This window comes from Muricauda sp. SCSIO 65647 (genome assembly GCF_021534965.1).
Taxonomy (GTDB): domain Bacteria; phylum Bacteroidota; class Bacteroidia; order Flavobacteriales; family Flavobacteriaceae; genus Flagellimonas_A.
Genome location: NZ_CP091037.1, coordinates 57,505 through 115,175 on the forward strand (window position 1 = coordinate 57,505; position 57,671 = coordinate 115,175).

At 43.3% G+C, this 57,671-nt stretch carries 51 protein-coding genes and 1 riboswitch (2 of these 52 only partly in view); of the genes, 33 read left to right on the top strand and 18 right to left on the bottom strand.

The genetic code is table 11. From position 1 onward, the window contains the following. Together L0P89_RS00295 and L0P89_RS00300 are read right to left on the bottom strand one after the other, a co-directional pair. Window positions 1-852, bottom strand: partial view of a Calx-beta domain-containing protein gene (locus tag L0P89_RS00295; protein ID WP_235266402.1) — the 5' portion only. Its footprint begins 549 nt before the window's first position; the window shows 852 of its 1,401 coding nt (coding positions 1-852); the start codon lies at window positions 850-852; its stop codon lies off the left edge, out of view. Between the two features lies 1 nt (window position 853). Continuing rightward, window positions 854-2,686 carry a TonB-dependent receptor plug domain-containing protein gene (locus tag L0P89_RS00300; protein ID WP_235266403.1) on the bottom strand — a complete coding sequence of 611 codons (1,833 nt, stop codon included), beginning with the start codon at window positions 2,684-2,686 and terminating at the stop codon, window positions 854-856. 26 nt (window positions 2,687-2,712) lie between these two features. After that, window positions 2,713-2,946, bottom strand: a riboswitch (cobalamin riboswitch). A 58-nt stretch (window positions 2,947-3,004) separates the two neighbouring features. Between L0P89_RS00300 and L0P89_RS00305 the strand changes: the two genes are divergently transcribed. The 4 genes from L0P89_RS00305 to rmuC all read left to right on the top strand — a co-directional run bounded on the left by L0P89_RS00305 (window position 3,005) and on the right by rmuC (window position 7,332). Beyond that, window positions 3,005-4,138 carry an ABC transporter substrate-binding protein gene (locus L0P89_RS00305; protein WP_235266404.1) on the top strand — a complete coding sequence of 378 codons (1,134 nt, stop codon included), beginning with the start codon at window positions 3,005-3,007 and terminating at the stop codon, window positions 4,136-4,138. Beyond that, entirely contained in the window at window positions 4,139-5,170 is a 1,032-nt protein-coding gene (locus L0P89_RS00310) for an iron ABC transporter permease (RefSeq protein ID WP_235266405.1), read from the top strand. It abuts the gene before it with no gap. Then, window positions 5,170-5,946: an ABC transporter ATP-binding protein gene (locus tag L0P89_RS00315; protein WP_235266406.1), complete on the top strand. Its 777-nt coding sequence runs from the start codon at window positions 5,170-5,172 to the stop codon at window positions 5,944-5,946. The genes L0P89_RS00310 and L0P89_RS00315 overlap by 1 nt, the downstream gene beginning before the upstream one ends. 63 nt (window positions 5,947-6,009) lie before the next feature. Beyond that, entirely contained in the window at window positions 6,010-7,332 is a 1,323-nt protein-coding gene (gene rmuC, locus L0P89_RS00320; protein ID WP_235266407.1) for a DNA recombination protein RmuC, read from the top strand. Window positions 7,333-7,389: 57 nt separating this feature from the next. On the opposite strand, the gene L0P89_RS00325 is transcribed toward rmuC, so the two are convergent. The 4 genes from L0P89_RS00325 to zwf all read right to left on the bottom strand — a co-directional run bounded on the left by L0P89_RS00325 (window position 7,390) and on the right by zwf (window position 12,725). After that, window positions 7,390-8,685, bottom strand: coding sequence for a M48 family metallopeptidase (locus tag L0P89_RS00325; RefSeq protein ID WP_235266408.1), 1,296 nt, complete (start codon window positions 8,683-8,685; stop codon window positions 7,390-7,392). 2 nt (window positions 8,686-8,687) lie between these two features. Next, window positions 8,688-10,256, bottom strand: a complete 1,569-nt coding sequence (locus L0P89_RS00330) for a hypothetical protein (protein ID WP_235266409.1) — start codon at window positions 10,254-10,256, stop codon at window positions 8,688-8,690. A gap of 98 nt (window positions 10,257-10,354) precedes the next feature. Continuing rightward, window positions 10,355-11,059, bottom strand: coding sequence for a 6-phosphogluconolactonase (gene pgl / locus L0P89_RS00335; protein ID WP_235266410.1), 705 nt, complete (start codon window positions 11,057-11,059; stop codon window positions 10,355-10,357). Between the two features lie 133 nt (window positions 11,060-11,192). Further along, a complete protein-coding gene (zwf, locus tag L0P89_RS00340) occupies window positions 11,193-12,725 on the bottom strand; it encodes a glucose-6-phosphate dehydrogenase (protein WP_235266411.1) in 1,533 nt (510 codons plus the stop codon). Window positions 12,726-12,846: 121 nt separating this feature from the next. On the opposite strand from zwf, the gene gndA reads away from it, so the two are divergent. From gndA to L0P89_RS00355, 3 genes are all read left to right on the top strand, one after another. Further along, window positions 12,847-14,259, top strand: a complete 1,413-nt coding sequence (gene gndA / locus L0P89_RS00345; RefSeq protein WP_235266412.1) for an NADP-dependent phosphogluconate dehydrogenase — start codon at window positions 12,847-12,849, stop codon at window positions 14,257-14,259. Between the two features lie 155 nt (window positions 14,260-14,414). Next, complete coding sequence (locus L0P89_RS00350; RefSeq protein WP_235266414.1) at window positions 14,415-14,978, top strand: DUF664 domain-containing protein; 564 nt, start codon at window positions 14,415-14,417, stop codon at window positions 14,976-14,978. 34 nt (window positions 14,979-15,012) lie between these two features. Beyond that, window positions 15,013-15,363 (top strand): ribose-5-phosphate isomerase, encoded by a 351-nt coding sequence (locus L0P89_RS00355; RefSeq protein WP_235266415.1) that lies wholly within the window; start codon window positions 15,013-15,015, stop codon window positions 15,361-15,363. A 93-nt stretch (window positions 15,364-15,456) separates the two neighbouring features. Here L0P89_RS00355 and L0P89_RS00360 read toward each other — a convergent pair whose 3' ends face one another. Next, window positions 15,457-16,716, bottom strand: a complete 1,260-nt coding sequence (locus tag L0P89_RS00360; protein WP_235266416.1) for a hypothetical protein — start codon at window positions 16,714-16,716, stop codon at window positions 15,457-15,459. Between the two features lie 152 nt (window positions 16,717-16,868). Between L0P89_RS00360 and L0P89_RS00365 the strand changes: the two genes are divergently transcribed. Continuing rightward, complete coding sequence (locus L0P89_RS00365; protein WP_235266417.1) at window positions 16,869-18,032, top strand: hypothetical protein; 1,164 nt, start codon at window positions 16,869-16,871, stop codon at window positions 18,030-18,032. A gap of 32 nt (window positions 18,033-18,064) precedes the next feature. Here L0P89_RS00365 and carB read toward each other — a convergent pair whose 3' ends face one another. Continuing rightward, window positions 18,065-20,917: a carbamoyl-phosphate synthase large subunit gene (gene carB, locus L0P89_RS00370; protein WP_235266418.1), complete on the bottom strand. Its 2,853-nt coding sequence runs from the start codon at window positions 20,915-20,917 to the stop codon at window positions 18,065-18,067. A gap of 98 nt (window positions 20,918-21,015) precedes the next feature. Continuing rightward, window positions 21,016-21,174 (bottom strand): 50S ribosomal protein L34, encoded by a 159-nt coding sequence (gene rpmH / locus L0P89_RS00375; protein WP_235266419.1) that lies wholly within the window; start codon window positions 21,172-21,174, stop codon window positions 21,016-21,018. Window positions 21,175-21,359: 185 nt separating this feature from the next. Here rpmH and L0P89_RS00380 point away from each other — a divergent pair, with 185 nt between their 5' ends. Continuing rightward, window positions 21,360-21,875, top strand: coding sequence for a DUF2892 domain-containing protein (locus tag L0P89_RS00380; RefSeq protein WP_235266420.1), 516 nt, complete (start codon window positions 21,360-21,362; stop codon window positions 21,873-21,875). Window positions 21,876-21,877: 2 nt separating this feature from the next. Here the strand turns inward: L0P89_RS00380 and L0P89_RS00385 are convergent, their stop codons facing one another. Beyond that, window positions 21,878-22,831 (bottom strand): lytic transglycosylase domain-containing protein, encoded by a 954-nt coding sequence (locus L0P89_RS00385; RefSeq protein WP_235266421.1) that lies wholly within the window; start codon window positions 22,829-22,831, stop codon window positions 21,878-21,880. A gap of 40 nt (window positions 22,832-22,871) precedes the next feature. Further along, window positions 22,872-23,537 carry an alpha/beta fold hydrolase gene (locus tag L0P89_RS00390; RefSeq protein WP_235266422.1) on the bottom strand — a complete coding sequence of 222 codons (666 nt, stop codon included), beginning with the start codon at window positions 23,535-23,537 and terminating at the stop codon, window positions 22,872-22,874. Window positions 23,538-23,710: 173 nt separating this feature from the next. Here L0P89_RS00390 and L0P89_RS00395 point away from each other — a divergent pair, with 173 nt between their 5' ends. After that, window positions 23,711-24,004, top strand: a complete 294-nt coding sequence (locus L0P89_RS00395; protein ID WP_235266423.1) for a GNAT family N-acetyltransferase — start codon at window positions 23,711-23,713, stop codon at window positions 24,002-24,004. Between the two features lie 28 nt (window positions 24,005-24,032). On the opposite strand, the gene mtaB is transcribed toward L0P89_RS00395, so the two are convergent. After that, window positions 24,033-25,358: a tRNA (N(6)-L-threonylcarbamoyladenosine(37)-C(2))-methylthiotransferase MtaB gene (mtaB, locus tag L0P89_RS00400; protein ID WP_235266424.1), complete on the bottom strand. Its 1,326-nt coding sequence runs from the start codon at window positions 25,356-25,358 to the stop codon at window positions 24,033-24,035. A gap of 216 nt (window positions 25,359-25,574) precedes the next feature. Here mtaB and L0P89_RS00405 point away from each other — a divergent pair, with 216 nt between their 5' ends. Next, complete coding sequence (locus tag L0P89_RS00405; protein WP_235266425.1) at window positions 25,575-26,690, top strand: agmatine/peptidylarginine deiminase; 1,116 nt, start codon at window positions 25,575-25,577, stop codon at window positions 26,688-26,690. A gap of 8 nt (window positions 26,691-26,698) precedes the next feature. Here L0P89_RS00405 and L0P89_RS00410 read toward each other — a convergent pair whose 3' ends face one another. Further along, window positions 26,699-27,874, bottom strand: a complete 1,176-nt coding sequence (locus L0P89_RS00410) for a GlmU family protein (RefSeq protein ID WP_235266426.1) — start codon at window positions 27,872-27,874, stop codon at window positions 26,699-26,701. A gap of 82 nt (window positions 27,875-27,956) precedes the next feature. Further along, entirely contained in the window at window positions 27,957-28,235 is a 279-nt protein-coding gene (locus L0P89_RS00415) for a type B 50S ribosomal protein L31 (RefSeq protein WP_235266427.1), read from the bottom strand. A gap of 161 nt (window positions 28,236-28,396) precedes the next feature. Between L0P89_RS00415 and L0P89_RS00420 the strand changes: the two genes are divergently transcribed. Beyond that, window positions 28,397-28,918: a DUF4199 domain-containing protein gene (locus tag L0P89_RS00420; RefSeq protein WP_235266428.1), complete on the top strand. Its 522-nt coding sequence runs from the start codon at window positions 28,397-28,399 to the stop codon at window positions 28,916-28,918. Window positions 28,919-28,960: 42 nt separating this feature from the next. Beyond that, on the top strand, window positions 28,961-29,911 hold the full coding sequence (locus tag L0P89_RS00425; RefSeq protein ID WP_235266429.1) for a glycosyltransferase family 2 protein: 951 nt from the start codon (window positions 28,961-28,963) through the stop codon (window positions 29,909-29,911). Here the strand turns inward: L0P89_RS00425 and L0P89_RS00430 are convergent. Continuing rightward, window positions 29,908-32,547 carry a T9SS type B sorting domain-containing protein gene (locus L0P89_RS00430; protein ID WP_235266430.1) on the bottom strand — a complete coding sequence of 880 codons (2,640 nt, stop codon included), beginning with the start codon at window positions 32,545-32,547 and terminating at the stop codon, window positions 29,908-29,910. The two genes, L0P89_RS00425 and L0P89_RS00430, sit on opposite strands and share 4 nt — an antisense overlap. Before the next feature lie 150 nt (window positions 32,548-32,697). On the opposite strand from L0P89_RS00430, the gene L0P89_RS00435 reads away from it, so the two are divergent. Together L0P89_RS00435 and L0P89_RS00440 are read left to right on the top strand one after the other, a co-directional pair. Further along, complete coding sequence (locus L0P89_RS00435; protein WP_235266431.1) at window positions 32,698-34,407, top strand: phospho-sugar mutase; 1,710 nt, start codon at window positions 32,698-32,700, stop codon at window positions 34,405-34,407. Next, window positions 34,407-36,230, top strand: a complete 1,824-nt coding sequence (locus L0P89_RS00440) for an ABC transporter ATP-binding protein (protein WP_235266432.1) — start codon at window positions 34,407-34,409, stop codon at window positions 36,228-36,230. Before L0P89_RS00435 ends, L0P89_RS00440 begins: the two co-directional genes overlap by 1 nt. Window positions 36,231-36,524: 294 nt before the next feature. Here L0P89_RS00440 and L0P89_RS00445 read toward each other — a convergent pair whose 3' ends face one another. Next, window positions 36,525-37,736, bottom strand: a complete 1,212-nt coding sequence (locus tag L0P89_RS00445; protein WP_235266433.1) for a serpin family protein — start codon at window positions 37,734-37,736, stop codon at window positions 36,525-36,527. A 132-nt stretch (window positions 37,737-37,868) separates the two neighbouring features. On the opposite strand from L0P89_RS00445, the gene L0P89_RS00450 reads away from it, so the two are divergent. From L0P89_RS00450 to L0P89_RS00475, 6 genes are all read left to right on the top strand, one after another. Next, complete coding sequence (locus tag L0P89_RS00450; protein WP_235266434.1) at window positions 37,869-38,411, top strand: RNA polymerase sigma factor; 543 nt, start codon at window positions 37,869-37,871, stop codon at window positions 38,409-38,411. Between the two features lie 33 nt (window positions 38,412-38,444). Next, window positions 38,445-38,972: a hypothetical protein gene (locus tag L0P89_RS00455; RefSeq protein WP_235266435.1), complete on the top strand. Its 528-nt coding sequence runs from the start codon at window positions 38,445-38,447 to the stop codon at window positions 38,970-38,972. Continuing rightward, window positions 38,959-39,402 carry a Spy/CpxP family protein refolding chaperone gene (locus L0P89_RS00460; RefSeq protein ID WP_235266436.1) on the top strand — a complete coding sequence of 148 codons (444 nt, stop codon included), beginning with the start codon at window positions 38,959-38,961 and terminating at the stop codon, window positions 39,400-39,402. Before L0P89_RS00455 ends, L0P89_RS00460 begins: the two co-directional genes overlap by 14 nt. A gap of 113 nt (window positions 39,403-39,515) precedes the next feature. Further along, window positions 39,516-40,475, top strand: coding sequence for a YHYH protein (locus tag L0P89_RS00465; RefSeq protein WP_235266437.1), 960 nt, complete (start codon window positions 39,516-39,518; stop codon window positions 40,473-40,475). 5 nt (window positions 40,476-40,480) lie between these two features. Beyond that, window positions 40,481-41,092, top strand: a complete 612-nt coding sequence (locus L0P89_RS00470) for a DUF6702 family protein (protein WP_235266438.1) — start codon at window positions 40,481-40,483, stop codon at window positions 41,090-41,092. A 41-nt stretch (window positions 41,093-41,133) separates the two neighbouring features. Further along, window positions 41,134-41,484, top strand: coding sequence for a DUF6515 family protein (locus L0P89_RS00475; protein ID WP_235266439.1), 351 nt, complete (start codon window positions 41,134-41,136; stop codon window positions 41,482-41,484). A gap of 58 nt (window positions 41,485-41,542) precedes the next feature. Here L0P89_RS00475 and L0P89_RS00480 read toward each other — a convergent pair whose 3' ends face one another. Next, window positions 41,543-42,577 carry a WD40/YVTN/BNR-like repeat-containing protein gene (locus tag L0P89_RS00480; RefSeq protein ID WP_235266440.1) on the bottom strand — a complete coding sequence of 345 codons (1,035 nt, stop codon included), beginning with the start codon at window positions 42,575-42,577 and terminating at the stop codon, window positions 41,543-41,545. A gap of 133 nt (window positions 42,578-42,710) precedes the next feature. Between L0P89_RS00480 and L0P89_RS00485 the strand changes: the two genes are divergently transcribed. From L0P89_RS00485 to L0P89_RS00500, 4 genes are all read left to right on the top strand, one after another. Continuing rightward, window positions 42,711-43,928, top strand: coding sequence for an RsmB/NOP family class I SAM-dependent RNA methyltransferase (locus L0P89_RS00485; RefSeq protein WP_235266441.1), 1,218 nt, complete (start codon window positions 42,711-42,713; stop codon window positions 43,926-43,928). 47 nt (window positions 43,929-43,975) lie between these two features. Then, a complete protein-coding gene (locus tag L0P89_RS00490; RefSeq protein ID WP_235266442.1) occupies window positions 43,976-44,632 on the top strand; it encodes a hypothetical protein in 657 nt (218 codons plus the stop codon). A gap of 963 nt (window positions 44,633-45,595) precedes the next feature. Continuing rightward, complete coding sequence (locus L0P89_RS00495) at window positions 45,596-46,504, top strand: helix-turn-helix domain-containing protein (RefSeq protein WP_235266443.1); 909 nt, start codon at window positions 45,596-45,598, stop codon at window positions 46,502-46,504. A 90-nt stretch (window positions 46,505-46,594) separates the two neighbouring features. Continuing rightward, on the top strand, window positions 46,595-47,356 hold the full coding sequence (locus L0P89_RS00500; RefSeq protein ID WP_235266444.1) for an SDR family NAD(P)-dependent oxidoreductase: 762 nt from the start codon (window positions 46,595-46,597) through the stop codon (window positions 47,354-47,356). 708 nt (window positions 47,357-48,064) lie between these two features. Here the strand turns inward: L0P89_RS00500 and L0P89_RS00505 are convergent. Further along, on the bottom strand, window positions 48,065-48,838 hold the full coding sequence (locus tag L0P89_RS00505; protein WP_235266445.1) for a hypothetical protein: 774 nt from the start codon (window positions 48,836-48,838) through the stop codon (window positions 48,065-48,067). A 216-nt stretch (window positions 48,839-49,054) separates the two neighbouring features. On the opposite strand from L0P89_RS00505, the gene L0P89_RS00510 reads away from it, so the two are divergent. The 8 genes from L0P89_RS00510 to purL form a co-directional block, all read left to right on the top strand. Further along, window positions 49,055-51,196 carry a carbohydrate binding family 9 domain-containing protein gene (locus tag L0P89_RS00510; protein WP_235266446.1) on the top strand — a complete coding sequence of 714 codons (2,142 nt, stop codon included), beginning with the start codon at window positions 49,055-49,057 and terminating at the stop codon, window positions 51,194-51,196. Between the two features lie 753 nt (window positions 51,197-51,949). Further along, window positions 51,950-53,239, top strand: a complete 1,290-nt coding sequence (locus L0P89_RS00515) for a metal-dependent hydrolase family protein (RefSeq protein ID WP_235266447.1) — start codon at window positions 51,950-51,952, stop codon at window positions 53,237-53,239. Window positions 53,240-53,739: 500 nt separating this feature from the next. Beyond that, a complete protein-coding gene (locus tag L0P89_RS00520) occupies window positions 53,740-54,699 on the top strand; it encodes a hypothetical protein (RefSeq protein WP_235266448.1) in 960 nt (319 codons plus the stop codon). Continuing rightward, the gene (locus L0P89_RS00525; protein WP_235266449.1) at window positions 54,696-55,439 is read left to right on the top strand and encodes a hypothetical protein; all 744 of its coding nucleotides are present in this window, start codon (window positions 54,696-54,698) and stop codon (window positions 55,437-55,439) included. Before L0P89_RS00520 ends, L0P89_RS00525 begins: the two co-directional genes overlap by 4 nt. Window positions 55,440-55,655: 216 nt before the next feature. Further along, window positions 55,656-56,003, top strand: coding sequence for an ArsR/SmtB family transcription factor (locus L0P89_RS00530; RefSeq protein ID WP_235266450.1), 348 nt, complete (start codon window positions 55,656-55,658; stop codon window positions 56,001-56,003). Further along, on the top strand, window positions 56,000-56,440 hold the full coding sequence (locus L0P89_RS00535) for an SRPBCC domain-containing protein (RefSeq protein WP_235266451.1): 441 nt from the start codon (window positions 56,000-56,002) through the stop codon (window positions 56,438-56,440). Before L0P89_RS00530 ends, L0P89_RS00535 begins: the two co-directional genes overlap by 4 nt. 30 nt (window positions 56,441-56,470) lie before the next feature. Next, on the top strand, window positions 56,471-57,043 hold the full coding sequence (locus tag L0P89_RS00540; RefSeq protein ID WP_235266452.1) for an SRPBCC family protein: 573 nt from the start codon (window positions 56,471-56,473) through the stop codon (window positions 57,041-57,043). 130 nt (window positions 57,044-57,173) lie between these two features. After that, window positions 57,174-57,671 carry the 5' end (the start) of a phosphoribosylformylglycinamidine synthase gene (purL, locus tag L0P89_RS00545; RefSeq protein ID WP_235267969.1) on the top strand. The gene runs 3,246 nt beyond the window's last position, so only the first 498 of its 3,744 coding nucleotides appear in the window; its start codon is at window positions 57,174-57,176; its stop codon lies beyond the right edge, outside the window.

The window sequence follows — 57,671 nt, forward strand, 5'->3', positions numbered from 1 at the left end:
CTCATTGGCTACGATCCACTCCGGTCCCTCTGGTACAGAAATGGTCGATGCCACGGAATAACTTTCCAAATCTATCACCGCCACATAGTCATCATCAGGATTGGAACCATCGCCCCAGTTGGTCACATACCCTTTACCTTCGGCAAAGGCAATATGTCTTGGATTAAGAAGACCAGATTCAACGGTTCCGACAGATTCAAAGGTATACCGGTTGACAACTTCAACGGTTTGTGAATTGTTCACAACGATATAGGCCAAATCTCCATTAAATGCCATACTCTGTGCCACATCTCCCAGGGCTTCATCATTTACCTCATTAAAAATGCCGTTGGTCACCGTTGTTAAATCTTCGTTCACAAAAGAAACCGAAGCATTGCCTCCGAAGAAATTGCCTTCATGCAATACCAAAATGCCATTTTCAAAGGGGAAAGAATCATTATCGGTAATCGTTAGGGTCACGGAGTTATTGGATGCGATGAAATCCGATCCGCCATCTACCGCTGTCAGCGTTATGGTTATTTCTTCACTTTGTTCGACTTCATCATCATCGGTCAACACAAGGTTTTGGGTAACGGTGCTTTCCCCTGCATTCAAGGTCAAACTTCCAGAAAGTGCATTATAATCCTCTCCAGCAATGGCAGTTCCCGAAACTTCATAGGTCAGTGTTACATCGGTAGCGAATGTTTCTGTGGTGCTAAATGACACCTCAATGGTGCCACTATCTTCTGCAAAGGTGTCTTGGGTTACCGAGATGCTTATACTGGGCAATACAGGTTGGTCATCATCATCACTACAAGCAGTAAAGAATAGTACTGCTATGGCAATAATTAAAAAAAGTCTGTTGTTTCTCATTTTAAAAATTTAATACTAATTGGGTTTGAATATTTCTATTGGGCATTGGTCGTAATGCAATGTTTTCGTAATAGGCGTTGAATACGTTGTTGAGGATCAGGCCAAGTCTACATCGCAACTTGCCCTCGGTTTTTAGGCCATAGGTCACTCCCGCATTGGCCAGTTGGTATCCTTCCAGTTCACCTCCGATAATGGAAACCGGACCATTGTACAGATGTTGGTAAAAGGTGCCAAAGTTGGCAAAACGATACGCCAAGGAAACGTTACCTCTATGAAAAGGCACATAGATCAATTGCTCTCCTGTTTCTTTATCTTCTGAAACCGTGTAGGCATAGTGGGCCTTAAAATCGATCTCCTGTTTTTTGCCCATGGCTTTTTTGAACCCAAGCTCTACCTCTGCACCATAAATCTGCACATTGTCTACATTGATCGGCGACCAAATTCCTTGGTTGTTGGGCAACCAGCGAATCATATCCTCGGTGGTGATATAATAGCTGTTCAACTTTATGGTAATTGGATCTAATGTGAACCGATGCCCTAGGTCTACTTGATACGATCGTTCAGGCCGCAGCTCTAAATTGCCCCCTGGTTGCCAGTAAAGGTCATTAAAAGTGGGCAATCTAAAATTTCGTGACGCATTTAACTGAAGCGTATACACGTTTCCAAAATCATAGCTCCCATCCCAGGAAAAAACTACAGGACTGGAAAAATCTGACGAAAAATCTTGGCGTAGACTCAGGTTGTACCTTAATTTTTCCGTTACCGTATGCTTTAGCAATGCCGTAATGGCAAGGTCGTTACGTTGTGGTGAGCCAAAACTGCTTCCTCTGCTGGTGAAGTTGTTGTATTCTAAAAAGGAATTTAGCCGAAAAGCATCGGAGAGTTCAATATCGAGCGAATACCTTGCCAACAAAGTGGTTACCCTGCCCTCGGAAAAAATATCGGAATCCTTGTTTTCAAAATATTTAAAGGCATCATATAAATGCGCCATCTTTATACCGTGAGTTGCTTTGTTGCCAAATTTTACCCACTCCAATTGCGTGCGGTGATGGTCGTCTTGATATCGACTGCGCCCTGGGGCAACAAGAGTACCTGAAAGATTTCGATCGCCTATAAAGCTTTGGTGGTACAATCGAAGTGCCTGCTCGTCATTTAGCAGGTAGCCGGCATTGAAGTTGATGTTGACGTGTTCAAACTCTCCATTGGTATTTCGTTCATCAGTTTCTAGGTATAGATAATCGTTATCAGAACTGTTGTAGTTTACCCCAAAACTTGAAGACCATTTGCCCGTACCAAAACTGTTGTCATAATTCACACTTCGGGTATCAAAACTGCCATAACCAGTAAAGATTTGATGTTCGAGGTGTTTTTCAAACTTCAGGTCATTGTTCAAATGAACGGAACCCCCTATGGCTCCGGTACCAAACTGTACACTGCCACCACCACTGCGTATGGCCACCGAACTGTAGTTCAAAGGATTGATCGTATTAAAATCTACCTGACCGTTCAACTGGGAATTGATATTGATCCCATTCCATATCACGGCGGTATGTGAGGCATTCGTGCCCCGAAATGCCGGTGAAGAGACCATTCCCAAGCCGTTTTCCTTAAAATAGATATTACTGTTAAAGGTCAGAAGCGAAGTGAGAAAGATACCATTCCGTTGTATGGTACTATCTTTTAGCTCGGCTACTTTATGCCCTTCAGCATACCGTTTTACACGAAAGTCAGACACTACGACCTCATCCAAATTTTGCAATGGCAAATCTTGGGCGGCAGCCTGTACAAAAACAAGTAAAAAGAATACTATATTGTGCCAGAGATTTTTTATCATCCAAACTTTTATCCCGAAAGTTTACTATTCAGTGTTTGATTTCTGGCAGGTCTCCTGGCTTGCAACTTGTTATTTGACCTTCCCATCCCGATAGCTATCAGAACAGTGGTATGAAGAAAATAACAACTTATCAACGATAAGATGCCGAAACAGGTTCGGCACATGCTTACAGTTGCGGGAACAGCTCCGGATTTACACCGGATTCCCTTTTAATTCCATACATCAGCTGATGAACGAAAACCAAAATTCATTGCGAATGTAATCATTTTAGCTTTATGTACTACTTTTGAATCCATGCAAAAAAACCTATACAGATTTTTGGCGTGTTTGCTTCTTTGTTTTTTGGTCGTTGGTTGTCATGAGCAAAAAAGGGCACCTCAAGCGGCCATAAGTCATGCGGAAAAAATCATTGTCAACTATGCAAAAGGGTTCACGGTTGAACGAAATGGTGAATTCATCGTATTGGAAGTAACATCGCCTTGGCCCGGTGCAGACAAAGGATTTAGGTATGCTTTGGTACCAAGGGAAAAACTGTCATCGATCACCCTGCCCCGAGATGGCTATGACGCCATTGTGCCCATACCGGTCAACAATATGGTAGTGACCTCCACCACGCACATTCCGGCTTTGGAAGCATTGGGAGGGTTAAACAAATTGATAGGTTTTCCAGACACAAAGTACATCTCATCTAAGGCAGCCAGAAAACTGATCGCTGAAGAAAAAATATTGGAACTGGGCAGCAATGAGAGCCTAAACACCGAAATGGTCTTGGCGCTCAAACCAGAGGTTCTGGTGGGTTTTTCGGTAAGCAATCAAAATTCAGCATATTCAATCATTGAAAATGCCGGCATACCTGTTACGTATAACGGTGATTGGGTAGAGCAAAGCCCGTTGGGCAAGGCTGAATGGATAAAGTTTTTTGGGGTTTTATTGGGTAAGGAAAAGGAAGCCGATAGTATTTTCAATGAGATTGAGAAATCATATCAAGAAATAAAGTCGATTGCCGCTAAGGTTGATAAAAAATCCACAGTGTTGAGTGGAGCCCTTTACAAAGATGTCTGGTACTTGCCGGGCGGTGAAAGTTGGGCCGCACGATTCATCGAGGATGCGAATGCAGCATATCTTTGGAGCGATACCGAAGGTACCGGAAGTCTCGGCCTCAGCCTTGAAGCCGTTCTTGAGAAAGGTCAAGAAGCTGATTTTTGGTTGGCACCTTCCCAATTTACCACGTATGAAGAAATGAAAACTGCCAACAATCATTACCAACGATTTAAGGCTTTTAAAGAAAAACACGTTTATACGGTAGCTTTTACGAAAGGTGAAACAGGTGGACTTTTATACTATGAATTGGCCCCCCAACGCCCAGATTTGGTATTGAAAGATCTGGTGTACATCTTTCATCCAGAGCTACTGTCCGAATACAATCCTTTTTTTTTCAAACCCCTGCGATAAATGGCCAATCATAACATGTTCAGGGTTTCTTACCTTTTGCTTCTGATAGCATTTCTGGCAGCCGGAATATTGAATATCAGTTTGGGTTCGGTTTCCATTCCATTTGAAACTACCGTGAAAAGCCTTTTGGGGTATACTTTGGAAAATGAATCATGGCAGTACATCATACACAACTATCGCTTGCCCAAGGCCATAACGGCAGTTTTGGTCGGGGGCGGATTGGCCGTTAGCGGGTTGTTGATGCAAACCCTATTTCGAAACCCACTGGCCGGACCTTTTGTGTTGGGCATCAGTTCTGGCGCCAGTTTGGGCGCGGCACTGCTATTGCTCGGTGCATCGTTTTTGGGGGGATGGTTTTCCTTTGGTCTGGCAAATGACCTTTCATTGGCCGTAGCTGCCAGTTTGGGCAGTTTTTTAGTGCTTTTGGTCATTATGTTGGTCGCCAATCGTGTACGTGATACCATGGCCCTTCTTATTATCGGACTCATGTTCGGTAGCATTACGGCGGCCATCGTCAGTGTTTTGGCCTATTTTTCACCTGCGGAAAATCTACAACGTTTTATTTTTTGGTCGTATGGCAGTGTGGGCAACCTATCTTGGACACAGGTCTTGGTTCTTGGCACGATCATTTTGGCAGGGTTGCTCTTGAGCCTATTTACCATCAAAGGCCTGAACGCTTTTTTATTGGGCGAGAACTATGCACAGACCTTGGGCGTTTCTTTGAAAAAAGTACGGTATGCGCTTATCATCGCTACAGGTTTGCTGGCTGGGGGCATTACCGCCTTTGCCGGCCCCATTGCCTTTGTAGGTCTGGCGGTTCCGCATCTTACCCGGCAGATTTTTGATACTATGGAGCACAAAATTTTGTTGCCTGCCGTTTTTCTGTACGGTGCCATTTTGATGTTGCTCTGTGACACCTTGGCCCAGTTGCCCAGTTCGGCCAAAGTATTGCCCATAAATGCAATTACCTCTATAGTGGGGGCCCCAGTGGTTATCTGGCTATTGACCAAAAAGCGGAAAATGATTTTCTGATGGAAGAGGAAAAAAAGAGCATAGCGGTCAGTGACCTGTCCATCGGGTACAAAGATTTGGTGTTAATAAATGAACTGTCGTTCCAGCTCAACAAAGGAGAGTTTTGCGCGATAGTCGGGGTCAACGGAATCGGTAAGTCCACATTGCTCAGAACATTGGCCAAATTGCAGGTAAAACTGCAAGGTGACATATTGGTACAAGAAAAGTTGATGGGCAAGCTATCGCAAAGTGCCTTGGCCAAAAAAATAAGTGTGGTGCTCACTGAGCCCATCGCCTCAAAAAACCTGACCGTACAAGAACTTATCGCTTTAGGGCGTCAACCCTATACAAACTGGCTGGGTACCCTTACCGAGCATGATAGGGAAATTATTCTTCGCAGTCTGAAAACATTTGGGCTAGAGAATATTCAACACAAAAAATGTCATGAACTGAGTGATGGTCAGCAGCAGCGAGTGTTCATCGCCCGGGCCATGGCACAGGACACTTCATTGATTTTGCTGGATGAACCCACCACCCATCTCGATCTGCACCATAAGGTTCAAATCTTCAAATTATTGCAGCAATTGGCCCATGGGCATGACAAAACGATTCTTTTCACTACCCATGAAATTGCACTGGCCATTCAACTCTGTGACAAAATGTTGATTTTAGATGGTAAGGAAAATCCCTTTGGGGAACCTTGCCAACTGATCGAGCAAGGCCATTTTGAACGATTGTTTCCAAAAGAGATGGTGCGATTCGATGCAAGAACGGGGTCATTCAAAGTCACTGAGTAAATTTTTTGCCATTGCCGCAAAAGCAACAATCCATTCCATATCTTTATCTCAAGAATTAATCGTATGGATTCTGATCTGCTATTGATATTGGTTGGCATATTCGCTGTTGTGATCGGTGTTTTGTTGGGGCTGTATATCCAAAGGCTAAAAACACAATCTAAGGGAAGCGTTTGGGAAGAACGCGAAAGACAATTGGAGAATGCCCTTAAATCAGTGGAAGAAGAGAAAAAATCAATATTGGAAAATAGAAGGGTACTGGAAATAAAACTGGCCAAAGAGGAGGAAAAATTTAAGAATTTAGATGAAAAGTTTTTGGCCCAAAAAGAAGAGGTCGAACAGCTACAGGAAAAATTCACCAAAGAGTTCGAGAACCTTGCCAATAAGATCCTCGACGAAAAAAGCGAAAAATTTACCAAACAGAACAAGGTAAACATCGAGAACATATTAACACCCCTGGACAAGAAAATAAAGGAGTTTGAAAAAAAGGTCGAGGAAAACCAAAAACAAAGTTTTGGCATCAATGCTGCGCTTAAAGAACAACTTCGGCTTTTGCAGGAGCAAAATCTAAAAATTACCCAAGAGGCCGAAAATCTGACCAAAGCCTTAAAGGGAGACAGTAAAATGCAAGGCAATTGGGGTGAGTTGGTTTTGGAACGTGTATTGGAAAAATCAGGACTTGAAAAAGACCGTGAGTATAGTGTACAACAAAGTTTCAAATTGGAAGATGGCAGCCGTGTGATGCCCGATGTCATCATTAACCTACCTGATGGTAAAAAGATGGTGGTCGACTCTAAAGTATCGTTGACCGATTATGAACGCTTCATCAATGCAGATGAAGACGATAAACCAAATTTCTTGAAAGACCACCTCAATTCATTGCGCAAACATATTGAGCAGCTCTCGGCAAAGAAGTATGAAGATCTGTATGAAATGGAAAGTCCTGATTTTGTACTGATGTTCGTGCCCATTGAACCTGCCTTTGCCATTGCCATTAATGAAGATAATTCGCTGTACAACAAGGCTTTTGAGCAAAACATTGTAATCGTAACCCCGGCAACCCTACTGGCAACACTGCGCACTATTGATACGATGTGGAGCAACGAAAAACAGCAACGAAATGCCATTGAGATTGCTCGCCAGGCGGGCGCACTGTACGATAAATTTGAGGGATTCGTAATCGATTTGACCAAAGTGGGCAAAAAAATGGACGAGGCCAAAAACGAATACCGGGGGGCCATGAACAAATTGGTTGAAGGCCGTGGTAACATTGTGACAAGTATAGAACGTCTAAAAAAGATGGGCGCCAAAGCCAAAAAATCGATTCCCGAACCTATTTTAAAACGCGCCCAAGAAGATGATGTCGAGCAATCTAAGCTTGAAATCTGACCATGAATTTCAGAAGAACGCTACACTTCACTAGCCGACCGTTATGTTGAATGGTGACTACCGTGTATAGTATTCAGCTATGGTATGGATCTCATCAAGGCGCAGGTTCCACATAAAGTTGATAAACTGCTGATAGCTTTCTGATTGCTCCTCAGGATTTATACGATCTAAATATTTATTGGCCATATACGCTTTACGGGCCTTATGCATTTCCTTAAAGGCTTTGCCCAACCAATCTTTATGGTATTCTACCTCAAAACTTTGTTGAATTCTATATAAGCTCAGATAAATACAAAAGCCATACTTTTTGAGCGCGAACAAATGGGCCACCTGATCTTTTTTTGCTCTTGCCCGCAACTCGGCATATTCACCATTTGCAGTGAGTTTCAACGTATCGACAGCGACATCCCTTAATTCATGAAAATCTGTTTTAAGCTTTTCAATTCGTTGTACAATTTCTGGATGGGTACTTATCGAATCACTTGAAATCTTTTCTTCATATACATAATCATACTTTGTGAAGTCTTCTTTCTCTAGCCACTTTTCTTGAAACGGTTGGTCGGGAATATCAAATATTTCTTTATAGATACCAATATCTAGATTTGCAGGTTTAATGGTATCATACTGCAATGAAAGGTCTAACGCCCTCAAAAATTCCGATGGCTTGTATTTGGTCTTCCTAAGTAGTAAAAAGCCAACAGAATCGGCCTCAAATTCGTGCTTCCTATTTTCCTTGCTATGATTGAATAGTTTCTCTTTTACAATTGAAAAGGCACGTTCTTGTCGATTAAATTTTTGTCTTTTGATGTCTCTAGTCTCTTTTTTCGATTCTTTGGAGTGTTTTTCAATTGCACTTTTTACAATACCATTTTCTGAATGATCTAAAAGTTTATGGGCAATTTCATGGCAGATTATGGCCGCCAATTGTGACTCGTTCTCCAAATAGTGAATTGCACCGGTATTCACGACCATGGTGCCATTGGCAAGACAAAAAGCGTTCAATGAAATATTTCGCGATACCAATAGCTGAAAATCTTTGGGTACCGTCGGGTTTTTTTGATAAATCTCGGTATAGATTTCTTCTACTTTACCATTGAACGGGGTGTTGTACACATATTCTCCCCTATCGATACTTTTGGAAAAAAACGTTTTGAAATCTTCAATATTTTTTTGCAGTTCATCGTTGACCTTGTTTGAATATTTGCCATTCAACTCATCTCCAAACCGATCGAGCTTGTTTACAAAAAACTCCTTGCTGGCTTTTCTATGTTTGTGGTCTAAAGTATCAAGAGTGGTGTTTTTCTGTGAGAATGCACTGGAAAAGACAAAACAAAAAATAAGTAAAAATCTCATTTTCAATAATTTAACCTTTCTAGTCGTACTGCGTTATAGTCTTCTTTTTTGTTAAACTCATGCAACATGATATAACCTCGCTTGGCTACTGAAGGCACAATTACAAATTCTTCGGATCTCGATTCTATGGTCAGCTCTTCCCTATTAAATTCTCCATCAATAATGGTGCATACCCCAAGAATCCTATATTTTTGTTTTTCTTCCTCACCCTGTCTTTTGTCCGTATAAAAGAAGGCGATATCATTGTTCTCATTGCTCAATCGCTGCCAAAACAAAAAATCAGTGTACGCATATTTCGATTTATCTTTTTCAATACGGTCGATACTTTCCAATGTGAAGTCTGGGGTCGTCCGTATCAAAAAGAAGTCTTTGTTTTTATTGACGGTATAGCCCCATAGTACGTTGTAGGCACTTTTATACTCTTCTGTCAAAATATAAACGGATCCATCTTGATTGACAAATGATGCTATTGGGTTCAGTTTATAGTTGCCACCTATAGCACCGTATTTGTTCAAGCGATCGATTTTACCGATCATACTTTCAAACAATAGATCATCCCATTCAATGGTATTGTCTTTTAGTCCAATTTTGGTGCGTCTGAAGCCAATCTGGGATCCGGTGCCATTATTCAAAACCCTGACATCTATCAAATGATCATCTGTTTCCATCCGTGCAAGTACATCGGAAGTATGAACATACTTGCCAGAGATGTCCTCATCCAACACCTGTTCTCCAGTTTCTATATTAAATCCGGCTATCTTGCTCCAATGCTTGGTATTGTAAACATTTTCATACGATGATAGATATTTCGATGAGGCATCGCCCCTATCAAATCGAGAAATGATGGTATACACATTTTTGCTTTTGTTTAGATTTTTCCAGAACATATCTACGTTCATAAACCCTTTTTGAGAACCGGTCGAATCAATGATCTTTTCCCATTTTTTCTCTTTTGCATCATCAAATACCTTTATGGTCACATCATCATAAAACTTTTTGTAACGCTTTCTATCCAAAATCAATGAATAGTCGTTTCTTATCTCATAGACATCGCTATCATATATGTAGCCTTTCTCTTTGAAATTTCTTTTGTCATCCTTTCTTTTCTCTTTAAAGGTTTGATAGGTTTTACAATCTTCAAACGATCCATTCTCTTTATAGCATTGTAGTTTATAAGGTTTTGTTTCTTTTAATTTAAAGTCTACCTCAAGCATATCTGAATATTTGTAATTGTTGAAATAATACCCATATGCAAATGGTAAAAAGATGATTTGGCCATCGGGGTTCATATAAGCTTGAAAAGAGTCTATCGTATTCGAGGCCAAAAATTCCAGATTGGATACCTTGTTCAAGTTCCTGTCCAACAAAACGGCTTCAAAGGCTTTATTTGTCTCATCAACTTCATCTTTGGCATAAATGGAAACATATCCGTACACATCCCTGTCTTCGTCCAATATCACATCAAAACCAACATATTGCCCCAATGAAAGGGCTATCAGATCTTGTGTTTGGGAATAGTTGTAAGAGCTTATAAAAAGAACTGTAAAAAGAGTAAAGAAAAATTTCATCATGGGCTTTATTGTGTACAATTATGGATAAAGTGACTATTATAACGAGCGCTGTCCATATTTATTTGCATCAGTAAATCGTGGGAATGTACATTGGAAAATCACTGAGCGGCCTCCTCGTCCAAAAACCAGGTCAACTTTCCCGACTTTGGCTTTACCAATGCAGCCGGATACTTTTCATGACCTTCTTTTTGATTATGGATTTCATTCACTTTTTCAGCTTTTGAAGCCCCAGTGACCAAAAAAATGACCTCTTTGGCCCTATTGATGACCTTACCGTTTATGGAGACACGTTTTTGCTTGGAATCAGGATGCGTGGCCACCACACAATGGTCATGGGCATTCCAAAGTTCGATTTCATGCGGAAATATCGAAGCCGTATGTCCATCATCGCCCATTCCCAACAGCACCAAATCGAATTGCGGTACACCCGCTACCCTATCTAAATTGATTTCCAAAAGATTGGCATAGCGAAGTGCTTCGCGCTTTGGGTCACTTTCGCCCAAAATTCGATGAATATTGGCTCTCGGAACATCTATCTTTGAAAAAAGATGTTCAACGGTCATCTTATAATTGCTGTCATCATCATCGGGCGGCACGCAGCGTTCATCACCCCAATAAAAATGAATTTTTGACCAATCTATTTTCGGTCCATATTCGGAAGCCAAAACATCGAAAGCTAATTTTGGCGTACTGCCTCCTGAAAGAGCCACATGAAAAGTCTGCTTCCTGTGAACCAAATCCGCAAAGTAGGCCGAGAATTGTTGGGCCACTTCTTGTTTATCTTTATATATCTTTACCTCCATTATTTTGTGTCTGTATTGTCCCCTCCGTAAAATATTCAGTGTGCAGTATGCAGCATCTAACATCCAGCATCTAACATCCAGCGCCCAGCGTCCACCGTCTAACGTCCACCGTCTAACGTCTAACGTCTAACGTCTAACAAATCACACAATACCCGGGATCATCGGCCAAATTCTCACCCGGATTTCGCCAATAACCAATGCCATCAATCAGATCATCGGCATTTTCAGGCCCCCATACCCCAGCGGCATAACCATACATGCGTATATCTTTTCCGTTTTCCCAATACTCTAGAATGGGATCCACAAACTCCCATGCAGCTTCAACCTCATCGGCTCGGGCATAGAGTGTGGCATCACCTTGCATGGCATCGAGCAACAAACGTTCATAAGCCTGCATTACGTGGGTCTCGGTAAGACTTGAATAATAAAAATCAAGGTTTGCCCTTTCGACCTTAAATCCTTGTCCGGGCACTTTCACCCCAAATTTGATGAGCACGCCTTCATCTGGTTGTATTCTGATGATCAACTTGTTGTCTTTACCGCTCATACCTGCATCACTGAATATTTGATGGTGGGGCGACTTGAAGTGTATGACCACTTCGGTCACTTTGGTGGGCATACGTTTAGCGGTACGCACATAGAACGGAACACCATGCCAGCGCCAGTTATCGACAAAAAACTTAATGGCCGCGTAGGTCTCTGTCGTTGAATTGGCATCTACCCCTTCTTCTTCGCGGTAGCCCTTTATTTTTTTACCATTGACCTCTGACGCCACATATTGCGCCCTAATGGTATTTTCATGCAATGTCTTTTCATCACGTATGATGCGCAACGACTTCAATGCTTTCACCTTTTCGTTTCGAATTTCCTCTGGGGCATCACCGATCGGAGGTTCCATGACCACCAAAGACACGATTTGCAACAAGTGGTTTTGAAACATATCCCTTAGGGCCCCTGATTTGTCATAATAGCCCCCTCTTTTCTCAACACCTACACTTTCAGCATTGGTTATTTCTACATGATTGATATAGTTACGATTCCAAAGGGGCTCAAAAATACTGTTGGCAAAGCGGGTCACCAATAGGTTCTGAACAGTTTCTTTACCTAAATAATGGTCAATACGATATATCTGTGATTCATTGAAATATTGTTGCAGTCCGATATTCAATTCTCTGGCCGTTTCTAAACTGTAGCCAAACGGCTTTTCTACGATCAAGCGTTTCCAACCGTTGTTTTGGGTGTTGAGCTTGACGTCTGCCAGATTCTTCGCAATGGTCTCATATAGCGTGGGCGGGGTTGAAAGGTAATAGATAATGTTCCCTGCCGTTTTGAGCATATCGTTCAAATCTTCGATACGGTTTCTGAGTCGTTGGTAATCGGTATCATACGAACTGCCCAAATCTTCATAAAAAAACTTGTCCGCGAAATCCTTGACCCGTTCCGGTCCTGCATCCTTTATCTTTTCAGTGAGGTATGTACTTTCGAGCACTACCTTTTTGCGAAACGCCTTATCGGTCATATCACTTCTACTCACTCCCAAAACCACGAAGTTATCGGGCAGATTGTTCGAAAGATGTAGGTTAAAAAGAGCAGGTACCAATTTACGGGCCGTCAAATCGCCCGAAGCTCCAAAAATGACCAGCATCTGGTCTGCAGTTTTTTTCATGAATCAGAAATGTTAGCGATGCATCAACCAATATTTGAGGTTCACGAATATAAGGTTTATTTTAGGTTTCCTTTTTAGGAATTAGGTTAAGGAAAAACTTCATAAACTTTGATAATAGGCAATGACAGCACAGCTATATGATTTCGGATTGGTAGGCTTGGGGGTAATGGGCAGAAACTTCATTCTCAATGTCGCCGATAATGGCTTTACAGCCTTTGGCAACGATTTGGATGAAGCGAAAGTAAACGCTTTGATTGAGGAAGGTGGCGACCCCAACAGGGTCAATGCCAGTGTTGATGCCACCGTTTTTGTCAACTCGCTTTCCAAACCTCGGAAAATCATGCTGTTGGTTCCCGCTGGAAAAATCGTCGACAGTGTCATTGAAAGTCTATTGCCGCTCTTGGATGAGGAGGATATTATCATTGATGGAGGAAATTCATTTTTTACCGATACCGATCGTCGTGAAGCCTACCTGAAAGAAAAGGGCATCAACTTTTTTGGTGCCGGGGTTTCTGGAGGTGCCAAAGGGGCCCGGTTGGGTCCCAGCATTATGCCTGGAGGCTCGAAAGCGGCCTATCAACACGTAAAACCCATTTTTGAAGCAGTTTCCGCTAAATATAAGGGTGAGCCATGTGTGGCCTATCTCGGACCAAAATCGGCCGGCAACTATGTGAAAATGGTGCACAATGGCATTGAGTATGGCCTCATGCAATTGACCTCCGAAATTTATGACCTACTGAAAAAAGCCGGAAAGTTATCCAACGAAGAACTGCATAAAACCTATTCAGAATGGAATCAGGGTCGATTGCAATCATTTCTGGTAGAGATTACCTCTGAGATCTTCGCCCAAAAAGATGACCTGACCGATGGCGATTTGGTCGATATGATCCTTGACAAGGCCAAACAAAAAGGCACGGGCAAATGGACCTCACAAAACGCCATGGATCTCGGCATACCCGTACCGACCATTGATATTGCTGTCAGCATGCGTGAAATCTCGGCACTTAAGGCAGAACGAACCAAAGCAGATGAACGCTACGATAGGCCAGAGCCAGAAGCATTTATAAAAAGTGCCTTGGTGGAAAAGGCCGAACAAGCCCTCTATTTTGCGTTTATCATGGCCTACGCGCAAGGTATGCACCAATTGGCCGATGCCAGCAAAGAATATGGCTATGAACTTGATTTAGGGGAAATCGCCAAAATCTGGCGCGCAGGTTGCATTATTCGTGCCGCGTTATTGGCCGATATTACTGAAGCCTACCAATCAGAACCCGAATTACAGAACCTATTACTTTCAAAATCGTTTGTCGAAAAGGTTCAAAGTACGGTAGATGCTGCAAGGGAACTAGTCAGCTATGGGGCGGTAAATGGCATTCCTTTGCCCGGACTTTCCAATGCACTGATCTACTTCGATGCCTACACCTCTCAGCGGTTGCCCTTAAACCTGATTCAAGCACAACGTGATTATTTTGGTTCGCATACCTACGAGCGCATTGATAGAGAAGGTATTTTTCATACAGATTGGCAGGAATAGCAAATGACAATGAAGCAACACAGATATGGTATTGTTTTGACGATAGGTTCAACGCGTACACTATTCAATAAGCATATGACCAATTGTACTAAACTGATGTTATAGGTTAATCGACGTAAAGTTTTAATGAAATACACCTAATTTTTAATATTGCTATGAGATTTCTAAAGAGAAACATTTCATTTCTCATTGTGTGTTTTTCAATTTCACTTTTGAGCGCACAGAATGAAATAATCCCTAGAGAGGGTTATTCGCCCCAAATTGGCATAATGGTAGATATGCTCGAAGAGCTAAAAGACCTCATTACAGCTGATGTGCAAGGTTTGAGCCAAGAGCAAACTGATTTCTTGTTCGATGACGAGGCCAATAGTATTGGTGCCATAATTATGCATATAGCTGCCACTGAATCTTACATTCAGGTGGAAACCTTGGAAGAACGGGTTTGGACACCCGATGAAGCAGAATTTTTCGGAATTGCGGGAGGATTGAGTATGGAATCACGCGAGAAATTGAGAGGGAAACCAATATCTTATTATTTAGCTGTTTGGAATGAGGTCAGGAACAAAACCCTTGAAGGATTCAAAGCGAGAGATGATGTTTGGTTTGCCGCCAATATCGATGAGGGCATGAACAATCATTGGGCATGGTTTCATATACTGAAACACACGGCCAATCATATGGGCCAAATTGCATTGGTCAAAAGTAGACTACCCAAATAATTTTGTTTCAGGGAAAGAAAACCAACACAAAAGCATGCCCAAAACCCAATACCGTGTTTATGTAGTGGAACTCAGTAAAAAGGTTTTTACCGAGCACCGCCGGTTTCGGGAAGCCAATCCACAATTCAATGGTGTCTTGGAGTGTCTCTATGTGGGCATGACCAGCAAAACCCCCAAAGAACGTTTTTTGCAGCATAAAATGGGGTACACCAATAAAAGAGGGCACAATCTTTCATCGAGCATTGTTAGAAAATATGGTAGTTATCTACGCCCCAGTCTGTACAACCACATCGAACCGATGACCGATCGTGCAACAGCCCTAAAAATGGAAGAAAAACTGGCTATGGAACTAAGAAGAAAGCGATATGCGGTTTGGTACAACTGATAGAATGCCTTGCACATTTCTATTTCGATAAATACACCTTCCTTATGAAATACAGATAATAAAGTTCTTTTATACTGTCAATGAGAAGGATTCTCACTGGGCGCTTTTCTGTTCTGGGCCAACAAGATCAATTTCTTGTTGTTCATCTGCCAACCTTAATTCATTTATTTCCCCCAATCCTTCAAAATACCACTGAACGCCACCTATCTTGCCCAAATCAACGGTAAGTTCTTTCGAGTAGACTTCTTGTTGTTCAACAAATACCTTTAAAAACCCTTTGTTGACCCTCATGCGGCAATGGGTCCATTGATCGGTATCCCTACCGAACGCCGAAAAATCATGGTTCTTTCCAGAGACCATTCCTTTGTCGATAAAAAAGGACAAATCTCCCACACAGCCCGGTCTACTGAACGCCAGTGATATTACCTCTCTGGTACCCGTAATTGTCATTCTAACGTTATGGCAAATACTGCTTTCCATAGCCTTGGCCATTCTAAAGGAAGTGGTCAATTCAAAATCGCTACCATCTATATCTGGTGCAGGTGATAAATGGGCCAAATAGAGTTTTCCATCATCCATTTCCTCGAGCTCATTTAGAATTTCTGGTGCAATGCCCACACTATTTCTATCATGTAGTTCGCCGGGTTTCAAATAAGATAGCTCCCCATTCCCCGATACCATTCCCTGCCAACCATCTGTGGGAATATAGAGATCGCGCTCTTCCAATATTTGCCCATCGGCAATAAGCTTTGCCAAAAAGTACCCAGGCCTGTAATAGGTAGAAGTGACCAGACCCTTTGCTTCTTTTAAGGGAATTTGCTTTCTGACATCCCAAGATTGTTGAATACTAATGGAGTCGTAGTCTAAATCTCCATAGTCATATCGGAAAATAACGGTGTTCGGATAACCAGTGGCAACTTTGTTCAATTCAAACAAAACAGCTTTCGATGCCAATCGATTCTTACTTGGAGCTGTTTTTTCAATGGGTACTTTGCTTTGCGACCAAATCACAAAAGTCAACAGACCTAAACCTAGAGCCCCCAAGCCCCATTTCCAAAAATGTAATCGGGCCCCTTTTTTCTTTAAGGCTGTTTTCCCGCTCCCATATTCCCGTTGAAAATGTCGCCAGTTATCAAATCCTATAAATTCTGAAAGAATATCAAATGTTGCTGCACTTGGGCTGGCAATGGTCGTTGTTCGCCCCCAGACCCGCTTTAATGTCGTCACGCTCAATTGCTTTCCGGTAACGTCAAGAATTTTTTCACTTAGCTGGGTAAAATCCCTATGTGTCCAAGAGCTGCCAGAACCCCAACCCAAATGCTCCTCAATGCGCAAGATGAGGTATTTCTTCATTCGTGTAACGGACTTTTTCATAAAATTACAACGCCTATGGAACAACCCATCCATTGAACAGGATTAAACCAAATTGAACAACTCATTTGACCAGATCAAAAATTCTATGGAATACTTTTAGTCTTATGAAATTAAGTTTTAAATCCTAAAAGATGAAATGTATCACTAGAAAAGTCTTGGTCATAATCTGTATTGTTTTTGCGATGAAAAGCAATGCACAACAAAAGAAAATAAATGTCCCCATGAAAGCAGGGGCATGGGAGCACAATGCAGATAATGTTGAATTCATAACCTATAAAAATGTCGACGCTGTCCGCCCGAAAACCGATTCAGGGATAAATATTATGCTAAAAGATTATGAGTTTACCGATGGAACCATTGAATATGATGTGGAATTCACGGGAAGAGGATTTCCCGGTATTGGTTTTCGTTCATCCAATGATCAAAAAAATACAGAACTGTTCTATATACGCTACTTCGGCACGGTAGATCCGTTGAGCCGTTACACCATGCAATATGCCACGGTGATCGATGGCGTAAACATGTGGGACATGACCGACGATTACCAAGCTGCCGCAGCGATTTACGACCAAAGGTGGAACCATGTGAAATTGGTCATAAGCGAAAAACAAATGAAGGTATATGTGAATGATATGAACAAGGTGGCCCTATATGTGCCCTGTTTCGAGGGTAGCCGAAAATCAGGAAGTATTTACCTGACCGGTAGCGTCATTTATGCCAACCTGACCATTACACCTAACGCAACCGAAGATTTACCCAAGGTAGAAGGCTATGACCCTGCTTATAGTGATACCCGTTATTTAAAAAATTGGTCTGTTTCGGCCCCTGTTGACCTCCCTTTCAATGTAGATATCATGAAAGGTATACCTAGAAACCCAGGGGTGGTGATAGACAGTACGTTACTCGATGATTCTAGTTGGAAACCAATAACGGCTGAGCGCCGTGGCATGGTCAATCTCACAAGATTGTACGGCGCCACAGAAAATGGCAAGCGACGTTTGGTATGGTTGAAAACGAACATCAAATCTGAAATAGACCAAATACGCCGTTTAAAACTCGGGTTCAGTGACGAGATATGGGTGCTCATTGACGGCCAGCCCCTTTACATCGACAAGAATTATTACGGTTCACCAGGTATGAAGCAACCCAGAGGGAGATGTACCATAGATAACAGCGAAATCATGCTGCCCCTAAAAAAAGGTGATAACGAACTTTTGCTTGGGGTCGCCCATTACTTCTTTGGCTGGGGCATTGTCGCACGTTTAGATGCCACTGACAATCTAAAGCTTGAATAAAGATCAATGGCAAACCAAAGGCGGAAGATGGTCTACTTGCTCAGATACATCTTCCGTCTTGAATACAGGTTATAGAAATCATCATCTTTCAAACTATCTATGAAGAGGATGCTTTCACCAGTACTCTTCATTTCTGGCCCCAAATTCTTGTTTACATTGGGGAATTTATTGAAAGAAAAAACGGGTTGTTTGATGGCGTAACCATCCAAGTGTGGATTAAAATCAAAATCCTTGATTTTCTTTTCACCCAACATCACTTTGGTGGCATAGTTCACATAAGGCTCTCCGTAGGCTTTTGCGATAAAGGGCACGGTACGGGAGGCACGTGGATTTGCTTCGATGATAAACACGGTATCGTCTTTGATGGCGAACTGAATATTGATGAGCCCCACCGTGTTCAGCGCAAGGGCTATCTTTTTGGTATGGTCTTTTATCTGCTGTATCACAAATTCGCCCAAATTGAACGGTGGCAAGGTAGCATTTGAATCACCTGAATGAATACCACAAGGCTCTATATGCTCCATGATGCCAATGATATAAATTTCTTCCCCATCACAGATGGCATCGGCCTCTGCTTCAATGGCACCATCTAAATAATGATCTAGCAACAATTTGTTATTGGGAATCTTTCGGAGCAAATCAACCACATGGGCTTCAAGATCTTTTTTATTGATGACAATTTTCATTCCCTGTCCGCCCAATACATAAGAAGGCCTGACCAACAACGGAAAACCGAGTTCGTCGGCCAATTGCAGTGCCTCATCGGCACTTTCAGCGGTTCCGAAACGTGGATAGGGAATATCGTTTTCTTTCAGCAGGGTGGAAAAGCTTCCACGATCTTCTGCCAAATCCAACGACTGAAAACTGGTACCGATGATCTTGATGCCATATTTGTCAAGCTTTTCGGCCAGTTTCAAAGCGGTCTGACCACCTAACTGAACAATGATTCCCTCAGGTTTTTCGTGAAGAATGATATCGTAGATATGTTCCCAAAAAACAGGTTCAAAATATAGTTTGTCGGCCGTATCAAAATCGGTTGAGACCGTTTCGGGGTTACAGTTTATCATTATGGTCTCATAACCACATTCAGCAGCTGCCAACACACCGTGCACGCAACAGTAATCAAACTCGATGCCCTGCCCTATGCGGTTGGGACCAGAACCCAGTACCACGATTTTCTTTCTGTTTGAAACCTCACTGTCGTTGGCCACGTAACGTTTACCGTCAGCTGTCTCGATTTCTTCTTCAAAAGTGGAGTAATAATAAGGTGTCATCGCCTTGAACTCGGCTGCACAGGTATCGACCAATTTGTACACCCGATTGATGTTCAGCTCCATTCGTTTTTTGTGCACCTCGCTTTCCCAACAATCCAACATATGGGCGATCTGCCGATCGGCAAAGCCTTTTTGTTTGGCCTCAAGCAACAGGGCTTTGGGCAGCGTGGCAATGGTATAGGTCGAAATCTCTTGCTCTAACAGGTGCAGTTCTTCATATTGTCGCAAGAACCACATATCGATTTTGGTAATCTCATGTATACGGTTCAATGGAATACCCAATTGTACGGCATCATAAATGACAAATACACGATCCCAACTCGGTACGGTCAATTTTTGGATGATGGTCTCATAATCTTTGTAGCCCTTGCCATCGGCACCCAATCCGTTTCTTTTGATCTCAAGTGATTGTGTGGCCTTGTGCAGGGCTTCTTGAAATGAACGGCCAATGCCCATTACCTCGCCCACTGATTTCATTTGTAGGCCCAAGGTACGGTCAGAGCCTTCAAACTTATCGAAATTCCAACGGGGTATTTTTACGATTACATAATCCAATGTCGGCTCGAAAAGTGCCGATGTAGATTTGGTGATTTGATTGTCAAGTTCATCAAGCGAATACCCTATGGCAAGTTTGGCCGCTATTTTGGCGATAGGATACCCGGTTGCCTTTGAGGCCAAAGCCGATGATCGCGATACCCTCGGATTGATCTCTATGGCAATAATGTCTTCTTTCTCATCTGGACTCACGGCAAACTGTACATTACAGCCGCCCGCAAAATCACCGATACTGCGCATCATATGTATGGCCATATCACGCATACGCTGAAATGTGCGGTCAGAAAGGGTCATCGCAGGAGCTACCGTAATGGAATCGCCCGTATGGATGCCCATGGGATCCATGTTCTCGATGGTACAGATAATGACCACGTTGTCGTTCTTGTCGCGCAACAACTCCAATTCATATTCTTTCCAACCCATCAAAGCCTTATCGATCATCACCTCGTGGATAGGGGAAACTTCCAATGCATGGCTCAACTGGTTGTCAAATCTTTCTGGATCGTATACGATCGAGGCACCTGCGCCCCCAAGAGTGAATGAAGCGCGTATTACCAATGGAAAGCCAAATTCTTGGGCGATTTCCTTTCCTTTCAAAAAAGAGGTCGCCGAGGCCTGTGGCGGCATACCGATCCCTATTTTCAACATCAATTCCCTGAACTTCTCCCTATCTTCCGTGATGTTGATGGCATCGATATCGACACCGATGATCTCAACCTCAAAATCTTCCCAAATACCTTTTTCATCGGCCTCGATACAAAGGTTCAGTGCCGTTTGCCCGCCCATGGTCGGCAAAACCGCATCGATGTTCGGGTGTTTCTTAAGAATCTCAATGATCGATTTGGTGTTCAACGGTTTTAGATACACATGATCGGCCATCGTGGGATCCGTCATGATCGTGGCAGGATTGCTATTGATCAAAACCGTTTCGATACCGTCTTCGCGCAAAGAACGAAGTGCTTGTGATCCTGAATAATCGAATTCGCATGCCTGACCGATAATGATTGGGCCAGAACCAATGATCAATATTGATTTGAGATCGTCTCTTTTGGGCATTTTGTCAGTTGATTTTTCTTCAAACGTTAAAACTAGGTCAAAAAAAAGGTGCTAAACAAAAAAGTAGCACCTTTCAATTAAAAGTTATTGACAGTCATTTATTTCTTATGTCTTGGCTCAGATGAAACAGACAATTTCTTTCTTCCTTTGGCCCTTCTTCGGGCAAGAACCTTACGACCACTGGCCGTTGCCATGCGCTCTCTGAAGCCATGCTTGTTTCTTCTCTTCCGTTTCGATGGCTGATACGTTCTTTTCATCAGTGAAATTTTTTATGGATTCAGGATAGTTCTACGACTACCCAAAAAATTCTGGGCGCAAATATACAAAGAGTTTTTACTTCGGCAAATGGGTTCAAGAAATTATTCCCCAAGTTTTTGTTACTTTTGTTGGCCCGAAAAAATGATGTCTCGACTAGACAGAAATTTCATAAAAGCGACCATAAATGTTCCATAAAAATATAAAAATCGTCATAGCGGCCTTGATCGTGGGGTATGCAGGGTATCAGTTTGCCGAGGGTTACATTGGCAACGGTATTTTTTTGATTCTGCTCTCATTGGTCTTTATTTTTCTCTATTTCCGCAATGAGTTCATTTTGATGGCTTTCTTAAGAATGCGCAAACAAGATATGGAGGGCACCCAAAGATGGCTTTCAAGAATCAAAAATCCAGAAGCGGCATTGGTCAAAAAGCAGCAGGGCTACTATAACTACTTGCACGGTATCATCTATTCACAAAAAAATCTGACGCAAGCGGAAAAGTATTTTAGGAAAGCGCTGAAATTAGGTCTCAATATGGATTATGATGTGGCCATGGCCAAATTGAGCCTGGCGGGCATAGCGATGCAGAAAAGAAGAAAACGTGAGGCCACTACCCTACTTCAAGAAGCCAAAAAGTTGGATAAGAACAACATGCTGACCGAGCAGATCAAAATGATGCAGCAGCAGATGAAACGTATTTAGCCTTATTTGCTCTCTCGGTAATATCCCTTATTCGGAATCTCTATCACGTACATTTTGCCAGAACCATTGTTCAAATGTGGTTCTCGTAGCCAAGGATTGTGACGCTTCAGCACCTTGTAGCTGATTTCATAAAGGGATGCAAAATCTGCCCAGCTCGATACCACAGTATCAACCTCTACCGAAAATGTGGGCACTGCTTCATAGAGATCCTTCTTCTCCAATTCAAAGCCATATTTTTCCGGTTGTGACAAAATCTCTTTGATGGCCATGATCCGAAACACATAACGCCCGGTTTCTTCACCCAATAGCAGATCATAATAATCATCGACCTTTTGAATGTTCATATACTTTTGAATTCCGGCTGGTCCTGCATTGTATGCTGCAGCGGTAAGTGTCCAAGTGCCAAAGCGGTCTTTCCACTTTTTGAGGTAATCGCAGGCCACTTGGGTCGCTTTTTCAACATGGTAGCGTTCATCAACATTGCTATTGACCTCTAAACCGTATTCTCTGCCAGTCGTTTTCAATATCTGCCAAAAACCTGTGGCACCGGCAGGCGAAACCACGTTTTGCAGACCACTTTCGGCAACCGCCAAATATTTGAAATCATCTGGGATTCCGTTTTTGGCCAAGATGGGCTCAATGATGGGGAAATACTTGTTGGCCCGTTTCATCAACAATAGGGCATTTGATTGCCAGTAGGTATTGACCAAAAACTCTCGGTCGACACGTTCCATGATTTCAGGATCATCAAGCGGTACCTGTTCACCTGCAAAATTGAGGTCTTCAGGAATATCGATAGCACTGATACGGTAACCATCACTGACATGTTTATCGATTTCCCCTTCTGTCTGTTTTTTGGTCTCTTTCGTCTCTGGAGTACTTTGAACGGCATAGATCAGACTTCCTACCACAAAAAGTGCCCCGATCACGGCCAATATGTTTTTGAGATGTTTCATGTTTGTTTGATAATTATACTGCAAGTTACTATTTAGAACTCTATGATTCCAAAATAATTGTGGGCAGGTGCTCGTTGAACCACTTTGCCCTGTGAATGATCATCGTATGCGTGCCATTTTTCACGGTGATACAATCTTTGATGTTCGAAATGGGAAATACCGCATCTTTCTCCCCATGAATATGAATCAGGTTATCAGGTGGTCTTTCCTGTTTCCAATTCACAATTTTATCAATTGACCAATCGATATAATGCTTGTCTCTTATCGAGAGGTACTGCTCATAAAGTTCCAATCGCTTTGTCACCGTTTCACCAAAGGCATATTTTGCCAGTAGCTCAACGTTGTTCACCATACCGGTCGGCAACAGTTTATGTGCCTTGGTGTACTTTGCGAAAAGCATTCGTTTTGGTAATTCTTTATGGCTCTTGACCGTTGAAATAACAATTACTTTTCTGGTGGATATATAATTCGCCATCTCTTGTACCAAAAGCCCCCCGAACGATACTCCTATCAAAACAACGTTGTCATGACGGATCGATCGGCACATTTTTTTGGCATACGCTTCAAAGGTCATTCCCTTTTCAGGTACGAACCATGAAAGCCGTTGTACCTCAAACTTTTTATCCGATAATCCAATACCGTCAAATATCGATGGGCTGGCCGCCATACCGGGCATAAAATAAACAGGAATCTTATCGGCCTTCATATTCTGCTTATGGTCGATTAAAAATAGGATATTCGGTATATTTTAACTACTTTTGTGTCAGATTTGTAACGGGCCTAACCCTCTGCACAAATCACCCTGCCATATAAAATCAAAAAATTACGAGCTAGGACATCGTAATTTTTTTATCTGGTGCCAAAATTAAACTAAACTATATGATTGAAATGGAAATTAAGGACAATAGTTTCTTGCGCCAATTTGAAACTAAAGTCGATGGACATCTTGCCAAAATCGAGTATTCATCACAAGAGCGTAAGATCTTTTTGACCAAGCTGGTAATACCAGAAGAAATTTCTAAAGAAGGCTTTAAAGAAGCTTTCATCAAAGAAGTACTCCACCACATTCAAGAGCAAAATCAAAGGGTGGTACCAACAAGCCCACACATTGCGGGCTTTTTGCGAAAAAACCGACAGTATAAAGAAATGCTCCCGGTTGGAATACGAATCTAAAAAACATCCCGCTTTCGAGCGGGATTTTTTATGCCATAATTTTTTCCTCCACAAATGCGAACCGAACCAAACCATCTTCATCGATCGTCGTCAATTCTACCTCGTGTAGGGTATTCACCAACCCAGGATCCCATGGTGCCTTTACCTTCACATAGTTTTCGGTGAAGCCATGAATATATCCTGCTTTATTTTCACCCTCGAAAAGTACTGTTCTCTTACACCCCAACTGGCTTTCATAGAAAGCACGTCGCTTTTTGACCGATAGCCCCCTAAGCATTTTGCTTCGCTTGTTGCGGATATGTTTGGGAACAATGCCCTCCATTTCTGCGGCCAGCGTATTGTCTCGTTCAGAATAGGTAAAGACATGCAGGTAAGAAACCCCCAATTCGTTCAAAAAATGATAGGTGTGCAAGAAATCCTCATCCGTTTCGCCGGGAAAACCCACGATCACATCCACGCCTATGCAAGCGTGGGGCATCGCTTTTTTGATTCGAGCTACCCTGTCGACATACAAATTGGTCAAGTAACGCCTGCGCATCAATTTTAAAATCTTGTCACTGCCACTTTGCAGTGGAATATGGAAGTGTGGCACAAAACTCTTGCTGTTCGCCACAAAGTCAATGGTCTCGTTTTTTAAGAGGTTCGGTTCGATCGAAGAGATGCGCAAACGGTGAACACCCTCTACCCTATCCAACGCTCTTACCAAATCGAAAAAAGTATGTTCGTGCTTTTTGTTGCCAAATTCCCCTTTGCCATAGTCACCGATATTCACTCCTGTCAGTACAATTTCCTTAATGCCCTTTGCGGCGATCTCTGAAGCATTTTTCAAGACATTCGCAAGGGTATCACTGCGTGAAATGCCACGTGCAAGGGGTATTGTGCAATAGGTGCACTTGTAATCACAGCCATCCTGTACCTTTAGAAAAGCACGGGTTCTATCACCTATGGCATAGCTGCCCACATAAAAATCGGCCTCTTCGATCTCACATGAATGCACTTCACCTATTTCATTCTTGGTCAGGTCATTCAAATAATCGGTGATCTTGAACTTTTCCGTAGCCCCCAAGACCAGGTCTACCCCCTCAACATCAGCCAGTTCTTCAGGTTTCAACTGGGCATAACAGCCCACTGCGGCGACAAAAGCTTCTGCATTGGTTTTCTGCGCTTGCTTGACAATGGTTTTAAAGCGTTTATCGGCATTCTCGGTCACCGAGCAGGTGTTGATGACATAGATATCGGCAGTTTCTGAGAAATCAACACGTTGAAAACCTTCGCCCTCAAAACTTCTTGCAATGGTCGAAGTTTCTGAAAAGTTAAGCTTGCAGCCCAAGGTGTAAAAGGCGACTTTTTTCATCGAATGTCTTGATTTTTGCAGGTTGCAAAGATAATCAATAGCCAGCAAGTCATCACAACCTGGCAATATGCCATAAAAACCGTACACCGTTGCTGTTGAAACTCTAAAAAAATTCATCGAACTTCGTTACTTGTGCTGAACATTGTCGAAGCATCAAGCTCCACTTAATCTAATGTTGGCAACCATTTGAACGAATTAAAAGAGAATAGATACATCATGGTCCTTTTTTTTCTTGTTATACTTATTTCAACGATAAACTCATGTGACGAGCAAACCATAAAAGAACCGATTTTGGCGACTGAAGTAATGTATATTTTTCCTGAAGAAAGCGAACCCCATGAAGCCACTTGGTTGCAATGGCCGCACCATTATCAATACGGTATTGATTTTCGAGATGACCTTGACCCAACTTGGGTCGAGCTTGCAAAAGAGTTGATCACAAGTGAAAAAGTACATATAATCGCGTATGACGAAACTGAGAAAAGTAGAATCATTGCATTACTTAACGCACAATCGGTGGACTTGACCAATGTCGGTTTTTACATATATCCTACCGATGACTTTTGGGTACGGGACAATGGCCCGATCTATGTTTATGACCATAATGGAAATTTGGTCATCCAAGATTGGGGGTTCAACGGATGGGGAAATAAAGCAGATTATGCAGACTGCAACACAATTCCCACTAAAATCGGACAAGATCAAAACAGAACCGTAGTAGATCTAAATTCAATAATGGTGAATGAAGGTGGAAGTGTAGAACTTGATGGAAATGGAACATTGATGGCTTGCAAAAGTTCGATTTTGAATAAGAATCGAAATCGGGGAATGACACAAGTAGTGGCTGAAAATATATTTCAAAAATACTTGGGAGCAACCCACTTCATTTGGTTGGATGGTCAAAAGGGACTAGATATAACCGATCAACACATTGATGGTTTCGCAAGATTCGGCAACTCAAACACCATAGTTACCATGAACAATGATGACCTGTTGGCATATGATGTTCTACAGTCAGATATCGATAAATTGTATGCTGCGAAAAATAAAGATGGTGTTGCCTATACTTTTTTGAAATTGCCATTGACCCAAAACAATGTTGTGACCACTTATGGAAAAGATCTAGGTTATAAAGGCTCTTACTGTAATTATTATATAGCCAATACGAAAGTCATTGTGCCTATTTACAATGACCCAAATGACGTTATCGCTTTACAAAAAATACAGACCATTTATCCAAATAGAACAGTCGTGGGAATCGATTTTAGGAACGTATATGCCAACGGGGGCATGACCCATTGTGTAACACAACAACAGCCCAAAGAAAGGTAAAACGCGACCTAGAAATTTCGCCATTTTTCTGTGGCCTCATAGACGTGCTCTAAAATGGCCTGTTCTTTTTCATCAAATTCCTTTCCACGCCGGGCCATCATCACCTTTGCGGTGTCAAAGGCAGCTTTCAGGTTATAGGTTCGAAAACCAGAGGCCCCGCCCCAACTGAAACTGGGTATGAAATTACGTGGAAAGCCTGGTACATAAATGTTGCTGTTCACCCCTATGATCGTACCGGTGTTGAACATGGTATTGATGGCCGTTTTGCTGTGGTCGCCCATCATGAGTCCACAGAATTGCAGTCCTGTTTGATCAAAAGTTTCGGTGGCATAGTTCCACAACCGTACTTTTGCGTAGTTGTTCTTGAGATTTGAGTTGTTCGAGTCTGCTCCGATATTGCACCATTCGCCCAGTACCGAGTTGCCCAAATACCCCTCATGGCCCTTGCTCGAATAGCCAAAAATGACCGAGTTGTTGATCTCGCCACAAACCTTGCCATAGGGGCCCACTGTGGTTGGGCCATAAATCTTGGCGCCCATCTTGACCACGGCCTTTTCGCAAAGGGCAAAACCACCACGAATAAGGCTGCCCTCCCAGACCTCTGTATTTTTACCAATGTATATGGGGCCATTGGCCGCATTCAGAATGCTGTATTCGATTTTGGCTCCTTCTTCGACAAAAATATGCTCAGGACGTACCAAATGGTTGGTATCTGAAATCGGGGCACTTTTTCTTCCTTTGGTGAGAAAGTCAAAGTCGGCCTGCAATGCCTCCCCGTTTCTTGAAAAAATGTCCCAAGTGTTTTTGATCATGAACAATTCCCCCTCAAAACCAATCCGTTCATAATCATCCAAATCAAAAGCTTCCTCGGGATTACCTGTAGCAAAGGCAATCACTTTTTCTTCACCTATCAGTGCTTGTTTTGGTCTGAGTTCGATCACTGCCCCTACCAATGCCTCGTTGGGCAAAACGGCACCATTGATCACTATGTTCTCAGCCTCCATTTTAAGAGGATATTTGATGGACAGATATTCTTCGGTCAAAGAGCTCGTCGAGGTTTGTAACCATTTTTCCCATTTCTCCCGAATGGTGAGAATACCGATTCTAATGTCTGCGACCGGACGCGTGAAGGTAAACGGTAACAATGCTGTTCTGCTGTCGCCGTCAGATAGAATATAGTTCATTGTGTGGCCTTAATTCTTTGTAAAAATAAAAAACGCCCCCGACCAATGGTGGGAGCGTTCCGTATATTTTGTCAAAAACTCGTTATTCTGCCTCTTTTTCTTTTTTGGCAGGCTTTTCGAATTTCTTGTATTTGTTCTTGAACTTGTCAATTCGACCAGCAGTATCGACCAATTTGGTCTTACCCGTATAATAAGGATGTGAGGTTCTTGAGATTTCCAATTTTACCAATGGATATTCAGTACCATCAACGGTTATGGTCTCTTTTGCTTCTGCAGTTGACTTGGTGATGAAGACATCATCGTTCGACATGTCTTTGAACGCCACAAGTCTATAGTTTTTAGGATGTACACCTTTCTTCATCTTCAGAGTATCTTAAAGTCGAGATTTTCAGGCTGCAAATTTAAGTATTTTTTATTTTCTGGCAACCCAAAAAACCTGAAAAAGAAAAAACTGTACCTTTAGGTGTAACAATTTTGGGAGATTGTTAACCAATAACCTGTAATCAACTTAAATATTCAAAAATGGAGGAACAACAACCTAAAACGGGAAAATATGCATTGAATTATGGCTTGATATTAGGACTCATATCAGTTGTTTTCAGCGTATTTCTTTATTTACAAAAAGCTCACTATGAGCAAAACTGGGCGGTAACCGGCATCGGATTTCTTATCATGGTAGTCGTAGTAGCCATTGCAGTAAAAAACTTTCGAAAAGCAAATGGTGATTTTTTAAGCATCGCCCAAGCCCTTAAAATAGGTACAGGTGCGGCGGTGATTGCTGGCATTATTGGCATTATTTACTTTTTGATTCAATCTAATCTCATAGAACCGGATTTTATGGAGAAGGCAACTGCCATAGCCAAAGAAAAAACCTTTGCACAAAATCCGAATATAACCGAAGAACAATGGCAGCAGGGCGTAGAAATGCGTAAAAAATTTGCTTGGCTTACCTATCCGATAATACTTATTTTCAATACTATTATGGGATTGGTGGCTGGTCTTATCGCTGGTCTCATCTTCAAAAAAGCCAAACCTGCTTACTAAACCAAAAAATGCTACTTTTGAAAGGAATTCGAGAATCGAGCAATGCAGCTATCCGTTGTAATTCCTTTACTTAACGAGCAAGAATCACTGACAGAACTACATGATTGGATTGCAGCCGTGATGCAGTCCAATCATTTTTCTTATGAAATCATTTTTATCGATGATGGCAGTGGTGATGATTCATGGAAGGTCATTCAGTCACTTGCCTCAAAAAATCAGAATGTCAAGGGGCTGCGTTTTCTCAAAAACTTTGGAAAATCACAGGCATTGCACGCTGGTTTCAAAGAGGCCCAGGGCGATGTCATCATTACCATGGATGCCGATTTACAGGATAGTCCGGAAGAAATTCCCGAATTGGTGCGATTGATCAAAGAGGAAGACTTTGACATTGTATCGGGATGGAAGAAGAAACGCTACGATTCGATCATTACCAAGAATCTACCTTCAAAACTCTTCAATTGGGCTGCAAGAAAAACTTCTGGAGTGCAATTGCACGATTTCAATTGTGGCCTAAAAGCGTTCAAAAAAAAGGTGGTCAAGACCATCGAGGTATCTGGTGAAATGCACCGTTACATACCCGTACTTGCCAAAAATGCAGGTTACTCGAACATCGGTGAAAAAGTGGTTGTGCACCAGGCCAGAAAATATGGTAAGACCAAATTTGGGGCAGAGCGTTTTCTCAACGGTTTTTTAGATTTGATCACCATCTGGTTCGTCACAAAGTTTGGCAAACAGCCCATGCACTTATTTGGTGCCTTGGGGGTATTGATGTTTCTGGTCGGTTTTGGTTTTGCCCTTTATCTGGGTATCGACAAACTGTTTTTAGATCCGACCGGTAGGTTGATAACCGATAGGCCCCAATTCTACATATCACTCACCGCAATGATTCTCGGCACACAGCTTTTTATGGCGGGATTTTTAGGCGAATTGATCACACGCTCTAAAAAGACAGGTCGTGGCCATTATACCATCAGTGAGACCATCAATTTTTAGCGTTTTAAGGCAAAATGCCCGGTAATAATGCGGCCTTCGCCCAATTGTAGCTTATACCAGTAATCATCTGAAGGCATTTGGCGCCGATCGAACGTTCCATCCCAACCTAGATCATCGTGTCGAAATGTCTTCATCAATTTTCCATATCGATCAAAAACCGATATGACCACATCGGGAAAAAATTCAGGGTTCATCAATGTCCAACGATCGTTGATGCCGTCACTATTAGGGGTGAAAAATGGTAGCACCCCACCTACCAAAATGGTTTCCATAATTTCGGTACAACCATCGCTTACCACCAAATCATATACCCCTGGCAAGAGGTTGGAGAAAGTATTTGAATCTTGAAAAGTAAGTCCATTATCCAACGAAAATTGAACGTTTTCAATAGTATCGGGTATCTGTGTTATGATAGTGACCGAATTGCGTTGTGTGAAATCTTCAACAATAATCTCCTCAACTTCAAAAGGTGCTTCATCGACCACCTCGAAACTCTGCAAATAGCTACAATCACCGTTGCCAAAAATCAGATCAAAGGTTCCGGTAGTCTGCACCGTATATTCTTGGTCCGTCGAACCATCTGGCCAAAGATAGGTGTCAAAGCCATCCAGTCCTGTCAAAACAGCTTCACCGTTACATGAAACAACCTTCACGACTTCTTCATATTCAGGTTTTTGCTCCACATCAAGTGTTACAAAACCGATAGCCGCACAGTCGTTTTGATTCTCAACCCGAAAGTATGCTTGCAATGGATCAAAAGGGCCAAATATTCTATTCTCGAGTTCCAACTCCTCTAATTCCAAGAGCGCATGATCTTCGGTGGCGTATAAACTTAAATCATCACCAAAATCAACGAAAAGTTGGTCATAAACCTCCTGCATGTTTACTTCTGCGGCCAAAAGGGCAACAGTTCCATCGCAGATCTGTAACTCTCGATAAAATCCCAAATCGGTCAGGGGCCGTACTATAAGCGCAACCTCAACAATTTGAAAACACTCCGAATTCTCGAAAGCCCTTGCATATAGTATCTCGCCGTTAAAATTATTTTGAAACCCAATCGGGTCGATCACATTTTCATTGTTTTGGGCGTCTTGAAGTGTGGTGAAAAAATTTGCCGTAATATCTTCGTTGCCGTTGTTAAAAAGCACTATGGCCTCGTTCAAATTGAATTGGGTAATGCCATCATCATTGCCATCAACATCGCACTGTACCAAACTGACACTCTGAACCACGTTGGGTATTTCCGCTATTTCCACAAACTCTAAAAAAGTTCTTGAGGTACCATTTGAATATTCTACCTCGATGGTTACCGTATACGTCCCATGCGCAGTGAACACATGGGTTGGGTTCAAGTCGGTTGAAAAATTTGCCGAACCGGAGAGCGGGTCACCAAAATTCCAATGAATCGATGTAATGGCCCCTGTAGAATCAGTGGTAAACTGGGTGGTATCACCTTCACAAAAATTTTCTATCGTCACTATGGTTTCAAAAAAAGATTGAATAAAGGGCGGAAGTCCATAAGAGGCGGCCCGACCACCAAGATCAACCCCAAATCTTCTAAAGTCACTGTCCAATCCCTGCAAGTTTGGTGTTCTTATGACCGATAACCTTTCATTTGGGATGGAATGGTATATCTTTTTGTCAATAGCTATTTGAAGCGCTCCGGCGACAAAGCCGTCATTGATTCTTCTATTGAAATGGGCAACCTGATATTCTGATGCTGGTATGCTCATTGATTCCAGATCGTACTGTACTATTTCAATCTCATCAGTTATTTTTTCACCATCAACAGTGGTGAGAGAAACACCGCTCGCATAAAGTTTTGACGAATTCGAAGAAAACTCCACTCCATAATAAACACGTTCATCACTAACGAGCGTTGCATTACTGACCACCCCTGTATCAACGTTAAAATCAAAGAGATATAGACTTCCCTCAAACTCAGGTTCAACAATCGTATGGGCTATCGCCAATTTCGTACCGTCGGGAGAAATTTTCAAACTGCCTCTAATATTTTCAGAATTAGATATTAACGGGCCAATTGTAGAGATTACAGGTGAGGTCGATACCCCATTGGCATCTACGCGATATGAATAAAACTGATTCCTGTAATGGGTGACCACCCAATAATAGTTATCTGTTGCATTACGAACGGCGGAAACTTTTTCAGAGCATTGTGCCAAGAGCGTAGTGTTTTTTTCAACTATATCTCCCCTGCCATTGTCGAGCAACATATTTACCACAGAATAATTGAATCCGTTGGACGTGCCCAAACGATAGGCCAATGCATCATCGGGCGTAAAAATATAATAAATGTTATTTCGTACCGGATTTGGTACGACCAGGGCCGACTGAGTGGTCGAAAAACTGCCCCCTAGCTCAATACCATTGGGCATCAGATTGTGAAATCGATTCCATACTGATTTCCCCTCGGTGTAGAAAAGAAGGTTGCCATCACCATCAGAAAAGGCCTCACATCCTTCTACCGTATTGATTTGACCATCTGTAAGCGGAATTGGTGTTCCAGAATTGAAATCCAAACCAGCATATTGGCCAAAATACCAATTAGCAGCTTCTCGCTGTGCCAAAAGAAAACCACTGAAAAGAATAAAAATAATTGCTATCAAACACCTCATGAAGTACCAACATACTAAAATATCGCCAAACCCGATCAAACTTGCGATGATTGAGTAGTTTTTTTTGGCAAAACACAATATTCTTGACCGATAATATGGTATTCTGTTAAACTAGCGTAATTTTGATGAATCATTTAAACTCTGACAACAATGCAGAATGTTTTAGAGACCGCCCAATCATGGCTAAGCGATTTTTTCGAGCCAGAGGTCAAGAAAGAAGTACAGCATTTGATCGATAACGACCCCGATGAGCTCAAAGAGCGTTTTTATAAAAATTTAGAGTTTGGTACCGGTGGCATGCGTGGCGTGATGGGTGTGGGCACCAATAGAATCAACAAATATACACTGGGCAAAAATACCCAAGGTCTCAGCAACTATCTAAAGAAACACTATACGAACGAAACGATCAAAGTGGTCATCGCCTATGATTGCCGCCATAATAGCGACACATTGGCAAGAATCGTGGCCGAGGTGTTTGCCGCCAATGGCATAAAGGTTTTTCTGTTCTCTGAATTACGTACCACCCCTGAACTTTCTTTTGCTGTAAGGCATTTGAACTGTCATGCAGGCATTGTACTGACGGCCTCACACAACCCACCTGAATATAACGGATATAAGGTTTATTGGACAGATGGCGGCCAAATCGTGCCGCCCCAAGATGGTGATATCATCGCAGAAATCAATGCTTTGAATTTTGAGGATGTCAATTTTAACGCAAATGACAGCTTGATAGAACCTATTGACAAAGAAGTGGATGAGGCTTTCTTTGAGGCCTCGGTCAAAAACGGAAGCTTTAACGCAGCGGGCAAAGATGATTTCAAGATCGTGTTCACCTCCATTCACGGTACTTCGATCACCGCGATTCCTGAGGTCTTGAAACGGGCCGGATACAAGAACGTGACCGTCATCGAAGAACAGGCCACCCCAGATGGTAATTTTCCAACGGTCGAATCACCCAATCCCGAAGAGCCAGAGGCATTGAAAATGGCCATCAAAAGGGCTGAGGAAATCGGCGCCGATATGGTCGTGGGTACCGACCCTGACAGCGACCGCTTGGGCATAGCTGTAAGAAACCTAGAGGGTGAAATCGAATTGCTCAACGGTAACCAGACCATGGTGATGATGACCAAGTTTTTGTTGGATCAATACCAAAAGAAAGGGTTCAAGGGCAATGAGTTCATAGCAACAACCATCGTGTCGACACCCATGGTCGAAGAAATGGCCAAAGCATACGGGGTCGAGTTCAAGACCGCTTTGACAGGTTTTAAATGGATCGGTAAAATGATAAAAGATTTTCCCGATTCTAAATTCATTGGCGGCGGTGAAGAGAGCTTTGGGTACATGGCAGGTGATTTTGTGAGAGACAAAGACGCCGTGACCGCTACGCTGCTGGCCTGTGAGATTGCCAGTCAGGCAAAGGCCGATGGCAGTTCTTTTTACCAAGAATTGATCAATGCCTATGTACAGTTCGGATTTTATAAGGAAAAACTGATATCGCTGACCAAAAAAGGAATCAGCGGCGCCGAGGAAATCAAGCAGATGTTGAAGGACTTCAAGGAGAATCCCGTGCAATCGGTTCAAGGATCACCAGTGGTCTGGATCGAGGATTACAATACCTCCGTGGCCAAAAATGTGCAAACGGGGGAAGAAAAGACCATGCACTTGCCCAAATCGAACGTATTGATTTACGAAACCGAAGACGGCACGCGAATTGCCGCCCGGCCCAGCGGCACGGAGCCAAAAGTGAAATTTTATATCACCACCAATGCGGCCCTCGAAAAGGCGGGGGACTTTAAATTGGTAAATTCGCAATTGGATGCCAAAATCGAGGGTATCGTCGCTGAACTGAATATGGGCTGATGGAATATTTCAAAAAAATCCTAAGGTTTGCGGGCCCGTACCGCAAATATGGTTTTCTGAACATCTTTTTCAATATACTCTATGCGCTGTTCAGCGCCCTATCGTTCGCGGCTTTGATACCCATGCTCGATGTGCTGTTCAAACCAGAAGACAAGGTCTATGCAAAACCCCCGTATCAAGGGCTAGGCGATGTAAAGAACTATCTTCAAGATTATATCAACTATCAAGTAACGGCCTATTCGGGCGATGATGACATGAAGGGACTGGTGTTGGTCATCGGTTTGGTGCTGGTGCTCTTTCTGCTCAAGAACATCTTTAACTACCTCGCCATGTACTTTATCACCTTTTTACGAAACGGGGTGTTGAAAGACGTCCGCAACAAGATGTACGAAAAAGTCGTCGATCTGCCGGTATCATACTTCAATGAAAAACGCAAAGGTGATGTAATCGCCCGAATCACTTCAGATGTGTTGGAGATACAGCATTCTTTTCTATCGATATTGGAGCTTATCGTCAGGGAGCCGCTCACCATTCTTTTCACCATACTCGTCATGTTCGGCATCAGTGCCAAATTGACCTTGTTCGTTTTTGTTTTCATTCCCGTTGCCGGGATGATTATTTCCCGCATCGGCAAATCACTCAAGAAAAAGTCAGATCGTGTGCAGAAAGAACAAGGTGAGTTTCTGTCTATCGTTGAGGAAACTTTGGGTGGGCTCCGCATCATCAAGGCGTTCAATGCCGAGTCCCGTTTCTTAAAGATCTTTAAAAATTCGACCGATCGGTTTTACCGGTTTTCGAACAGTTTGTTGAACCGTCAAAACCTAGCTTCGCCCACAGGCGAATTTCTGGGCATTTTGGTCATTGGGGTATTGCTATGGTTCGGGGGCAAAATGGTATTGGTCGATGGCACTTTAGATGCCTCCTCCTTTATTGCCTATATGGGGCTTGCCTATAACATTCTTACCCCCGCCAAGGCCATTAGCAAGGCATCTTATAGGGTGCGTAAGGGCAACGCCGCGGCCGAAAGGGTCTTGGAGGTACTGGAAAGTGAAAATCCTATCAAAGACAAAAAAGATGCCCAAGACATACAGCGATTCGAGAAGCAGATCGAACTGAAAAATGTCAGTTTTAAATATGAGGATGAGTATGTTCTCAAAGACTTTGACCTAAAGGTCATGAAAGGGCACACGGTCGCATTGGTGGGCCAATCGGGGAGTGGTAAAAGTACCATTGCCAACTTGGTCACCCGTTTTTATGATGTGAATGGGGGAGCAATATTGCTCGATGGCACCAACATCAAGGATGTTTCAAAAAAGTCACTCCGAAACTTGATGGGCCTAGTAACGCAAGATTCCATCCTCTTCAACGATACCGTGGCCAAGAACATTGCATTGGGCAAAGAAAATGCCTCACATGAAGAAATCATCGAGGCAGCCAAAGTGGCCAATGCCCATGATTTCATCATGGAGCTTCCCAAGGGCTATGATACCAACATCGGTGACGGGGGCAATAAACTCAGTGGTGGGCAAAAACAACGTCTCTCGATCGCTCGGGCCGTACTTACAAATCCGCCTATCATGATATTGGACGAGGCCACCTCGGCCCTAGATACCGAAAGTGAGCGCCTGGTGCAGGACGCCCTTGAAAAAATGATGCGAAACCGTACATCGATTGTCATTGCACACCGTCTGAGCACCATCCAGAATGCAGATTCCATCGTGGTACTCCAAAAAGGAAAGATTGTGGAGCAAGGCACACACGATGAATTGATGAAATCAAAAAAAGGGTACAAAAAATTGGTCGAAATGCAGACATTGGGGTAAGTACGAATTCAGAATTATGAATTATGAATTCAGAATTATGAATTTTGCGTTGGGAAATGGGCGGGATACCTGTCTTGAACACCTCACACTTCCAACCTCACACTTCCAACTTCAAACTTCCCACTTCGCACCTCCAACCTCACACTTCCCACTTCGCACCTCCAACCTCACACTTCCAACTTCATACTTCCCACTTCGCACCTCTAACTTCATACTTCGAACTTCCAACTTCGTACCTCCAACCTCGTAAATAGGCCAATTGCTTTCTTATACCCCTTTTTGTTGTTGGTGAAATTAAGGTAGACCTACCTTGCCCATAAAACAAATGCTGCCTGTATAGCTGTCTCGAATCATGTACAAAAAAGGGCGATTTGCCACGAATGAGGGCCCTGCCGAAGTCACTTCAATACCCACTCCCGTAACTGCAGCGGCCTCGGTGCCCTCTTCATTGACCTCGATAAAGGTTTTTTGGATCACATCAGATATCTGTAACGGCGCATCTTTATTGATATTTCCGAAATCAGCATCAAATGAAAAGGCAATGCCCAGACCCATATTGGTCAATTCATCGTTGAGTTTGTTCTCATATTCCATCTTGAATTTGGGCACCCCAACATCAAGGTCACTCAATTCATACCCTTCTAGCCAAGCGTTGAAATTCTCGCTGCTCATATTTTCAACAATGCTTTTGGTCGTCAACCCATCATGCGGCAAGAACAGCAACATTTCAAAACGCTCCTTTTTATAGGGTAGAATGATCGATGAAAACGTCTCATTTGAAAAATAGGGCACTTCTGCATTCATGTTCATCATAGGAACTTCAACCGAATTTTCAGGTGAACTGTAAAATGGTGCATTTCGGGTATCTTCGGTCTTGAAACGATATTTCCATTGTGATTTGAAATAAAGGGCATTCACCAAGAAGAGACGGGTCTGGGGATCAAATTCTTCGACGAGCTCTTCTATTTTACCATTTGTATGGCGCTCGACCCAATCATTGACAGTGGTTACCGCTTCGGGCTCCCTGAAATCAAGATTGCCGACTTCGGCATCATAAAAGTTTTGGTTGGTGATTGTAAAATCTTCCGCTACCGGAAAATTTTCTTGAATCCAGATAGCATTGGCCAGACTTAGGTCCGTGCCATCGGTTTTTGTGGTAAGTGATTTTCTCAAATCTTTGTTGAACTGGTTACGTTCGTCAAGGGAAACATCATTGCCCAACAGATCGTCAAAGGCCAGTTTTGTGTCGCCATCGGCACCATTGTGTACCATGCCCAAGGCCATGGAAAGGCTCAATGGCGATACCATATAGTTTTCTTTTTCCTCATTCTCGCTTACTTCCTGAAAAAAATCCAATGCGAATTGGTTGTTTTTGGAAACCATCGCTTTTGCCATTGCGGTTTCCAGTGCATCATTTTCGAAAGGGGGCACATCATCGTCGTTAGTAGCATCACAGCCCAACATAAAGACCGAGCCTACAATAATTGGGAAAGTCCAAGATTTCATAAAATTCTTTTTCCAATGGATGAAAAAAATATGGTGAAGTTGCGCAGATGGGTATAGAAAATCAAAATTTACATGTTTCCTAGTTAAACCTTTTCCCTGTATTTTAGTCAAAGCTTTAAACACACAGCCCCTTTGATTGCTGAAGAAACCTTATTAGTGCAGCTCAAAGAAGAAGAGAGCCGTTCAAAAGCCTTTGAGGTACTTGTCAATACCTACAAAGAACGTTTGTATTGGCATATCAGAAGAATTGTGCTGAACCATGACGACGCCGATGATGTGCTGCAGAACACCTTCATCAAGGTATTTAAGAATATTGAGGGGTTCAAGGGAGAAAGCAAATTGTATTCATGGATGTACCGCATCGCCACCAATGAAAGCCTCAGTTTTTTGAAGCAAAAATCAAAAAAGTCGGGCATCAGCAATGAAGACCTGCAACAGGTGTTGGTCGACAACCTACAATCAGATGTGTACTTTGAGGGCGATGAGATACAATTGAAGTTACAAAAGGCACTGGCAACCCTACCTGAAAAGCAAAAACTGGTGTTCAACATGAAATATTTTCAAGAGATGAAATACGAAGAAATATCGGAGATACTGGAAACCTCAGTGGGCGGACTAAAGGCTTCGTACCATTTGGCGGTTAAGAAGATTGAGGCGTATCTTAGGGAAGATTAAACCTTTTGTTGATTTTGAAATCATAAAAGAGCAATGAAAGAGAACCAAAAAAATAAGTTCAAAACCCCTGAGGGCTACTTTGAGCGCTTCAATGAGCGTCTCATGGATAGAATTGCCAAAGATTCCGATAGCCATCAGAACATTATTCCCGAGAGCGATGGGTTTGCCGTTCCCGATGGATATTTCGAGAACTTACCTTCGAAAATCGCTTCCCGTATAGAAAATGGCGAGGGAAAGGTTGTACAACTCAATCCCCAAAAAAAGTTTTACTATGCGGCTGCGGCCATTGCTGCCATCATTGCTCTGGCACTGGCACTCAACATAGAGCGTAGTACAGAAATCGAGTTCGACGATTTGGCCAGCAGCGATATCGCCGATTATTTTGAAAACACCAATTTCAACCTCACCACTAACGAAATAGCAGAACTGTTGCCCATTGAAAATATCGCGATCAGCGATATAACAGAAGTACCTTTAGGTGAGGAAAACATCTTGGAGTATCTCGACGAGAACATCGAAGATCTTGATGAACTAAACCTTGATTACAATGAACTGGAATAAAAAATTGTTGTGCCTTCCCTTGCTGTTCTTTACCATTATGGCCCAAGCACAAAATGGCCCAAGAGAGAGGGTAAAGACACTGAAAGTGGCCTTTTTGACCGAGCGCTTGAGCTTGACCAGCCAAGAGGCCCAATCATTTTGGCCCATATACAACGAGCATGAAGAACGCATAGAAACTTTTCGCCGCAAAGAGCGTCGGCAATTGGCAGGCCGCATGATGGATGCCCCTGACTTGAGCGATCAAGAAGCCGAAAAACTGTTGGATGAATTGATGACCCTGCACGCTGAAAAACTCGAGGCCAATACCCAATACCTCAATAAGGTTAGACAAGTACTTTCTGCCAAGAAGACACTTTTGCTCATAAAAGCGGAAGAGGATTTCAGAAAAAGTCTATTACAACAGTTTCGTAAGAAACGGGGAGGAGGCTAACCTCTAAATCACAATTGTATGTTAAAAAGGGGCTTTTGGCCTCTTTTTTTTGTGCTCAAACTAAACCCTGCCATACAAATGTGGTCAAACCAACATAAATAAAATTCTAACCCATGAAAACAATAAAAACGCTTTCACTGATTTTTGTTTCACTGATCATGGCCTGTTCATCTGATGATTCTGAGATAGTCGCCACCGAAAATGGCCAAGACGACATTGCTGAAGAAAGTACTCTTGATTGCAATGGCACCAGCAGTCTGTTCACCATCAATTTAGACCCAGAAAGTTGCAGTATTGATATTCAATCGCAATTGGGCATCAATTCACAATATACCGAATCGGTCTCTGGCAACGTCAGAACCATTACTATTAATGGCGTGGCAGACCACTTGGTAGGGGAATTTCCCAACAGTGGCAACCCCAATACCATAGCAGAAGCATCTGAAACTTTCTCCATGACCACAGAACCTGAACCTGCCAATGACATTACGTTTGGTCAAGGCTATACGTTCGGAGTGCTGTTTTCTGGGGTGGCCGTCGATCCCTACACAGCTGAGTTCTTTGTGGGTTCGACAGGGACCATGAATATGGAATGGAACATCACCACCCTGCAATCCACCACAAATTTGGGTCTTGATTGCAACAATGCCCACGTACAACCAACAGGTAGGTACCATTATCACGGAACGCCCTCAAACTATCTTGATGGTCTGAATGCCGACGGAACCGAAATGGTCAAAGTAGGATATGCCGCTGATGGATTCCCTATTTATTACAAATATGGATATGCTAATGATGGCACTACCATTGCCGCATTTCAAAGTGGTTATCAGCTAAAGACAGAACCCAGGGGGGGCGATGGTATTTCTGCTCCTGACGGTTGTCCAGATGGCTACTATTTCAATGATTATGAGTATGTCGATGGAATTTCTGAATTGGATGAGTGCAATGGTCGTTTTGGAAAAACACCAGAATCGGAAAACGAATATTATTATGTGATAACGGATAATTTCCCTTCATCTCCCCTTTGTTTTTCAGGTACTCCCGATCAAAGTTTCAATTTTAGAAATTAGCCGCTATGAGACATTTTTGCATCATGGGCGCATTTTTGTTCTTCCTTACCACAAACATAGCCAAAGCACATAATCCATACGAGGTAAGCTATTTTTTTAAGTACGAACAAAAAGAATTGGTCATTCATCTGACCCCCCAGACCGTGGTGGACTTGCTACAGCATTTGAATGAAGAACTGGCCGACCAGAGCATGATCGTAATTTCAGATTATCATGCCGAACTATCGGCGTACCTGAAAAGCACCATACATTTTTATGTAAATGGTGAACCTATCGGTCTAACTTTCAAAAATGCAGCCCTGACACAACACGATGCGACCATTCGCTTTTCACTAGAGCACCTTAAGGAGAGCTTAGAACGATATACCATTGAGATCATCAGTTTTACCGAGGTCTATACCCCCATCAAAAATTATGTGAACATACAGTATGGTGACAAAAAGATCAGGCATATCCTGAACAGGGGAAACATTTCGGCCAAGGGAAATATAAATACCATCGATGAACGGTTGACCACGAAGAAAGTCAATCTACTGTCTATCAGTGGCTTTGTGATTTTGACAGGTCTTATTTGGGCGGTTCATCGAAAAAAACCGAAATGGCTTAAACCCTTTTGACGTTTAACGGTCAAAGAAATAGAAACCCAAAAAGAAAAGTCATGAAAAAGGTAAAAATACTATTGCTGGTCGTAACACTGTTTGGATCATTGTTGACCGTAGAAGCACAACGAACCGTGGTACGGGTCTATCCGAAACACGGTACCGTGGTCACCACCATCAACGGGCCCAAGGTCGTCGTGCACAAAAGAACCAATTACTACTTTGCCGACGGTGTTTGGTATAGGGCAAGGGGCAGAAAGTACGTGGTTTGTGCCGCACCTATAGGCATCAAGGTCAGAGCACTGCCCAGAGGCAATAAAATAGTGGTGGTCAACGGTAGAAAACTATATAAGTACAAAGGGATCTGGTATAAGAAATCAGGACGGCATTTTGTCGTGGTTACCGTATAATCTGTAGACTGTTTGGTTGGTTGTTAGTTGAGAAGAGGGTGGCGTTTGCCACCTTTTTCTATTTAAAGACGAGTTTGGCGATTCGATTTTTACCTGCGGCATAGGCGACGGAATCGTTTAAAAAACGTACTGTATAAAACGATTCTTCTGAGAGGGAAATCCAATTTTTTCCCCTGTCATTGGAAACGGAAATACCCGTAAAACCAACCGCCGTCAGATTATCTCCATTTGAGTTGGGCACAAACTGCACACAACTTTTATAGTTGGGCTCTTGCCCATCGGCAACAAGTGTCCACGTCTTGCCACCATCTTCAGTGATGGCCTTGTTCGCCGTATTGGCTTCCGGTTGGGTATAATCCCCTCCGATACCAAAGCCCAGGTTTTCATCATAAAAATCGATGGAATAAATGCCTTGGGTCGGTTCATCTTTGATGATAGGGGTCTTGAAAACCTCCCAACTTTTCCCTTTGTCCAAAGAAAAAATAATCCGCCCTGCGGTGGTCGCCACCCAGGTTTTTTCTCCCACCACGGCAATATTGGTGTCGCTGGCGGCAAAAGCCCCTTCACCTACTTTTGAAGGAGGCAGTTCTTCGCAAGGTATTTTCTTCCAGTTGTGGCCGCCATCCCTGGTAATGATAATTGACAGACAACCATCGACCGTATCACCAATGGCAATGCCCTCTTCGTCGTTCCAAAAGGTCATTGAATCATAGAAAACACCTTCTCCCTCTTCCTTATAGACCAGTTCCATTTGTCCACTGTCCCCTGTTTTGTAAAGCAGGGCCGGACTCGCCACCGAGAGCATAAAGAAATCAGTGGAAGTACCTGCCACGGCGCGAAAATCAGGAGTGATGGTATCATACCGTTGTACATTGCTTCTAACGGTGTGTGTGCGCAAATCGACCGTACCGAACATGCCCCTGCTGCCGGCAAAGGCCAGTGTGCGGTCATCTAAAAACGTAATGGCCCGAATACTGACCGAATCTTCAAAAACGATTTCGATTTCAACGGAAGTATAATTTTTTGATCGGTCTCTTTCGGTGCATCCGATAAGCGAAGAAACAAACAGTATGGCAAAAGTGATTCTTTTCATTTGTAAGGTTTGTTCAAAAATAGAGAAGAAAACCTCCCCTCTAACAAGCCTGTGCTTAGCAGAGTCGAACAATTTTGCATCAAGACAAAATGAACAAAACAATAACCCTATTTTTGTTGGCTCAAAACATACTATGCGCTTACACCGAAACCTTGTCTTTGCTGTTATCGATGCCCTCAACCTTATTTTCAATGAGGGCGAATACGCCGATAAGGTCATTGAAAAAGTCTTGAAATACGACAAACGCTGGGGTTCCCGTGACCGTGGTTTTATCGCCGAGACCACCTATGACATTGTACGCTGGCGGCGGTTATATGATGAAATTGCAGGGGTACATGCCCCCTACTCCCGTCAAGCCCTGTTCCGGCTCTTTGCGGTCTGGGCCGTTCTACGGGGCATCAACCTACCCGATTGGAAACAATTGGAAAACACGCCCGAACGCCGTATCAAAGGCCGTTTCGATGAACTGTCAAAAATCAGGAAGTATCGGGAGTCCATCCCCGATTGGATCGATCAACTGGGTATAAAGGCCCTGGGCGAAAAACGGTGGACGAAAGAAATCGCCGCACTGAACAAACAGGCCCAGGTCATCTTACGCACCAATACGCTCAAAACTGACAAGGCTTCTTTACAACAGCTGCTAAAAGAAGAAAGCATTGAGACCAAGACCCTCACCGGTCATCTTGATGCGCTGCAACTGACCGAGCGCAAAAACGTGTTCACGACCCAAGCTTTCAAAAACGGACTCTTTGAAGTACAAGACGCCTCTTCACAATTGGTGGCGCCCTTTTTAGAGGTCGAGCCTGGGCAACGGGTCGTTGATGCCTGTGCGGGAGCGGGTGGCAAAACACTACATTTGGCCGCCTTGATGCAGAACAAGGGTCAATTGATCGCGATGGACATTTATGAAAGCAAACTCAAAAAACTCAAGATACGGGCGAGGCGAAATGGCGTGCACAACATGGAGACACGGCCCATAGCCTCTACCAAGGCGATCAAAAAACTGTACGGCAAGGCCGATAGGGTCTTGCTCGATGCCCCCTGTTCAGGACTTGGGGTGCTGCGCCGCAATCCGGATACCAAGTGGAAGTTGCAGCCCGAATTTTTGAAAACGGTCAAGACCATACAACAAGAAATTCTAAGAGACTATAGCAAAATGGTCAAGCCCGAAGGTAAGATGGTGTACGCGACCTGTAGCATCCTCCCAGAAGAGAACAACCAACAGGTCGAGGCTTTTTTGGCCTCCCCCGAAGGCGAGAACTTTACATTGGCCAGAGAGCGGCACATCTATCCGTCTGAAAGCGGTTTTGATGGATTTTATATGGCACTATTGACCAAGGCCCAAGCCTGATAATGACGTTGTTTTTGCTTATCTTCGATAACCCAAAACCATATGCTATGAAACAAGTTATCGGCCTCTTCATCATTGTTTTCCTATTTATACCATGCCATGCACAAAAGAAATCGGAAGGCTTATCGCATTATGTCTTTCCTGAATTTACGGTAGGTGAGGTTTTGATGAAAAGTGGGGTAAAAAATGTAGCGGTCTTGAATTACAACGCGGCCTCAGAAGAGATGATCTTTGACGAAAAGGGCAATAAAATGGCCATCACCAGTGATCAGGTCAAACAAATTGACACCGTCATCATCGACAACCGAAGGTTTGTTCAATATGACGGCCGGTTTCTTGAACTTATGAGCGGATCAGAACCCGAGTTCTATATTGAGCACAAATGCCATATCAAGTATCCGGGTAGAATCGATGGCCCAGGGGGTAGAACTTCCCAAACTTCGGGTACCGAGACCTATTCATTCAAAAACAATGCAAGTCAGATCTATAATGTGATATTGCCCATGGGGTATGATACAAAACCATACCGATATTATTGGATCAGGAAAAATGGGGAGTTGAAAAAACTGAAAAGCCTAAAACAATTGGCCAAGTTGTATCCCGATAAAAAGAATGACTTCAAAAACTTGGTGAAAAAACACAATGCTGATTTTGATGATCCGAAGAGCGTTATCGAATTGGTACAGCATCTAGAAGCAAATTGAAGATGGGCCATTCGCCATAAAAGAACGTAGGGGTCCTTAGTCTTTAATCTTATAAGCAGTTGGCAGTTGGCAGTTAGCAATGACCAATAACCTTGAACTTTTAACTAACAACCCTTATCCCTTTAGACGCTAGACACTAGACGCTAGACGTTAGTCGCTAGCTATTGACCAATAACCTTGAACCTTGAACCTTAAACTCTTAACTCATAACTCATAACTAAGTATCAAACATCGCGCTTCTCGCTTCCCGCATCGCGCACCATATGTCATTCCAAAATGAGCATAGCGATTGAGGAATCTATAAAGATGTAGATTTCTCACCCTAAAGGGTTCGAAATGACATGGGGACTTTTGCCATTCCTCCCTTGATTCATAGACCTTAGACATTAGTCGTTAGTCGCTAGCTATTGACCAATAACCTTGAACTTTTAACTTTTAACTCTTAACTCTTAACTCTTAACTCATAACCAAGTATCAAACATCGTGCTTCTCGCTCCCCGCATCGCGCACCATACGTCATTACAAAATGAGCATAGCGATTGAGGAATCTATAAAGATGTAGATTTCTCACCCTAAAGGGTTCGAAATGACATGGGGGACTTTTGCCATTTTTCCCTTGATTCATAGACCTTAGACATTAGTCGTTAGTCGCCAGCTATTGACCATTGATCAATAACCTTGAACCTTAAACTTTTAACTTTTAACTCATAACCAAGTATCAAACACCACACACCAAACATCAAACACCTTTAACCCTTCACCCTTCACCCTTCACCCTTTACCCTTTACCCTTTATTCTCAGACATTAGTCGTTAGTCGCTAGCTATTGATTAATAACCTTGAACCTTGAACCTTAAACTTTTAACTCTTAACTCATAACTCATAACTCATAACCAAGTATCAAACATCAAACACCACACACCCTTCACCCCACAAATTATTTGATTTATGTAAATTTGCACCATGCAGAAAAGGGTATCCATAGAAGAGTTTTATAAATCGACCCACCAATATGTGCCCGAAAGTGTGAAATCGGGCATAGGTCATTTCAACGTGTTCAAGTTGGATGAGTTCGCTGGACCCAAACCCAAGCCCATGCCCTTCAACCGGAGAGATTATTTCAAGATCAGTTTGGTGAGGGGCAAGAGTCGTGTGCACTATGCCGATAAGGTCGTAAAGGTCGAAAAACAGGTCATGGTGTTTTCGAATCCGCAGATACCCTACAATTGGGAAAAAATCGACGAACAACTCACAGGCTATTTCTGTGTGTTCACCGATGCTTTTTTTCATCGGTTTGGCGACTTGGCCCAGTACCCTGTCTTTCAGCCGAGCGGCAATCCCGTTTTTCAGTTGACCGATGCGCAGTTGCAGACCATCGTTCCGATTTTCAAACGCATGTTCACCGAAATCGAATCTGATTATGCTTACAAGTACGATGTGCTACGCAATCTGGTCTTTGAGTTGATACACACCGCTTTGAAACTACAACCGGCAATTCCGTCAGAAAACTTGCACAGCAATGCCTCAGAGCGTATCTCTGGCCTCTTTATGGAGCTGTTGGAACGTCAGTTTCCCATTGAAAGCCCCATGCAGCGCATGCGGTTGCGGTCAGCTTCCGATTTTGCAAGACAATTGGGCGTGCACGTCAACCATCTGAACCGTGCCCTAAAGGAAATATTACAGAAAAGCACCTCTATCCTGATTACGGAACGGGTGGTACAAGAGGCCAAAATACTATTACGGCACACCAACTGGAACGTCTCTGAAATCGCCCACACTCTCGGATTTGAAGAGACCGCCCATTTCAGTAATTTCTTCAAAAAACACGCCAATCACTCCCCCATTGCCTTCCGAAAATTGGAGATTGTTTGATTTTTGCAATACTTGGTTTCCCATTTGCAACCTGATCACCCCACTTAATGGAGAACTTTGCCCTGTTCAACTTTAAAAAATCAGAATACTATGGATACCAAAAAAATTGCCCTGGTCACCGGCGGTAGCCGCGGACTCGGAAAAGACATGGCCCTGAACTTGGCCAAAAAGGGATTGGATGTGGTCATTACCTACCATTCAAACGCAGCAGCGGCGCAAGAAACCCTGAACGACATCGAAGCCGAAGGCGCCAAGGGCCTCGCCCTACAGCTCGATGCCCGCAACGTCAGCACCTTTGATGATTTCAAGAATACATTGGTCACTGAACTAAAGGGCCAATGGAACACCACCAACATCGATTACCTGATCAACAATGCTGGGTTCGGCCATGAAGGTTCAGTCTCCGATACGCCCGAAGAAGCCTTTGATGACTTGGTGAACGTGCATTTCAAGGGCGTGTACTTTTTAACCCAAAAAATGTTGCCCGTCATGAACGATGGTGGCGGCATTGTGAACATTTCAAGCGGACTGGCACGGTTTTCCTTCCCCGGCTACTCGGCCTATGCGGCCATGAAAGGGGCCGTAGAGGTGTATACCCGATATTTGGCCAAAGAGCTGGGCGAACGCAAGATCAAGGCCAACACGGTGGCCCCGGGTGCCATCAATACAGACTTCAACAGAGAGCGCTTCGAGCAGGCACCCCAGGTGGTGGACATGATCGCCAGCTTGACAGCCCTTGGCCGTGTGGGCGAAGCCGAGGATATCGGCCCGGTGGTCGCCTTTCTCTGTACCGATGATGCCGCTTGGGTCAACGGCCAGCGCATTGAGGCCTCGGGTGGCATGTTCGTTTAATAGTTAGCCGAATTCATCAAATGCCCCATTTTGGGGCTTTTTTTATGAACAAACCCAAAGGCAGGCGCCTTTTACCCTTTATTCATAGACCTTAGACGTTAGTCGATAGTCGCTAGCTAATGACCATTAACCTTAAACCTTGAACTCTTAACTTTTAACTCATAACCCTTATCCCTTTATTCTTAGACGCTAGACGGTAGTCGGTAGTCGTTAGGTAAGGACCATTAACCATTCACCCTTTACCCTCAACTACTAACTAATAACTATTAACTAATAACTATTAACTAATAACCATTAACCTTGAACCTTGAACTCTTAACTTTTAGCTCATAACCCTTATCCCTTTATTCTTAGACGCTAGACGGTAGTCGGTAGTCGTTAGGTAAAGACCATTGACCATTAACCATTCACCCTTTACCCTTTACCCTCAACTACTAACTAATAACTATTAACTAATAACTATTAACTAATAACCATTAACCTTGAACCCTAAACCCTAAACTTTGAACTCTTAACTTTTAACTCATAACCAAGTATCAAACACCGTGCACCAAGCATCAAACACCCCTCACCCTTCACCCTTCACCTTTCACCCTTCACCTTTCACCCAACACCCAACTCAACCCCATTTGGACTGCATTTGCCACAGCCGAAAAACAAAAAAACCCGGAACAATTGTCCGGGCCCTCTTGGTTGAGCGGTTGCCTTTTAGTTTTCAAAAGTGGTACTGGTAACTTCGTTGGTTTTACCGTTGTAATCATTGGCCATCTCGACCAATGCTTCTAAAAATGGCGTATCACAATTGGCACCAAAAGAAGCAGGACGTTGCAACTGGTTTCTGAATTCGTAATCACCGTTTTGATACTTTTTCATCATTTCTGAATTGTTGCCAAAATAATTCTTGATATTGACTGACCTGATATTCTTGGGGTTTTTGTCCCTTTTATTTTGGATCAATACCTCAAAGTTATTGGTCATGAACGCCAAGTGCTGCGGACCACCTTCCAATTTTGAATCCATAACAGGCCCATGAATGACGCCATTGTCGGTACGGTAAAACTTTCTATATACAGTGACATCGCCATCGGCCATGACCTCTAACAAAAAAGGTTTTGGCAACATGCCTATTTTGGTAGTGGCAGAAAGGTTCACGTATTTGACTTGTTGAAAACGTCTGCCGTTCTCTAGGGCAAAACTCGCTATTTCTTTGGCCTTGAACTTTTCAATGGCCTTCTTTGAGATTTTTTTGCCCGCTGCGTATTGGGTATAGGCATTTTCGTCAATTACCCGTAACCCTTGTTGAAAAAGATGGGGTTTGCAATCGTTGATAAAAATGTAGCCTTCTTTGGTATTTCCTTTTTTAAGGGTATAGGTTCCTTTGTAATAATTTGCACATCGGCCGGTTTCGTCATCCTGTGCATAGCTACCGGTAACCATTCCGGTCACCACAAAGAGCGTGAGTAGTTTGATACTAAGATTCATAATGTGATTTTTGGGGTTTGAAACAATAACTTAAAAAATTGTCTTTTAGTATGTTATGCTGTGTTTCAAGTGGTTATCGGTAATCCTTGTGCCCAAAAAGAGGATTGCTGGGCAACAAAAACGTACATTTGGGTTTTTCCTAGTTAACTTTTGTCTCTAGATCACCGACCGATAAAGTTCCACTATCTGAAATGGGCGTTGCTGTTTTCCGTTGTAATGGGATATGTTCCGCTTCAGGCACAGACCAGGCCCTCGTTCAAAGCGGGACAGCTTACCCAACCGCTACAATTTGACGGTATCTTGAACGAGACCGATTGGCAGAACGCCCCTGTTTTGAACACCTTCAAAACAACCGTTCCCGAAGAGGGCGGCACTCCTTCGCAAACTACTAAGGTACAGGTCATTGCAGATACCAGAACAGTAGTGATTGGAATTACCTGCAATGACACCAATCCCAACGGAATCATCCGTTTTTCAAAACTGCGGGATGCCGATATTTCAGAAGAAGACCATGTCAAGGTGGTCATAGACCCCTTTCTCGACGGGCAATCGGGCTATATTTTTGCCGTAAACGCCCTTGCGGCCCGTTACGATGCGCTGGTCTCGAACCGGGGGGAGTCTGAGAACGAGGACTGGGATGCCGTCTGGGACGCCAAAACACAGATCACCGATAAAGGTTGGTCAGCCGAAATCGTGATCCCCATACAGAGCATTGCCTTCAAAAGGGGAATCTCAGAATGGGGCTTCAATGTCGAACGGCGCATACAGCGCAATTTAGAAACCATTCGCTGGGCCAATGTAAAACGCGACCAATGGCTCATACAGACCAGTAGGGCCGGCCTGGTCACGGGGCTTCCTGAGTTCAATTACGGACTCGGGCTCAATGTACGGCCCTCCTTGATCGGCAACCTCAACCAAATCGGTGAAGAGGGTGCCGCCGTGCTCGATCCCACCTATAGCTTGGATGCCAACCAGCGCATCGGTCCCAATGTATTGGCCACCTTCACCGTGAAGACCGATTTTGGGGAGACCGAGGTCGATACCCGCCAGACGAACCTCACCCGTTTTCCGCTGTTCTTTCCTGAAAAGCGTACCTTTTTTTTAGAGGGTTCCGACATTTTTGAATTTGGCTTTGGCACGGGCCAAAGCACCGTCATTCCCTTCTTCAGCCGTAGAATTGGCCTTCGCGACGATATTCAGGTACCTGTCATCGGCGGCACCAAACTGAATGGAAGGATCGGCAAGACCGCTTTCGGGGGCTTGGGCATACGTACCGATGATTTTCAATTGGAAGGCGATAGTTTTGAGGCCACCAATATGGGCGTCGTTCGGGTGCGCAGAAATGTGCTGAAAGAGAGTTCGGTGGGCTTTATTGCCACCACCGGCGATCCCTTGGGGCGCGAAAACAGTTGGATGACCGGGGGCGATTTCACCTTTCAGACCACCCGGTTCAAGGGCGACAAGAACTTTTTGGTGGGCGGTTGGGCGATGCTCACCAATCGGGCCGACCTGACCGATGACCGTTCTGCCTTTGGTTTTAAGATCGACTACCCCAATGACCGATGGGACATTGCCCTCACCTATGCCCGTTTTGGAGAGGATTTCGACCCCTCCCTCAGTTTTGTGCCCAGGCAAGGGGTACACTTTATCCGTGGTGGGGCCACCTTTGCCCCAAGGCCAAAAACACCCTGGCTCAGACAGATGTTCCATCAGTTTTTTGTGACTTATGTACAAAATATCAACGGACCCTGGCAGTCGTACAGCGTGTTCACCGCCCCCATCAACTGGCGGCTCGAAAGTGGCGACCGCGTAGAGGGCAATGTAAGGCCCGTGGGCGAAAACATTCTCGAGCCCTTCGATATTGCCGAGGGGGTCACCATTCCCGTGGGGGAATACAATTTTATGCGTTACCGCCTAGAAATGGAATTTGCGCGAAAACGCCGTTTAAGCGGACAGGCCACTTGGTGGTTCGGTAGTTTTTATGAGGGCACGTTAGATGAATTTGAGCTTGAGCTCAACTGGAACCCCAGCGCCTTGCTAGCCTTTGAGTTCAGTGGTCTGCACAACCGTGGTCGATTGCCCTTCGGGGATTTTGACCAGACCTTGGCGGGCCTTCGGGTACGGTTCAATGTCACCTCTAACCTGCAATTGAACAGCTATTTGCAATACGATACTGACAGTCGCATCTTGGGCCTGAACGCCCGTATTCACTGGATTTTCTCACCCCTTGGCGATGTGTTTCTGGTGTTCAACAACAACACCCTCAACCAAATGAACGGCATGGACCCCATGGGCCAACGATGGGCCCTGCAAAACCGACAAATCCTTCTAAAAATCCGCTATAATTTTAGGTTATAGGCTTATCCTTTTATTCTTAGACGTTAGACGGTAGTCGGTAGTCGTTAGGTAAGGACCATTAACCTTGAACCTTGAACTCATAACTTTTAACTCCTAACTAGGCATCGCGCATCGCGCACCAAGCATCTTTTCAAAATGAGCACAGCGATTGAGGAATCCATAAAGATGTAGATTTCTCACCCTAATGGGTTCGAAATGACATGGGGACTTTTGCCCATACCTCCATTTATTCTTAGACGTTAGACGGTAGTCGGTAGTCGTTAGGTAAGTACCATTGACCATTAACCATTCACCCTTTACCCTCAACTACTAACTAATAACTATTAACTAATAACCATTAACCTTGAACCTTGAACTCATAACTTTTAACTCATAACCCTTATCCCTTTATTCTTAGACGCTAGACGGTAGTCGGTAGTCGTTAGGTAAGGACCATTAACCTTGAACCATGAACTCATAACTTTTAACTCATAACCCTTATCCCTTTATTCTTAGACGCTAGACATTAGTCGTTAGTCATTAGGTAAGGACCATTGACCATTAACCATTAACCATTCACCCTTTACCCTCAACTACTAACTAATAACCATTAACCTTGAACCTTAAACCTTGAACTCTAAACTCTAAACTCTAAACTCTTAACTTTTAACTATTAACCAAGCACAGCGATTGAGGAATCTATCGGAATTTCCACACTCAAAAGAATTTCACTACTTTAGGGTACTTCCCTCACCCATCCCTAACAAACACAAAATGAGATCGCTCCGATACTTTCTGTCCGCACTGTTCTTTTGCACCCTCACCATCCATCTCGTGGCACAAGACGGCCGTACCGCCATTCTGGTCGAAAAAATGGTCGATGTGGTAGCCGGCAAGCTCATTGAAAACAAGACGATCGTTGTAGAGGGCGGTAACATCACGGACATCCTTTCAGGAAAAAGCACCAAAAACTACGATACCCTCATAGACCTCTCTGGTTATACGGTACTTCCCGGACTTATCGATTGTCACACCCACCTGACCGATGCCAGCTATGACAAATCCATCGATGTATATGAGACCCCCATTGCCGCATGGGGCATTCTAGGGGTTATTCATGCCAAGGCAACCCTTGAAGCGGGCTTTACCACCGTGCGGGACGTGGGTGGGGATTTTTACGCCGATGTGGCCCTGCGCGATGCCATCAACAAGCACTGGGTACCCGGACCGCGTATGTTCGTGAGTGGAAAGGCCCTGACCATAACAGGAGGCCACGGTCATTGGGCCAATTGGATGGCCCCCCAGTTCGATGTGCTCCCCAATCCGGGGAATCCTGTGGACGGCGTGGATGAAGTACTCAAAAGAACAAGAACACTTATCAGAAACAATGTCGATTTGATAAAGATCAATGCCACGGGCGGCTTTGGTTCGTCACGCTCGTTGCCGGGGGCATCTTCTTTCTCGATAGAGGAGATGAAAACCGCCGTCGATGAGGCCAACAAACGTGGACTCAGGGTAGCGGCACATGCCCATGGGACCGATGGCATCAAAAATGCGATTGCCGCCGGGGTGCACTCCATTGAGCATGGCACCTTTCTGAACGAAGAATCCATTCAGCTATTGAAAGCCAACGACATCTTTCTGGTGATGGACCTCTTGGCCGCTTACGCCTCGTTGATCGAACAAAATGAGGACATCAGTGACAAGGGGATGAACATGAACAACCGAGAAGCCTATGATGACTTCGCGGCAAACTTTAAAAAGGCACATGAAGCGGGGGTAAAAATGGCCTTTGGTACCGATGCCTCCATCTTTAGGCACGGGCGAAATGCCGAACAGTTCAAACTGATGCACGATGCGGGCATGAGGCCCGATGACATTCTCAGAACGGCCACGATAAACGCCGCGGCACTTATCGGTATCGAAAAACGAACGGGTAGTTTGGAAAAGGGCAAATGGGCAGACCTGATCGCGGTCAAGGGCGATCCTTTGCAACAAATTGAGGTATTGGAAAAAGTGCATTTTGTGATGAAAGCGGGCAAGGTCTACAAAACTCCGGAATAGCCCTATTGAGGGAATCTTGCGCTTTTTCTAGATTTCTCATTTACGCCTGCCTGCCGTCAGGCAGGTTCGAAATGACATTGGGGGGTTGCTATTCTTAGACGCTGGGCGCTAGACGTTGGTCGTTAGCTATTGACCATCAACCTTGAACCTTGAACTCATAACTCATAACTCTTAACTCTTAATTCATAACTCTTAATTCATAACTCTCAACTCATAACTTTTAACTCTCAACCAACCATCGCGCATCGAGCACCAAACATCAAACACCGAGCACCAAACACCCAACACCCTTCACTTCCAACTTCTATCTTCTACCTTCCGAACTCCTAAAACCCCTTTAACATCTCGAAAGAATTTCCTACATTTAGATGCTCTTCTTCTTTACCTAGCCTATTTTTAAAAGAGATTATAATAAGTGTTATTATACAGAAAATATTTCAGGGTATACTAACATTTCATGGTTTTATATTATAGGTTGGCAGTAATCAAAAAATAACAACATGTCAGAAAATAAAAATTTGAAATTAAGATTTAAATTAAAAGAACTTGAATTTGAAATTGAGGGAAACGAAAGAACAGTCAAAGCAGAATTTGAAAATTTTAAAGATTTTGTAACCAATGACATTCTGCCGCAGATTAATAAAGTATCAAGTGCCCCCGAAACTTCAGAATTAGAATCTAGACCTCTTGCATTGGACCAGGCCCCAGATATAGATTTAGAAGACACTTCAGACTTTCCGATTTTGAAAGAATTAGTATACAAAGATCTACCAAAAAACGAGAAAGAATGGGTATTGGTTTACTGTTTTTATGCGTCCGCGTTTGGTTCCAAGTCCTTCACCCGAGATGATATTTCCACACTCTACGAAAGTTCTAATCGAAAGTCTGATGAAACTGTTAAACGTCTTTCAAGGAACGTTAGGAGTATTTTGAATAAAGATTATATTAAAATGATAAATGATGAGGAATATATCATAAAACCTGAAGGAATCAAACAAGCGAAATTAATTCTTGAAGGAAAATCTAATGCAAGAGCTTCTTACAAGAATACAAGCAAAAAACCCAAAGGAGTCAAAGAAGCTAAATCTTTAAGTAAGCCAAAGCCCAGTTCAAAAAAGCAGGATTTCAAATTAGATCGGAATCTGAACCTTAGACCTGAAGGAGAACAAAGTCTTAAGGAGTTCTCGGAGAGTTTTGAAATCAATTCCGCTCCTGAACGTATTCTTGTAATTGTTTACTATTTAAAAGAGATCTTACAGATGGACAATGTCAATACTAATCATATCTATACAGCTTTTGATAAATTAAATGTTCGAGTGCCAAAGAGTCTTTATCAGCTTATAAGTGATACTAAGAATAAAAATGGTTGGCTTGAATTTGATTCAATGGACGACATTGCTATGTCAATTCAAGGTAGGAATGCCATTAAATATGACCTTCCAAAGACGCGAATTAAATGAGAGAATTAGAAACATTCATTGAAAAAGTTGAAAACTTTGACCAGCTTTCCTCAAGTACTCAAATTGACTTTTTCGCCTACTTTTTACTAATCGAACAAAAAAATGATGGTTTTATCGCAAAGGAAATCTCCGATTGTTTTGATGCTCTTCACCTTCCACCTTATTCTAATGTTCCTTCCTATTTGTCCTCGAAAGCTAAGGGTAAGAACAAGAAGTTTATTAAAAAAAATAGTAGCCGGTATTATATTGAGCGGAAATTCAAACAAAAATTAGACGAACATATTGGAATTCCAACTCTTCCGTCAAATGTACACTCTGATTTCTTTCCAATAGAATTATTTGACAATACAAGAGGGTATTTAAAAACAATTGCGAATCAAGCCTTGGCGAGCTATAATAAAGGAATTTATGACGGTTGTTCAGTCCTAACTCGTAAACTGATTGAAATTCTTATTATTGAATGTTTTGAAAGACACGGAAGTGACAATTTGATTAAGAATTCGCATGGGAACTTCTATTATCTGAGCGACTTAATTACGGAATTCTTGAAGGAACCATCATGGAATATCGGCAGGAATGCAAAAAGAAGTCTGCCCAAAATCAAAAATATTGGAGACAAATCAGCTCATAACAGAAGATACATTGCAAGGAAAAAAGACTTAGAATATATAAAAGAAAACGTCAGAACAGTTATTGAAGAGTTGATACATTTAATTGACTATGAAAATTGGAAGAAATAGATGATAGAAAGAAAATCAGAATTAATAAAAGGCGTGAAACCTATTTAAGGTTTGACTTCGAGTACCCCGCTCCCGCTCGTCTCTGCCAAAGGCAGACAAGTCCGACAAGTGGTCAACCCTAGTCTTTCCCATTAACTCACCTTAAGCTATTAAGTCCCAAAAAAAACTTGCGCAAGCAAAAACTTGCTTATATATTTGCAAGCAAACACTTGCGTTTTGAGAAGAGATATATTCAATGCCATTGCCGACCCCACCCGAAGGGGTATCTTATTGTCCCTCTCCCATGAACCCCAGAAGGTCAATGCGCTGGCCGAAAAGTTCGACATGACCCGACAGGCGGTATCCCTCCATATCAAATACCTGCAAGAGTGCGGGGTAATCAGCATTACCAAAGAGGGCCGGGAGCGCCATTGCCAGCTTGAGGCCGAAAAACTGGCCGAAGTGGCCGATTGGCTGGCACCCTTCAGGCAACTGTGGACCCAAAAATTCAACCAATTAGATCAGCTGTTGACCGAACTGCAGGCAACACCCAAAAACAACCCAGACAAACCAACGATAAAATGAAAAACCAACCCCTTATCGTGGAACAAGAGTTCAATGCCCCCATCGCATTGGTATGGCGGGCCCTTACCGAAACAGAATTGATGAAAAAGTGGTATTTTGATATCGCCGGCTTCGAGCCCAAAGTGGGCTGCAAGTTCCATTTTGAAGGGGGCCAAGAAGACAAGCGCTATGTGCATCGATGCGAGGTGTTGGAGGTCATTCCCCAGAAAAAGCTCAAGTACTCGTGGACCTACGAAGGCTATGAGGGACTGTCGTTTGTGACCTTTGAACTATCTTCACTTGGTGAAAAGACCAAGGTAACGCTGACACACGAAGGCCTTGAAACCTTTACGAATCCTGACTTCAAAAGGGAAAACTTTGTGGGTGGTTGGGAGTATCTGATCCATATCTCGCTAAAAGAGTATCTCGAACACGGCAAGGCGCTGCGAAACTGGTAATGACAAGAATAGTATTAAAATAACGGACCTATGAGATATCTAAAGTACACCCTCGGCATTATTGTTCTCTTGTTTATTGTATTTCTACTCATCGGACTCCTCAAACCCGAAGTGTCTTATGACGCTGAGATAACGGTCGACAAACCCTTGGCCGAATCTTGGGCAGTGACCCAAGATGAGGAGAAATTGGCGGCATGGCTACCTGGATTCCAAAAAATTGAACATCTCAGTGGCACCCCCGGTACGGTGGGCGCGGTAGCCAACGTACATTTTGTAGCCGACGGAGAGCAGATGGTGATACGCGAAACGATCACCGACATTGTACCGAACGAATCCATAGCGATGACCTACGAGAACGACTTTATGAACATGCACTATAGAATGGCGATGACCGCCGTTGAGGGCAAGACAAAAATCAGTTCACGTTCCACTGCCTGGGGCAATGGCATGTTCGCCAAATCGATGATGGCCTTTATGGGAAGGGGCTTCAAAGCACAGGAAGAAACGAATCTTGCCAATCTCAAGAAAACGATCGAAGAGAATACGAAGAACTATTTCCCAGTCGAGGAAGAAGTCATCGAAGCCAGCGAAGCACAACAGTAAACAGGTCCCTCGACCCTGTAGATTGAATATATCAACAACCGCCGTTGACAACTCCCCCATCGGCGACTTTTAAATCGGTGCAAAAACCGTAAATTTGCACTTTCTTGAACCGTTCAACAGAAAGGCTGATATGATTCATTTCTTTGGCGATGCAGCGAACAATGTCTATGCCCTGCAAACCCAACACGACCTGACCCCAGAAGACATTCAAAAATTAGTGTGGTTGTTCGGCAACCGACCCCAGATCAACGCGGCGTCTCTTGACGCCTTTTTTGTTGGTCCGCGTGCCGCCATGGTCACCCCCTGGAGTACCAACGCCACTGAAATTACCCAGAACATGGGGATTAAAGGGATCATACGAATAGAGGCGTTCACGTTCGTCCCTGAAGATTTTACCGATTATGACCCTATGCTCTTTCAAAAATATGAACGGCTCGGCCAAGACCTTTTTGACATTGCCATTACTCCCGAAGAAGTACGCGAAATCGACGATATCGCCGCCTACGACCGACAAGAGGGCCTCGCCCTCAGCGATGATGAGATCGACTATTTGGAACGGCTTTCCACACAGTTGGGCCGTAAACTGACCGACTCGGAAGTGTTCGGTTTCAGTCAGGTAAACTCCGAG

What these genes read in the sequence shown, in the direction of transcription:
- L0P89_RS00300 (WP_235266403.1), bottom strand. Translation starts at nt 2,686, where the DNA reads ATGATAAAAAATCTCTGGCACAATATAGTATTCTTTTTACTTGTTTTT.
- L0P89_RS00310 (WP_235266405.1), top strand. Translation starts at nt 4,139, where the DNA reads ATGGCCAATCATAACATGTTCAGGGTTTCTTACCTTTTGCTTCTGATA.
- L0P89_RS00315 (WP_235266406.1), top strand. Translation starts at nt 5,170, where the DNA reads ATGGAAGAGGAAAAAAAGAGCATAGCGGTCAGTGACCTGTCCATCGGG.
- rmuC (WP_235266407.1), top strand. Translation starts at nt 6,010, where the DNA reads ATGGATTCTGATCTGCTATTGATATTGGTTGGCATATTCGCTGTTGTG.
- L0P89_RS00325 (WP_235266408.1), bottom strand. Translation starts at nt 8,685, where the DNA reads ATGAGATTTTTACTTATTTTTTGTTTTGTCTTTTCCAGTGCATTCTCA.
- L0P89_RS00330 (WP_235266409.1), bottom strand. Translation starts at nt 10,256, where the DNA reads ATGATGAAATTTTTCTTTACTCTTTTTACAGTTCTTTTTATAAGCTCT.
- pgl (WP_235266410.1), bottom strand. Translation starts at nt 11,059, where the DNA reads ATGGAGGTAAAGATATATAAAGATAAACAAGAAGTGGCCCAACAATTC.
- zwf (WP_235266411.1), bottom strand. Translation starts at nt 12,725, where the DNA reads ATGAAAAAAACTGCAGACCAGATGCTGGTCATTTTTGGAGCTTCGGGC.
- gndA (WP_235266412.1), top strand. Translation starts at nt 12,847, where the DNA reads ATGACAGCACAGCTATATGATTTCGGATTGGTAGGCTTGGGGGTAATG.
- L0P89_RS00350 (WP_235266414.1), top strand. Translation starts at nt 14,415, where the DNA reads ATGAGATTTCTAAAGAGAAACATTTCATTTCTCATTGTGTGTTTTTCA.
- L0P89_RS00355 (WP_235266415.1), top strand. Translation starts at nt 15,013, where the DNA reads ATGCCCAAAACCCAATACCGTGTTTATGTAGTGGAACTCAGTAAAAAG.
- L0P89_RS00360 (WP_235266416.1), bottom strand. Translation starts at nt 16,716, where the DNA reads ATGAAGAAATACCTCATCTTGCGCATTGAGGAGCATTTGGGTTGGGGT.
- L0P89_RS00365 (WP_235266417.1), top strand. Translation starts at nt 16,869, where the DNA reads ATGAAATGTATCACTAGAAAAGTCTTGGTCATAATCTGTATTGTTTTT.
- carB (WP_235266418.1), bottom strand. Translation starts at nt 20,917, where the DNA reads ATGCCCAAAAGAGACGATCTCAAATCAATATTGATCATTGGTTCTGGC.
- rpmH (WP_235266419.1), bottom strand. Translation starts at nt 21,174, where the DNA reads ATGAAAAGAACGTATCAGCCATCGAAACGGAAGAGAAGAAACAAGCAT.
- L0P89_RS00380 (WP_235266420.1), top strand. Translation starts at nt 21,360, where the DNA reads ATGTTCCATAAAAATATAAAAATCGTCATAGCGGCCTTGATCGTGGGG.
- L0P89_RS00385 (WP_235266421.1), bottom strand. Translation starts at nt 22,831, where the DNA reads ATGAAACATCTCAAAAACATATTGGCCGTGATCGGGGCACTTTTTGTG.
- L0P89_RS00390 (WP_235266422.1), bottom strand. Translation starts at nt 23,537, where the DNA reads ATGAAGGCCGATAAGATTCCTGTTTATTTTATGCCCGGTATGGCGGCC.
- L0P89_RS00395 (WP_235266423.1), top strand. Translation starts at nt 23,711, where the DNA reads ATGATTGAAATGGAAATTAAGGACAATAGTTTCTTGCGCCAATTTGAA.
- mtaB (WP_235266424.1), bottom strand. Translation starts at nt 25,358, where the DNA reads ATGAAAAAAGTCGCCTTTTACACCTTGGGCTGCAAGCTTAACTTTTCA.
- L0P89_RS00405 (WP_235266425.1), top strand. Translation starts at nt 25,575, where the DNA reads ATGGTCCTTTTTTTTCTTGTTATACTTATTTCAACGATAAACTCATGT.
- L0P89_RS00410 (WP_235266426.1), bottom strand. Translation starts at nt 27,874, where the DNA reads ATGAACTATATTCTATCTGACGGCGACAGCAGAACAGCATTGTTACCG.
- L0P89_RS00415 (WP_235266427.1), bottom strand. Translation starts at nt 28,235, where the DNA reads ATGAAGAAAGGTGTACATCCTAAAAACTATAGACTTGTGGCGTTCAAA.
- L0P89_RS00420 (WP_235266428.1), top strand. Translation starts at nt 28,397, where the DNA reads ATGGAGGAACAACAACCTAAAACGGGAAAATATGCATTGAATTATGGC.
- L0P89_RS00425 (WP_235266429.1), top strand. Translation starts at nt 28,961, where the DNA reads ATGCAGCTATCCGTTGTAATTCCTTTACTTAACGAGCAAGAATCACTG.
- L0P89_RS00430 (WP_235266430.1), bottom strand. Translation starts at nt 32,547, where the DNA reads ATGAGGTGTTTGATAGCAATTATTTTTATTCTTTTCAGTGGTTTTCTT.
- L0P89_RS00435 (WP_235266431.1), top strand. Translation starts at nt 32,698, where the DNA reads ATGCAGAATGTTTTAGAGACCGCCCAATCATGGCTAAGCGATTTTTTC.
- L0P89_RS00440 (WP_235266432.1), top strand. Translation starts at nt 34,407, where the DNA reads ATGGAATATTTCAAAAAAATCCTAAGGTTTGCGGGCCCGTACCGCAAA.
- L0P89_RS00445 (WP_235266433.1), bottom strand. Translation starts at nt 37,736, where the DNA reads ATGAAATCTTGGACTTTCCCAATTATTGTAGGCTCGGTCTTTATGTTG.
- L0P89_RS00455 (WP_235266435.1), top strand. Translation starts at nt 38,445, where the DNA reads ATGAAAGAGAACCAAAAAAATAAGTTCAAAACCCCTGAGGGCTACTTT.
- L0P89_RS00460 (WP_235266436.1), top strand. Translation starts at nt 38,959, where the DNA reads ATGAACTGGAATAAAAAATTGTTGTGCCTTCCCTTGCTGTTCTTTACC.
- L0P89_RS00465 (WP_235266437.1), top strand. Translation starts at nt 39,516, where the DNA reads ATGAAAACAATAAAAACGCTTTCACTGATTTTTGTTTCACTGATCATG.
- L0P89_RS00470 (WP_235266438.1), top strand. Translation starts at nt 40,481, where the DNA reads ATGAGACATTTTTGCATCATGGGCGCATTTTTGTTCTTCCTTACCACA.
- L0P89_RS00475 (WP_235266439.1), top strand. Translation starts at nt 41,134, where the DNA reads ATGAAAAAGGTAAAAATACTATTGCTGGTCGTAACACTGTTTGGATCA.
- L0P89_RS00480 (WP_235266440.1), bottom strand. Translation starts at nt 42,577, where the DNA reads ATGAAAAGAATCACTTTTGCCATACTGTTTGTTTCTTCGCTTATCGGA.
- L0P89_RS00485 (WP_235266441.1), top strand. Translation starts at nt 42,711, where the DNA reads ATGCGCTTACACCGAAACCTTGTCTTTGCTGTTATCGATGCCCTCAAC.
- L0P89_RS00490 (WP_235266442.1), top strand. Translation starts at nt 43,976, where the DNA reads ATGAAACAAGTTATCGGCCTCTTCATCATTGTTTTCCTATTTATACCA.
- L0P89_RS00495 (WP_235266443.1), top strand. Translation starts at nt 45,596, where the DNA reads ATGCAGAAAAGGGTATCCATAGAAGAGTTTTATAAATCGACCCACCAA.
- L0P89_RS00500 (WP_235266444.1), top strand. Translation starts at nt 46,595, where the DNA reads ATGGATACCAAAAAAATTGCCCTGGTCACCGGCGGTAGCCGCGGACTC.
- L0P89_RS00505 (WP_235266445.1), bottom strand. Translation starts at nt 48,838, where the DNA reads ATGAATCTTAGTATCAAACTACTCACGCTCTTTGTGGTGACCGGAATG.
- L0P89_RS00510 (WP_235266446.1), top strand. Translation starts at nt 49,055, where the DNA reads ATGGGATATGTTCCGCTTCAGGCACAGACCAGGCCCTCGTTCAAAGCG.
- L0P89_RS00515 (WP_235266447.1), top strand. Translation starts at nt 51,950, where the DNA reads ATGAGATCGCTCCGATACTTTCTGTCCGCACTGTTCTTTTGCACCCTC.
- L0P89_RS00520 (WP_235266448.1), top strand. Translation starts at nt 53,740, where the DNA reads ATGTCAGAAAATAAAAATTTGAAATTAAGATTTAAATTAAAAGAACTT.
- L0P89_RS00525 (WP_235266449.1), top strand. Translation starts at nt 54,696, where the DNA reads ATGAGAGAATTAGAAACATTCATTGAAAAAGTTGAAAACTTTGACCAG.
- L0P89_RS00535 (WP_235266451.1), top strand. Translation starts at nt 56,000, where the DNA reads ATGAAAAACCAACCCCTTATCGTGGAACAAGAGTTCAATGCCCCCATC.
- L0P89_RS00540 (WP_235266452.1), top strand. Translation starts at nt 56,471, where the DNA reads ATGAGATATCTAAAGTACACCCTCGGCATTATTGTTCTCTTGTTTATT.